Source organism: Enterobacter sp. BIDMC92, assembly GCF_001030225.1.
GTDB classification, from domain to species: Bacteria; Pseudomonadota; Gammaproteobacteria; order Enterobacterales; family Enterobacteriaceae; genus Enterobacter; species Enterobacter sichuanensis.
In genome coordinates this window covers 1-55,735 of sequence record NZ_KQ087598.1, presented here as the reverse complement: position 1 = coordinate 55,735, position 55,735 = coordinate 1, and the positions used below count along the sequence as shown (strand labels likewise).

The 55,735-nt window shown below is 57.1% G+C and carries 58 protein-coding genes and 1 other annotated feature (1 of these 59 cut by a window edge); of the genes, 18 read left to right on the top strand and 40 right to left on the bottom strand.

Translation table 11 applies throughout. The annotated features are described in order from the left end of the window. Positions 1 to 80: the beginning of an aldo/keto reductase gene (locus SP99_RS00290; protein ID WP_047957426.1), read on the bottom strand. Its footprint begins 931 nt before the window's first position; 80 of the gene's 1,011 nt are visible here — the first part of the coding sequence; the start codon lies at positions 78 to 80; its stop codon lies off the left edge, out of view. A gap of 130 nt (positions 81 to 210) precedes the next feature. Between SP99_RS00290 and SP99_RS00285 the strand changes: the two genes are divergently transcribed. Together SP99_RS00285 and SP99_RS00280 are read left to right on the top strand one after the other, a co-directional pair. Further along, positions 211 to 1,107, top strand: coding sequence for a LysR substrate-binding domain-containing protein (locus tag SP99_RS00285; protein ID WP_047957425.1), 897 nt, complete (start codon positions 211 to 213; stop codon positions 1,105 to 1,107). Continuing rightward, positions 1,100 to 2,188: an AAA family ATPase gene (locus SP99_RS00280; protein ID WP_047957424.1), complete on the top strand. Its 1,089-nt coding sequence runs from the start codon at positions 1,100 to 1,102 to the stop codon at positions 2,186 to 2,188. The genes SP99_RS00285 and SP99_RS00280 overlap by 8 nt, the downstream gene beginning before the upstream one ends. A 423-nt stretch (positions 2,189 to 2,611) precedes the next feature. On the opposite strand, the gene SP99_RS00275 is transcribed toward SP99_RS00280, so the two are convergent. From SP99_RS00275 to SP99_RS00260, 4 genes are all read right to left on the bottom strand, one after another. Next, entirely contained in the window at positions 2,612 to 3,571 is a 960-nt protein-coding gene (locus SP99_RS00275; protein ID WP_047957423.1) for a GlxA family transcriptional regulator, read from the bottom strand. A 26-nt stretch (positions 3,572 to 3,597) separates the two neighbouring features. Continuing rightward, positions 3,598 to 4,377, bottom strand: coding sequence for an MBL fold metallo-hydrolase (locus SP99_RS00270; RefSeq protein ID WP_047957422.1), 780 nt, complete (start codon positions 4,375 to 4,377; stop codon positions 3,598 to 3,600). A gap of 122 nt (positions 4,378 to 4,499) precedes the next feature. After that, positions 4,500 to 5,318, bottom strand: coding sequence for a lipoprotein NlpA (gene nlpA / locus SP99_RS00265; protein ID WP_176472031.1), 819 nt, complete (start codon positions 5,316 to 5,318; stop codon positions 4,500 to 4,502). A gap of 184 nt (positions 5,319 to 5,502) precedes the next feature. Then, positions 5,503 to 5,922: a GNAT family N-acetyltransferase gene (locus SP99_RS00260; protein WP_047957421.1), complete on the bottom strand. Its 420-nt coding sequence runs from the start codon at positions 5,920 to 5,922 to the stop codon at positions 5,503 to 5,505. Between the two features lie 140 nt (positions 5,923 to 6,062). Here SP99_RS00260 and SP99_RS00255 point away from each other — a divergent pair, with 140 nt between their 5' ends. After that, on the top strand, positions 6,063 to 6,359 hold the full coding sequence (locus SP99_RS00255; RefSeq protein ID WP_047957420.1) for a YicS family protein: 297 nt from the start codon (positions 6,063 to 6,065) through the stop codon (positions 6,357 to 6,359). Between the two features lie 48 nt (positions 6,360 to 6,407). Here the strand turns inward: SP99_RS00255 and SP99_RS00250 are convergent, their stop codons facing one another. After that, entirely contained in the window at positions 6,408 to 7,358 is a 951-nt protein-coding gene (locus SP99_RS00250) for a LacI family DNA-binding transcriptional regulator (RefSeq protein WP_025757008.1), read from the bottom strand. A gap of 293 nt (positions 7,359 to 7,651) precedes the next feature. Here SP99_RS00250 and SP99_RS00245 point away from each other — a divergent pair, with 293 nt between their 5' ends. The 6 genes from SP99_RS00245 to SP99_RS00220 all read left to right on the top strand — a co-directional run bounded on the left by SP99_RS00245 (position 7,652) and on the right by SP99_RS00220 (position 13,579). Further along, positions 7,652 to 7,966 carry a PTS sugar transporter subunit IIB gene (locus tag SP99_RS00245; protein WP_014830072.1) on the top strand — a complete coding sequence of 105 codons (315 nt, stop codon included), beginning with the start codon at positions 7,652 to 7,654 and terminating at the stop codon, positions 7,964 to 7,966. Positions 7,967 to 7,977: 11 nt separating this feature from the next. Next, positions 7,978 to 9,303, top strand: a complete 1,326-nt coding sequence (locus SP99_RS00240) for a PTS sugar transporter subunit IIC (protein WP_045286460.1) — start codon at positions 7,978 to 7,980, stop codon at positions 9,301 to 9,303. A gap of 17 nt (positions 9,304 to 9,320) precedes the next feature. Next, entirely contained in the window at positions 9,321 to 10,694 is a 1,374-nt protein-coding gene (locus tag SP99_RS00235) for a glycoside hydrolase family 1 protein (RefSeq protein WP_047957419.1), read from the top strand. 11 nt (positions 10,695 to 10,705) lie between these two features. Then, entirely contained in the window at positions 10,706 to 11,008 is a 303-nt protein-coding gene (locus SP99_RS00230; RefSeq protein ID WP_008500136.1) for a PTS lactose/cellobiose transporter subunit IIA, read from the top strand. A gap of 137 nt (positions 11,009 to 11,145) precedes the next feature. Further along, on the top strand, positions 11,146 to 12,525 hold the full coding sequence (locus SP99_RS00225) for a carbohydrate porin (protein WP_047957418.1): 1,380 nt from the start codon (positions 11,146 to 11,148) through the stop codon (positions 12,523 to 12,525). 148 nt (positions 12,526 to 12,673) lie between these two features. Further along, complete coding sequence (locus tag SP99_RS00220; RefSeq protein ID WP_047957417.1) at positions 12,674 to 13,579, top strand: DMT family transporter; 906 nt, start codon at positions 12,674 to 12,676, stop codon at positions 13,577 to 13,579. A gap of 1 nt (position 13,580) precedes the next feature. Here SP99_RS00220 and SP99_RS00215 read toward each other — a convergent pair whose 3' ends face one another. The 13 genes from SP99_RS00215 to SP99_RS00160 all read right to left on the bottom strand — a co-directional run bounded on the left by SP99_RS00215 (position 13,581) and on the right by SP99_RS00160 (position 24,120). Continuing rightward, on the bottom strand, positions 13,581 to 13,847 hold the full coding sequence (locus tag SP99_RS00215; protein ID WP_041911701.1) for a Txe/YoeB family addiction module toxin: 267 nt from the start codon (positions 13,845 to 13,847) through the stop codon (positions 13,581 to 13,583). Continuing rightward, positions 13,819 to 14,094, bottom strand: a complete 276-nt coding sequence (locus tag SP99_RS00210) for a type II toxin-antitoxin system Phd/YefM family antitoxin (protein WP_047957416.1) — start codon at positions 14,092 to 14,094, stop codon at positions 13,819 to 13,821. The genes SP99_RS00215 and SP99_RS00210 overlap by 29 nt, the downstream gene beginning before the upstream one ends. Positions 14,095 to 14,150: 56 nt before the next feature. Continuing rightward, positions 14,151 to 15,341 carry a purine ribonucleoside efflux pump NepI gene (nepI, locus tag SP99_RS00205; RefSeq protein ID WP_047957415.1) on the bottom strand — a complete coding sequence of 397 codons (1,191 nt, stop codon included), beginning with the start codon at positions 15,339 to 15,341 and terminating at the stop codon, positions 14,151 to 14,153. 102 nt (positions 15,342 to 15,443) lie between these two features. Continuing rightward, positions 15,444 to 15,896 carry a DUF1198 domain-containing protein gene (locus SP99_RS00200; protein WP_047957414.1) on the bottom strand — a complete coding sequence of 151 codons (453 nt, stop codon included), beginning with the start codon at positions 15,894 to 15,896 and terminating at the stop codon, positions 15,444 to 15,446. A gap of 176 nt (positions 15,897 to 16,072) precedes the next feature. Then, positions 16,073 to 17,464, bottom strand: coding sequence for a hexose-6-phosphate:phosphate antiporter (gene uhpT / locus SP99_RS00195; protein ID WP_025757000.1), 1,392 nt, complete (start codon positions 17,462 to 17,464; stop codon positions 16,073 to 16,075). A 140-nt stretch (positions 17,465 to 17,604) separates the two neighbouring features. Further along, the gene (locus tag SP99_RS00190; protein WP_045285317.1) at positions 17,605 to 18,924 is read right to left on the bottom strand and encodes an MFS transporter; all 1,320 of its coding nucleotides are present in this window, start codon (positions 18,922 to 18,924) and stop codon (positions 17,605 to 17,607) included. Beyond that, on the bottom strand, positions 18,917 to 20,422 hold the full coding sequence (gene uhpB / locus SP99_RS00185) for a signal transduction histidine-protein kinase/phosphatase UhpB (RefSeq protein ID WP_047957413.1): 1,506 nt from the start codon (positions 20,420 to 20,422) through the stop codon (positions 18,917 to 18,919). Before uhpB ends, SP99_RS00190 begins: the two co-directional genes overlap by 8 nt. Continuing rightward, a complete protein-coding gene (uhpA, locus tag SP99_RS00180) occupies positions 20,419 to 21,012 on the bottom strand; it encodes a response regulator transcription factor UhpA (protein ID WP_022646555.1) in 594 nt (197 codons plus the stop codon). The genes uhpB and uhpA overlap by 4 nt, the downstream gene beginning before the upstream one ends. An 81-nt stretch (positions 21,013 to 21,093) precedes the next feature. Continuing rightward, complete coding sequence (gene ilvN / locus SP99_RS00175) at positions 21,094 to 21,381, bottom strand: acetolactate synthase small subunit (protein ID WP_006808802.1); 288 nt, start codon at positions 21,379 to 21,381, stop codon at positions 21,094 to 21,096. A 3-nt stretch (positions 21,382 to 21,384) separates the two neighbouring features. After that, positions 21,385 to 23,073 carry an acetolactate synthase large subunit gene (gene ilvB, locus SP99_RS00170; RefSeq protein ID WP_047957412.1) on the bottom strand — a complete coding sequence of 563 codons (1,689 nt, stop codon included), beginning with the start codon at positions 23,071 to 23,073 and terminating at the stop codon, positions 21,385 to 21,387. A 106-nt stretch (positions 23,074 to 23,179) separates the two neighbouring features. After that, the gene (ivbL, locus tag SP99_RS23405) at positions 23,180 to 23,278 is read right to left on the bottom strand and encodes an ilvB operon leader peptide IvbL (RefSeq protein WP_071830013.1); all 99 of its coding nucleotides are present in this window, start codon (positions 23,276 to 23,278) and stop codon (positions 23,180 to 23,182) included. 111 nt (positions 23,279 to 23,389) lie between these two features. Further along, positions 23,390 to 23,806, bottom strand: a complete 417-nt coding sequence (locus SP99_RS00165; protein ID WP_047959748.1) for a helix-turn-helix domain-containing protein — start codon at positions 23,804 to 23,806, stop codon at positions 23,390 to 23,392. Then, positions 23,806 to 24,120 carry a type II toxin-antitoxin system HigB family toxin gene (locus SP99_RS00160; protein ID WP_047957411.1) on the bottom strand — a complete coding sequence of 105 codons (315 nt, stop codon included), beginning with the start codon at positions 24,118 to 24,120 and terminating at the stop codon, positions 23,806 to 23,808. The genes SP99_RS00165 and SP99_RS00160 overlap by 1 nt, the downstream gene beginning before the upstream one ends. Positions 24,121 to 24,604: 484 nt before the next feature. Between SP99_RS00160 and tisB the strand changes: the two genes are divergently transcribed. The 4 genes from tisB (at position 24,605) to emrD (ending at position 27,461) form a co-directional block, all read left to right on the top strand. After that, positions 24,605 to 24,694 (top strand): type I toxin-antitoxin system toxin TisB, encoded by a 90-nt coding sequence (gene tisB / locus SP99_RS23400; RefSeq protein WP_020684667.1) that lies wholly within the window; start codon positions 24,605 to 24,607, stop codon positions 24,692 to 24,694. Positions 24,695 to 24,758: 64 nt separating this feature from the next. Beyond that, positions 24,759 to 25,205: a GNAT family N-acetyltransferase gene (locus SP99_RS00150; RefSeq protein WP_047957410.1), complete on the top strand. Its 447-nt coding sequence runs from the start codon at positions 24,759 to 24,761 to the stop codon at positions 25,203 to 25,205. 62 nt (positions 25,206 to 25,267) lie between these two features. Beyond that, positions 25,268 to 26,101: a DMT family transporter gene (locus SP99_RS00145; RefSeq protein ID WP_047957409.1), complete on the top strand. Its 834-nt coding sequence runs from the start codon at positions 25,268 to 25,270 to the stop codon at positions 26,099 to 26,101. A gap of 175 nt (positions 26,102 to 26,276) precedes the next feature. Further along, positions 26,277 to 27,461, top strand: a complete 1,185-nt coding sequence (gene emrD / locus SP99_RS00140) for a multidrug efflux MFS transporter EmrD (RefSeq protein WP_047959747.1) — start codon at positions 26,277 to 26,279, stop codon at positions 27,459 to 27,461. Here emrD and SP99_RS22965 read toward each other — a convergent pair. Beyond that, positions 27,364 to 28,452, bottom strand: coding sequence for a cellulase family glycosylhydrolase (locus SP99_RS22965; RefSeq protein WP_053060125.1), 1,089 nt, complete (start codon positions 28,450 to 28,452; stop codon positions 27,364 to 27,366). The genes emrD and SP99_RS22965 overlap by 98 nt on opposite strands. Positions 28,453 to 28,536: 84 nt before the next feature. Next, the gene (gene dsdC, locus SP99_RS00125; protein WP_047957407.1) at positions 28,537 to 29,463 is read right to left on the bottom strand and encodes a DNA-binding transcriptional regulator DsdC; all 927 of its coding nucleotides are present in this window, start codon (positions 29,461 to 29,463) and stop codon (positions 28,537 to 28,539) included. Between the two features lie 204 nt (positions 29,464 to 29,667). Between dsdC and dsdX the strand changes: the two genes are divergently transcribed. Both dsdX and dsdA read left to right on the top strand, forming a co-directional pair. Further along, positions 29,668 to 31,005 carry a D-serine transporter DsdX gene (gene dsdX, locus SP99_RS00120; RefSeq protein ID WP_025756988.1) on the top strand — a complete coding sequence of 446 codons (1,338 nt, stop codon included), beginning with the start codon at positions 29,668 to 29,670 and terminating at the stop codon, positions 31,003 to 31,005. Between the two features lie 17 nt (positions 31,006 to 31,022). Then, complete coding sequence (gene dsdA / locus SP99_RS00115) at positions 31,023 to 32,309, top strand: D-serine ammonia-lyase (protein WP_047957406.1); 1,287 nt, start codon at positions 31,023 to 31,025, stop codon at positions 32,307 to 32,309. A gap of 32 nt (positions 32,310 to 32,341) precedes the next feature. Here the strand turns inward: dsdA and SP99_RS00110 are convergent, their stop codons facing one another. The 4 genes from SP99_RS00110 to SP99_RS00095 form a co-directional block, all read right to left on the bottom strand. Then, positions 32,342 to 32,689: a DUF202 domain-containing protein gene (locus SP99_RS00110; RefSeq protein ID WP_047957405.1), complete on the bottom strand. Its 348-nt coding sequence runs from the start codon at positions 32,687 to 32,689 to the stop codon at positions 32,342 to 32,344. Then, the gene (locus tag SP99_RS00105; RefSeq protein ID WP_024907384.1) at positions 32,679 to 33,026 is read right to left on the bottom strand and encodes a YidH family protein; all 348 of its coding nucleotides are present in this window, start codon (positions 33,024 to 33,026) and stop codon (positions 32,679 to 32,681) included. The genes SP99_RS00110 and SP99_RS00105 overlap by 11 nt, the downstream gene beginning before the upstream one ends. A gap of 92 nt (positions 33,027 to 33,118) precedes the next feature. After that, the gene (locus SP99_RS00100) at positions 33,119 to 34,441 is read right to left on the bottom strand and encodes a 6-phospho-alpha-glucosidase (RefSeq protein WP_025756984.1); all 1,323 of its coding nucleotides are present in this window, start codon (positions 34,439 to 34,441) and stop codon (positions 33,119 to 33,121) included. After that, on the bottom strand, positions 34,438 to 36,060 hold the full coding sequence (locus SP99_RS00095; RefSeq protein ID WP_047957404.1) for an alpha-glucoside-specific PTS transporter subunit IIBC: 1,623 nt from the start codon (positions 36,058 to 36,060) through the stop codon (positions 34,438 to 34,440). Before SP99_RS00095 ends, SP99_RS00100 begins: the two co-directional genes overlap by 4 nt. A gap of 222 nt (positions 36,061 to 36,282) precedes the next feature. On the opposite strand from SP99_RS00095, the gene SP99_RS00090 reads away from it, so the two are divergent. Beyond that, a complete protein-coding gene (locus tag SP99_RS00090; protein ID WP_025756982.1) occupies positions 36,283 to 37,029 on the top strand; it encodes a GntR family transcriptional regulator in 747 nt (248 codons plus the stop codon). Here the strand turns inward: SP99_RS00090 and SP99_RS00085 are convergent. The 3 genes from SP99_RS00085 to ibpA all read right to left on the bottom strand — a co-directional run bounded on the left by SP99_RS00085 (position 36,997) and on the right by ibpA (position 39,792). Beyond that, positions 36,997 to 38,658 carry a putative transporter gene (locus tag SP99_RS00085; RefSeq protein ID WP_047957403.1) on the bottom strand — a complete coding sequence of 554 codons (1,662 nt, stop codon included), beginning with the start codon at positions 38,656 to 38,658 and terminating at the stop codon, positions 36,997 to 36,999. The genes SP99_RS00090 and SP99_RS00085 overlap by 33 nt on opposite strands. A gap of 158 nt (positions 38,659 to 38,816) precedes the next feature. Then, a complete protein-coding gene (gene ibpB / locus SP99_RS00080; protein WP_047957402.1) occupies positions 38,817 to 39,245 on the bottom strand; it encodes a small heat shock chaperone IbpB in 429 nt (142 codons plus the stop codon). A gap of 136 nt (positions 39,246 to 39,381) precedes the next feature. After that, on the bottom strand, positions 39,382 to 39,792 hold the full coding sequence (gene ibpA / locus SP99_RS00075; RefSeq protein WP_008500162.1) for a small heat shock chaperone IbpA: 411 nt from the start codon (positions 39,790 to 39,792) through the stop codon (positions 39,382 to 39,384). Next, positions 39,786 to 39,857 (bottom strand) — a sequence feature (ROSE (Repression Of Heat Shock gene Expression) occurs in the 5'-region of heat shock genes and acts as an RNA thermometer to modulate expression.). (Overlaps the previous gene by 7 nt.) Before the next feature lie 248 nt (positions 39,858 to 40,105). On the opposite strand from ibpA, the gene SP99_RS00070 reads away from it, so the two are divergent. Beyond that, positions 40,106 to 40,438, top strand: a complete 333-nt coding sequence (locus SP99_RS00070) for a YceK/YidQ family lipoprotein (protein ID WP_025756979.1) — start codon at positions 40,106 to 40,108, stop codon at positions 40,436 to 40,438. Here SP99_RS00070 and SP99_RS00065 read toward each other — a convergent pair. The 8 genes from SP99_RS00065 to SP99_RS00030 form a co-directional block, all read right to left on the bottom strand. Further along, entirely contained in the window at positions 40,435 to 41,664 is a 1,230-nt protein-coding gene (locus tag SP99_RS00065; RefSeq protein ID WP_197086095.1) for a YidR family protein, read from the bottom strand. The genes SP99_RS00070 and SP99_RS00065 overlap by 4 nt on opposite strands. A gap of 51 nt (positions 41,665 to 41,715) precedes the next feature. After that, the gene (locus SP99_RS00060; protein WP_162185037.1) at positions 41,716 to 43,053 is read right to left on the bottom strand and encodes an MFS transporter; all 1,338 of its coding nucleotides are present in this window, start codon (positions 43,051 to 43,053) and stop codon (positions 41,716 to 41,718) included. Positions 43,054 to 43,139: 86 nt separating this feature from the next. Next, positions 43,140 to 44,288, bottom strand: a complete 1,149-nt coding sequence (gene dgoD / locus SP99_RS00055) for a galactonate dehydratase (protein WP_047957400.1) — start codon at positions 44,286 to 44,288, stop codon at positions 43,140 to 43,142. Next, positions 44,285 to 44,902, bottom strand: coding sequence for a 2-dehydro-3-deoxy-6-phosphogalactonate aldolase (locus SP99_RS00050; RefSeq protein WP_047957399.1), 618 nt, complete (start codon positions 44,900 to 44,902; stop codon positions 44,285 to 44,287). The genes dgoD and SP99_RS00050 overlap by 4 nt, the downstream gene beginning before the upstream one ends. After that, the gene (locus SP99_RS00045; protein ID WP_047957398.1) at positions 44,886 to 45,764 is read right to left on the bottom strand and encodes a 2-dehydro-3-deoxygalactonokinase; all 879 of its coding nucleotides are present in this window, start codon (positions 45,762 to 45,764) and stop codon (positions 44,886 to 44,888) included. Before SP99_RS00045 ends, SP99_RS00050 begins: the two co-directional genes overlap by 17 nt. After that, positions 45,761 to 46,450 carry a D-galactonate utilization transcriptional regulator DgoR gene (gene dgoR, locus SP99_RS00040; protein WP_003861109.1) on the bottom strand — a complete coding sequence of 230 codons (690 nt, stop codon included), beginning with the start codon at positions 46,448 to 46,450 and terminating at the stop codon, positions 45,761 to 45,763. Before dgoR ends, SP99_RS00045 begins: the two co-directional genes overlap by 4 nt. A 227-nt stretch (positions 46,451 to 46,677) precedes the next feature. Further along, entirely contained in the window at positions 46,678 to 47,493 is an 816-nt protein-coding gene (yidA, locus tag SP99_RS00035; RefSeq protein WP_045285338.1) for a sugar-phosphatase, read from the bottom strand. 114 nt (positions 47,494 to 47,607) lie between these two features. Next, the gene (locus SP99_RS00030; protein WP_045285339.1) at positions 47,608 to 48,633 is read right to left on the bottom strand and encodes a zinc-dependent alcohol dehydrogenase family protein; all 1,026 of its coding nucleotides are present in this window, start codon (positions 48,631 to 48,633) and stop codon (positions 47,608 to 47,610) included. Between the two features lie 108 nt (positions 48,634 to 48,741). Between SP99_RS00030 and SP99_RS00025 the strand changes: the two genes are divergently transcribed. Continuing rightward, the gene (locus tag SP99_RS00025) at positions 48,742 to 49,677 is read left to right on the top strand and encodes a LysR family transcriptional regulator (protein ID WP_047957397.1); all 936 of its coding nucleotides are present in this window, start codon (positions 48,742 to 48,744) and stop codon (positions 49,675 to 49,677) included. A gap of 33 nt (positions 49,678 to 49,710) precedes the next feature. Here the strand turns inward: SP99_RS00025 and gyrB are convergent, their stop codons facing one another. Genes gyrB through dnaA form a run of 4 tightly spaced genes read right to left on the bottom strand, consistent with a single transcriptional unit; the run spans position 49,711 to position 55,723 of the window. After that, positions 49,711 to 52,122, bottom strand: coding sequence for a DNA topoisomerase (ATP-hydrolyzing) subunit B (gene gyrB / locus SP99_RS00020; RefSeq protein ID WP_047957396.1), 2,412 nt, complete (start codon positions 52,120 to 52,122; stop codon positions 49,711 to 49,713). 28 nt (positions 52,123 to 52,150) lie between these two features. Then, a complete protein-coding gene (gene recF / locus SP99_RS00015) occupies positions 52,151 to 53,224 on the bottom strand; it encodes a DNA replication/repair protein RecF (protein WP_013094779.1) in 1,074 nt (357 codons plus the stop codon). Continuing rightward, positions 53,224 to 54,324, bottom strand: coding sequence for a DNA polymerase III subunit beta (gene dnaN, locus SP99_RS00010; protein ID WP_014830028.1), 1,101 nt, complete (start codon positions 54,322 to 54,324; stop codon positions 53,224 to 53,226). The genes recF and dnaN overlap by 1 nt, the downstream gene beginning before the upstream one ends. 4 nt (positions 54,325 to 54,328) lie before the next feature. Next, complete coding sequence (gene dnaA / locus SP99_RS00005; RefSeq protein ID WP_010426558.1) at positions 54,329 to 55,723, bottom strand: chromosomal replication initiator protein DnaA; 1,395 nt, start codon at positions 55,721 to 55,723, stop codon at positions 54,329 to 54,331. Positions 55,724 to 55,735: the final 12 nt, after the last annotated feature.

The following is a 55,735-nucleotide window of genomic DNA, read 5'->3' as shown; positions in this document are numbered from 1 at the left end:
TCAGGAATGTTGCGGAACATGTTGCCCAGCGGTGCGCCGCCCAGGCCGATGTTTGCAGGTAACAGATTTTTGATACTCATAAGATGTCCTCAGTATTTGGGTTCAGATCGGGCGATTTCGCTGTCGCCCTGTGACGCTGATCACAATACCTTGCGAGGTTATGACTTGATAGGACATAATTCGTCTAACTTGAGTCCTTTGAGGTCTGATATGATTGATTTACGACAGTTGAAATATTTCGTGGTGGTGGCAGAAGAGGAGCACGTTGGCCGTGCCGCCGAGCGTTTGCATATCTCTCAGTCTCCGCTGAGCCGCCAGATTGCCCAGCTTGAAGAACGCCTCGGTTTGATGCTTTTTGAACGCAACCAGCAGCGCATACGTTTAACCGCCGACGGGCAAACTTTCCTCGCTGAGACCCGCTCCCTGCTGACCCACGCGAACCGTCTGGAGTCCCTCGGAAAACGCTTAGGCCGCGGCGAGGATGGGGGGTTGTGTATCGGCTATATTGAAAACGCGATGCACTCCGGTGTGCTCTCTACCGCCTTACGCACGCTGCGCCAGTCCCGCCCGGACGTCCATATAGCCCTTTACAGCCAGCCACCCGCCACGCAGATCGAAGGGTTGCGTCAGCGCAGCCTCGACTTTTCACTGGTCGACACGCCACCTGCGGAAAGCGAGCAGGACCTGGAATATATTCAGGTGCTGGATGACAAAATGCTGCTGGCATTGCCGCAACATCACCCTCTGGCTCAGGAAGAGGTCCTTTTGCCCGCGCAACTGGCGGATCAGGAGTGGATTGCCGTCATTCACAACGATGATGCTCACTCCCGCGACGAGTTTGTTGCCGCCTGCGTGAAGGCGGGATTTAACCCGACCATTCGTCTGGAGGCGGGTGAACCGCTAACGGCACTGGGGCTTGTGGCCGCAGGGCTTGGACTGGCGCTCATCCAGCACAGCCTGCGTCATAACGCACCGGAAGGGGTGATACTGCGCGAACTACCGTGGATGCCTTACTCAACTCAGCTGTGGGCGGCGTGGCATAAGGCCAACCAGCGTCCACTGGTCACGCATTTCAGGGAAATTTTGCGTGGGAACAAAAATGATTAACACCCTGCACATCCAAAACTACCGCTCCATCCGCGATATGTCGCTGGAGCTGGAGCAGCTCAACATCGTCTTCGGGCCGAACGGTACCGGAAAATCGAATATCTACAAGGCGATACACCTGATGCACAGCGCCGCGCAGGGGCAGTTTTCCCAGGCGCTGGCAAACGAGGGCGGCATCCTGAAGGTGTTCTGGGCAGGCAAAACCCGCAGCGATCAGCTGCGGCGGATGAACCTGGCGGTAGAAACAGAGACCTATGAATACGAGCTGCAGGTCGGGTTTGTGGAGAAGTTGCCTTACCCGTCGCAGTTCCAGCTCGACCCGGTCATTAAAGAGGAGTCCATCTGGCTGAGCGGCCAGCACCGTCGCCCTTCGTCCCAGCTGATGAAGCGCAGGAATCAGGCGGTGTTTCTGAATAACGTGCATCACGAGAAAGTGACCCACAGCGGCACGCTCTATGAGAATGAATCGGTGTTCGGCCAGCTCGGTGAACCGCATCTTTACCCGGAAGTGTCGCAGATGCGCGAGTCCCTGCGTAACTGGCGCTTTTACCATGAGTTTTCCGTCTCCTCCGGCTCGGCGATGCGTGCCCCGCAGGTCGGTTTCCGCTCCCCGGTGCTGGCCAGCGACGGCGCCAACCTGGCAGCGGCGTTTCAGACCATTGTCGAGATTGGCGACGAACTACTGCTGATGCGCATTCTCGACCAGGCCTTCCCCGGCTGCGTGTTTTACAGCGACAACACCGGCGGGCGGTTCCGGATGATGATGCAGCGCGAAGGGCTGAGCAGACCGCTGGAGCCCGCAGAGTTCTCTGACGGTACGCTCCGCTTCCTGTGCCTGGCGGTGGCGCTGTTAAGCCCGCGCCCACCGGCGTTTATCGCGTTGAACGAGCCGGAAAACAGCCTGCATCCTCAGATGCTGCCCGCGCTGGCGAGCTTAATCGCCGAGGCCAGCCGCTACTCGCAGATCTGGCTCACCAGCCACTCGCCGGAGCTGGCGCATTTGATTGAGAAACATCGATCGTTTTCGCTGTATCAGCTGTCGATGGTGGAGGGAGAGACGAAGGTGGAGAGGCTGGGGTAATGCTTTGTTCCTTGCATTCCTTTTCTCCAGTCACCACTTTCAAGGTCGCCATCAACGACGAAGATGATTTCCGCCGGGTATGCCTTTGGCGAATTCTGAGCTCGAGATACATTATCCAATTTATTGTCGCCAGTTTCTGCCGGCAGGATAATCTGTAAACGTTGGTTATCAGATGAGAAAATTAAAATGGATATTGCACTTTTCCCTGGTCAGAACATCCGTGCATGGGCTGAAACAATGATAAATCTTGAAGCCCGTCGGATACATCAGCATTAAACAGCAAAAAACAGGATCACGCTAAAAAGACACTGGCGCCAAAGGAGAAAACAATAGATTACGGTGTTTAAAGCACTCTCGTTAGGATCGCTCGTAACCGTCAGCCAGAAGATGCCGCCCACGCCTTTTTATTCCATCGAGACAGAATTATAAAGACGAGTGAACACGAAAGGTCTTTCGCCACTCCGCCGGACTGACCCCAAAACGCGCTTTAAACTGTTGTCGCCAGGTGACAGCGGAATTAAACCCCACCAGCTCGGCCACGCTTTCAATCGGCATATTTCCCGCTTCAAGCAAGATCTGGCTGCGCCGCAGGCGCTCGGCGGTAAGCCAGTCGGCGACGCTCATCCCCGTGGCCTTAACAAAATGACGGGTCAGCGTGCGGCGGCTCATGGAGACCACTTCCGCCAGCGAATCCAGGCTATGCGGTTCGGTGATGTGCTGCTGAAGATAGTCGATCAGGCCGTTAATCCGCCCGTCCCGGGTATCTTTCGGCACCGGCTGGGCAATGAATTGCGCCTGTCCGCCATCGCGGTGGGGCGGAACAATCATCCGGCGGGCGATCTGGTTAGCAACCACGCTGCCAAAGCGCTGACGAATGATATACAGGCAGCAGTCCAGCGCGGCGGCAGTGCCTGCGGAAGTGATGATATTGCCGTCATCCACGTAGAGGGCATTGATATCCAGCCGGACGTTCGGGAAGAGCGACTGAAACTGGCGTTCGAACTCCCAGTGGGTGGCCGCACGTTTGCCGTCGAGGATCCCCGCATAAGCCAGCACAAACGACCCCAGACACAGCCCGACAATCTCCGCGCCGTGATCTCTTGCTTGTATCAGGCTGTCGAGCAGCGTCTGAGGCGGGCGTTCAAGGACATGCTGCCAGTAGGGAACGACGACAATATCGGCCTGTCCGATGGCGGAGTAGTCCTGCGTAGCATTGAGGGTAAATCCGTCTTTTGATGTGAGGAAACCGGGCGTTTCGGCGCAAATCGTCACGTTAAAGCGCTTTTCGCCGGAGACCGAGTCACCAAACAGAATGCAGGGAACGGAGTAGTGGAACGGGCTGAACCCGTCTACCGCGACAATGGCGACGTTGATGAGCGACATCAGTTTCTCCCTTCCCTTTAAAACACTCAGAATATAACGGTTTCACCGTCCTGGGGAATGCTCACTGCGTCACTCACCTGGTTGGCTTCAACGTACTCACGCAGCGCGCTGCGGGTCAACAGGCAGTGGTTGATGGCCTCCATGTGGCTCGCCACAATGTGGGCCTGCGGCAGCAGGAAATGGACGTTGAGCACGTCTTGCTGGCCCATAATAATCGGCCCAAAACCAATAACGTGAGCATAGCCAGCGTTAAGGACCACCACATCCGGCTGGTGCTTTTGCAGATCGGCTGCCACCTCTTCACGCCAGACGGTATCCCCTGCCAGATAGAGCGTCTTCTCAGCAGGATGACACAGCACCACGCCGCAGGCCTCGCCCAGCCGCGCCGCCAGCTCCGGTACGGCGTAAGCGCGGTCAGTACCGTGCTGGCCGCCGTGGGTTTTCGCAATCTGAATATCGCCGAAACGGGTCGCATCGGTCATCACCGTCAGGTTGCTAAACCCCTGGCTGCGCAGCAGCGCGGCGTCACTGTCGTTTTGCACGTAGATCGGTTTGTCTTTGGCGATCAGTTCCGCCGCAGTGCGATCCCAGTGATCGTCATGGGTATGGGTAACGATCACCGCATCGGCATCCAGCAGCGTGTTGACGTCAACGGGAAGCTCGACCATCGGGTTGCGGAGATCGGCGCGTGCCGTGCCGGGAAAGCCCGGGTATGCGCCCTTCGGGGCCAGCATCGGGTCGATTAAAAGGCGTTTACCGGCGTAGGTAATCAGCTGCGTGGCGTTGCGAATGTGGGTGATGTTCATGGGCTATTCTCCGGTTAGTGTGAAAAGAGAATAGCCCGTGGCCACGCTGAACACTGTGGGCTAAAGGGCGATGTTCGATGAAATCGGGCCAATTTAAGGCGCCGCGTTTTCTGTCCGTTCCCTTACCAGCCCGGTACCGCCCCACCGTTAAAGATGGTTTCAGCGGCTTTAGCCACTTCAGGCGACTGATAAGACTGGATAAATTCCTTCACGTTCTCCGCGTCTTTGTTGTCTTCGCGCGTCACCACAATGTTCACGTACGGCGAGTTTTTATCTTCAATAAAGACGCTGTCATGCACCGGCGACAGCCCGGTTTGCTGAATATAGGTGGTGCTGATAATCGCGACATCTACTTTCGGGTCATCCAGCACGCGCGGCAGCTGCGCCCCTTCCAGCTCCATAATCTTCAGGTGTTTGGGATTCGCGGTAATATCCAGCGCCGTCGGCAGCAGACCGGTGTCTGGCTTCAGGGTTATGAGCTTCTCTTTTTGCAACAGCAACAGCGCGCGTCCCAGGTTGGTCGGATCGTTTGGAATGGCGATGGTCGCGCCGTCCTTCAGGTCAGACACGGATTTGATTTTGCGGGAGTAGCCCGCCATCGGGAAAACAAAAGTATTCGCCACGGCGACCAGCTTATAGTTATGCGCCTTGTTATCCTCTTCAAGGAACGGGCGATGCTGGAAAACGTTGGCATCCAGTTCCCCCTGGTTGGTGGCGTCGTTGGGCAGCAGCGAACCGCTGAAGCCCACCAGCTCCACATCCAGGCCATATTTCTCTTTAGCCACTTTTTTGGCGACTTCCGCCACGTCCTGTTCAGCGCCATTGATGACGCCGACTTTAATGTGTTTGGCATCGCTGCCACTTTGATCGCATCCTGCCAGCAGCAGACCCGCGAGAACCAGAGCACCTAATCGACGTTTCACAAGACAGTTCCTTTTGATAAATGGTGTAGTGACTATATCGACAACGAGGCGGTGAAATAAAAACCTAAAAAGAATCAGTAAGAAGGATACGTTATAAACGGGTATCGCCGGGTGGCGCTGTGCTTACCCGACCTATATGACGGGGAAGTGTAGGCCCGGTAAGCGTAGCGCCACCGGGCGATGAATCTCGATGCCTAATGACTTAAAGCGCTTTCGCCAGGTAATGACGCTGCATGCCCGGATAAGGATAGTCCTGCAAAGACATCTGCAGCTGATACCCCTGTTTTTCATAAAACGGACGCGCCTGGAAGCTGGCCGTATCCACCAGCGCGTGCTTGCAGCCTTTGCGTCTGGCTTCCTCTTCAGCCGCTTTGATGAGCTGGCTGCCCACACCGGTTCCCCGGACGGTGTCGCTTACCCAGAGGTAATCAATATTCAGCCAGTCGCCTTTGCGCACGCCGATTAACCCGCCCAGCATGACACCTTTTTCGTCACGCACGTAAACGCCAATATCGCCGCTAAAGGTTGCCATATCCAAAAATTGCGCGTTGTAGGCACGAAGCCCCACGAATAACTCTTCTTTTTCCTGCTGCGTAACCGTATTGGTAATGCTCAGTTGCATGGCGTTCTCCCTGTTTTTGTGTGCTGTTTGACTATCGCACAGATACTTTACGGAGAAAATTCATACTTTCGGCTGGCGTCGCTACACTGAATGTAACGATATATTTCATGGGAAGCATGCGTCTTTTCAAGGGGGTTTCGATGAAAGCTGCGCACCTGGTCTGCCTGCTGGTTTGTCTGCTGTTCGCCGCGTTTGTCCATGCGCAGGAAAAGGACGATCCGGCGCGGGAGGCTCAAATCAAGCAGCAGGTCCTCAAAGATGTGAAAAAAGCCTGTACACCCCAGAAAAAACAGAGCGATAAAGCCTGGCAGGAGATGATTTTGTCGTCTGAGGCCAATCAACTGCTGATCAAGAATGCCATCACCGCCGTCAAGCGCGACAACCTGGATGCCTACTGGGCGGCGATTGGCCAGGTGGATTGTATGGAAGATTATTGAATGCTGCTTGCCGGGTGGCGCTGCGCTTACCCGGCCTACATCACATGTTTAACGTTTCCGCACGTCCGGAATGATGAGATCCCCGCGCAGCACGTACGACCCCAGCATCTGCGTTTTTTCCGTCAGCCAGCTCACGATACGCGCCGCCATGGCATCCATTGAATATTCAATGGCCGGGATCACCGGAATACCCGGCAGGTGCAGCGAACCGGCCAGGCTGAAGACCATAATGTCCTCCGGCACGGATTTATTAAACGCCTGCAGCTGCGGGATCACCCGCTGGGCTTCCTGCTCGTCCGCGACCAGCAATGCGTTGAAATTGAGCGTGCTGGCATTATTGAGCAGCTCCTGAAGCGCAACGGACGAGGAGGTGGCGTCCATAAACACAAGGTTGCGATTAAAGGGCAGGAAATTTTTCTCCAGCGCATGCTTGTAGCCAAGCAGAACCTGATCAGCAAAACCGCTGCCGTGCGGGTGGATGAGGGCAATCTGCCGTCGCCCCTGGCTGGTCAGGTAGTTACAGGCGGTTTCGGCGGCAAAGGCATGATCGAACTGGATACTGTTGGAATTATCAGACTCCATACAGTCAACCAGAATGACGTTGTCCCTGTCGACGTCCAGCGGGAAACGCGCGCCAATCACCAGGATGTCATCGCACAGCCCACAAGAGAGCTCTTCCAGAGCGTGCATCACTTCCGCTTTGCTATGCGCGAAGCGCAGCAGCAGGTGTTTCTGGTGCTGACTGAGCTGTTTTTCCAGCGCGTAGAGATAACCGGTGGTCTGGTTAATGTTTTCCTGGGCACAAATCACCCCGATGCACCCTGTCGACTGGCTCAGCAGCGACTGCGCAATCACATTAGGCCGGTAGTTAAGTTCATCCACTGCCTTCAGAACCGCCTGACGGCTGGCTTCCTTTACGCCACGCGACCCACTCAACACTCGCGATACCGTGGCTTTAGATACCCCGGCAAGACGTGATACATCATTGATTGTCGACATCTCTTTCCCCTGACAGGCTTACCTCGCGCCTGCAAATTCCATGACCGCTTCGGCTCACATTATAGCCAGAAGGGAGTATATCCGTTTCCGTTTTCCATGGAAACCGATTTTCCGTTTCCACTCAAAATGATGTCAAAACAACCAAATAGTGTGACACGCATCGGGTTAATTAGCCTCATAAGTAAGGGATCTTGATGAGTATCACACTTCTGCTTTTTATGAATGGAAACCGGTTTCCATCTGATATCCAATCATCAGCGCAATATCTATTTACATTTTGAGGATGGTTGTCGATGTTCAAGATTATGCTCTGCTGCTCTGCCGGGATGTCCACCAGCCTGCTGGTCAGCAAAATGGTCGATGTCGCGAAAGAACGGGGTTTGCCGGTAAAAATTGATGCGTATGGCGTTTCCGAATTTGATACGCAGTTTCCGCAATACCAGGTTGTCCTTCTCGGACCGCAAGTGAAATACATGTTACAGACACTCTCAGACAAGGCGGCCACCAAAGGCATTCCCGTCCAGCCCATCGATATGATGGACTACGGCATGCAACGTGGCGATAAGGTACTGGACTATGCTCTGTCGCTCATCGAAGCGGCACACTAAAAGGTGTTCTCATGAGTTCGTTATATCAATCCATGGTCGCGGTGATTGAGCAGTCAATTACCCCGCTGGCCGCGAAGCTCGGCCAGCAAAAGTATGTGATTGCCATCCGCGACGGCTTTACCGCCGCGCTGCCGTTTATGATCATCGGCTCGTTTATGCTGGTGTTCATCTTCCCGCCGTTTTCGGCGGACACCACCAACAGCTTCGCCCGCGGCTGGCTGGATTTCTCCCAGACCTACCGCGAGCAGTTGATGCTGCCGTTTAACCTCAGCATGGGCGTCATGACCTTTTTCATCTCGGTGGGAATTGGGGCAAGCCTGGGACGTCAGTTTAACCTTGACCCGGTGATGTCCGGCCTGCTGGCCTTCATGGCCTTCCTGCTGGTCGCCGCACCGTATGCCGACGGTAAGATCTCCACCCAGTATCTTTCCGGTCAGGGGATTTTTACCGCTCTGATCACCGCGATTTACGCTACTCGCGTCTATGCGTGGCTGAAGCAGAACAACGTCACCATTCGTCTGCCGAAAGAAGTCCCGACCGGCGTGGCGCGGTCGTTTGAGATCCTGATCCCGGTGATGGTGGTGATCGGTACCCTGCACCCGCTGAACCTGTTTATTGAGGCGCAGACCGGGATGATTATTCCGCAGGCGATAATGCACCTGCTGGAGCCGCTGGTCTCTGCGTCTGACTCCCTGCCAGCCATTCTGCTCTCCGTGCTGCTGTGCCAGATCTTCTGGTTTGCCGGTATTCACGGCTCGCTGATTGTCACCGGCATCATGAACCCGTTCTGGATGGCGAACCTGTCGGCCAACCAGGCGGCACTGGCGGCCGGCGCGGCGCTGCCGCACGTCTACCTGCAGGGCTTCTGGGATCACTACCTGCTGATTGGCGGCGTCGGTTCTACGCTGCCGCTGGCCTTCCTGCTGCTGCGTAGCCGCGTAACGCACTTACGCACTATCGGCAAAATGGGCGTTGTGCCAAGCTTCTTTAACATCAACGAGCCGATCCTGTTCGGCGCGCCGATCATCATGAACCCGATGCTGTTTATTCCGTTCGTGTGCGTTCCACTGGTGAACGCCTGCCTGGCCTGGGCGGCAACCAGACTGGGCTGGCTGGCACAGGTAGTGTCGCTCACGCCGTGGACCACGCCCGCGCCCATTGGCGCCTCATGGGCCGCCAACTGGGCGCTGAGCCCGGTGGTGATGTGTCTCGTTTGTATGGTGATGTCAGCGCTGATGTACCTGCCGTTCCTGCGCGCTTACGAGCGTACGTTGATGAAAAACGAAGAGCAGAAGGCTCAGGCAACCGTCGGAGCCGCTGAGACCGCAAGCCATTAAGTCAAAGAGGACGCGTCATGAAATATACCTTTCCCGATAATTTCTGGTGGGGCAGCGCAAGCTCCGCTCTCCAGACCGAAGGGACACGAGAGGGTGAAACCACATGGGATTACTGGTTTGCCCGCGAGCCGAACCGTTTTCACAACGGCGTGGGGCCGCAGCAGACCTCCACGTTTTATCAACACTGGAAAACGGACATTCAGCTGTTAAAGCAGCTGAATCACAACAGCTTTCGCACTTCCATAAGCTGGGCGCGCCTGATCCCCGACGGTATCGGTGAAGTGAATCCGAAGGCAGTCGAATTTTATAATCAGGTCATTGATGAGCTGATCGAACAGGGCATTACGCCGTTTATCACCCTGTTCCACTTCGACATGCCGATGGCGATGCAGGAGATCGGCGGCTGGGAAAACCGTGACGTGGTGGAGGCTTACGCCCGCTATGCGCAGGTTTGCTTCGACCTGTTTGGCGATCGCGTGCTGCACTGGTTTACCTTCAACGAGCCGATCGTCCCGGTGGAAGGCGGTTATCTGTACGACTTCCATTACCCGAACGTGGTGGATTTCCGCCGGGCAGCCACCGTGGCGTACCACACCGTGCTGGCCCATGCGAAGGCCGTTCAGGCCTACCGTGCGGGCCATTATGCCGGGGAGATCGGTATCGTGTTGAACCTGACGCCGTCGTACCCGCGCTCGCAAAACCCGGCGGACGTCAAAGCGGCGCACGTGGCCGACCTGATGTTTAACCGCAGCTTCCTCGACCCGGTTCTGCGCGGGGAGTATCCGGCCGACCTGGTGGCGTTGCTGAAAACCCACAATCAACTGCCTGCCTGTAAACCGGAAGACAGTCTCCTGATTGCGGAAGGGAAAATCGACCTGCTCGGCATTAACTACTACCAGCCGCGTCGCGTGAAGTGTCGTGACAGCGCGGTGAACCCGCAGGCACCGTTTATGCCGGAGTGGTTCTTTGAAAACTACGAGATGCCAGGCCGCAAGATGAACCCGTACCGTGGCTGGGAAATCTACGAACCGGGTATTTACGATATTCTGGTTAACCTGCGCGACAATTACGGCAATCCACGCTGTTTTATTTCTGAAAACGGTATGGGCGTCGAAAATGAGCAGCGCTTTATTGAAAATGGCCAGATAAACGATCAATACCGCATTGATTTTATTTCCGGGCATTTAACCTGGCTGCATAAAGGTATTAGCGAAGGGTGCAATTGCCTCGGTTATCATATGTGGACCTTTATTGATAACTGGTCGTGGTGCAATGCGTATAAAAATCGCTATGGATTTATCCAGCTCGATTTGAAAACGCAGCAGCGCACCCTTAAAAAGAGCGGAGAGTGGTTTGCCGCCACCTCATTAAATAATAGTTTCGATATCTAAAGAGAGAGATGATGATTGCCTTAGAAGAAGCGGTTATGGAAATCATCGTCAATGCGGGTCAGTCGCGCAGCCTGTGCTTTGAAGCACTGCACGCTGCGCGGCAGGGCAACATTGACGAAGCCAAAAGCCTGCTGCGTGAAGCCGATGGCTACGCGCGACAGGCGCACAAGATGCAGACCAAACTTATTGAGCAGGATGCGGGTGAAGCCCGTCAGCCGATGACCTTAATTATGGTTCACGCCCAGGATCATTTAATGAATTCGCTATTAGCGCGTGAATTGTCTGAAGAAATAATCCATTTATATCAGAGATAATCTATGGCGAAATAAATTAATGTAATACCTCTGTACCTAAAATAGAATTCCACTTGTTCTGATGATAGCGACATACTCTGTCAGATCGGAGCGGGATGGTTATTGTCTGAATAAAACTAAACTATATTGAGATAACCATGAATACGATTAAAAAACTTCCATTAACCATGGCGGTTATCGCCGCGCTTTGCCCAATTTCTGTCCTCGCCCAGGAATTTACGCAGGAGCAAATCGACGCCATTGTGGCAAAAGCGGTAGATAAAGCCCTGGCCGAACGCCAGGCCAAAATGGATGCCGCCGTGGCGAAAAAAGCCGACGTGGTCACCGAGCCGCAAAGCGCGGCGCAATCTCCGGATATGGCCATTCCGTTCGGCATTAAATTTACCGGCTACGCCCGCTACGGCGCGCACTTCCAGGCTGCTGACCAGAAGTATGTGGCGGTAGACGGCTCCTATAACGGGGCATCTGCCATTGGTCGTCTGGGTAACGAAGGCAACGGCGGCGAATTCCAGCTCTCCAAAGCCTTCAAGGGTGACAACGGCGCCATCTGGGACATCAACGTGATGATCGACCACTGGGGCGATGAAGTTAACCTGAAAAAAGCCTACGCCGGTGTAACCAACATTATGGCCTCCAACCCGAACGCCTATTTCTGGGCCGGTCGTGACTTCCACCAGCGTCCGCAGCAGGGCATCAACGATTACTTCTGGATGAACCACGACGGCCAGGGCGCCGGGGTGAAGAACTTCGACATCGGCGGCGTGCAGTTCGACGTGGCCGCCGTGGCGGCGGTGGAATCCTGTAGCCCGGAAGTGCTGGAAGATGAAGCGAACCCGTCGCGCATCACCTGTACCGGCGGTTCCGGCACGGGCGACAAAGGCAACTACGCCGCGACTTCAAAAATCCACGGCATGAAGGTCGGTCCGCTGGATCTGGAGCTGTACGCCAACTACGGCTTTGACTCAAAAGCGGTTGAAAGTGACGAGCGTCTGAACGCCTGGCAGGGCGGCGTGGTGCTGAGCCACACCAACGACAGCGGCGTGAATAAGGTGATTGCCCGTTACTCCGATAACGCGGACAACAGCGTGTTTAATAAAACCGAAGATCTGACCACGGTTTACGCCAGCTTCGAAGGGCTGCACAAATTCACTCCGCAGACTCAGGTGGAGTATATCCTCGCCTTCCACGACTACGACAACAGCCGTGATAAAACGGACAACCGTAAGAACTACAACGCCATTGTCCGTCCGATGCACTGGTGGAACGACGTCCACTCCACCTGGCTGGAAGCGGGCTGGCAGCATGTGGATTACGACAACGGCGGCGATAACAAGGGCTGGAAGCTGACCCTCTCGCAGAACATGTCGATCGCCATGGGGCCGGAGTTCCGTCCGATGCTGCGCTTCTACGTAACCGGCGGCAAAGTGGATAACGAACGCACTGCCCGCGTGAACAACACCAAAGACGAAACGCTGGACGACTTCAACGTCGGCGCAATGTGGGAGGCGTGGTTCTAAGCAAGATAGACGCAAAACGGCAACGATAGTTGCCGTTTTTAGTGTTTGCTCCCTCTCCCCGTGGGAGAGGGACGGGGTGAGGGCACCATGCCGCACCCCATCATGCTATGCTGTTGACCGAATTAACGACAACATAGCAGGGGAGAACATGGGTTCCACACGTAAAGGGATGTTAAACGTCCTGATCGCCGCCGTTTTATGGGGCAGTTCAGGGGTGTGCGCGCAGTACATCATGGAGAAAAGCCAGATCTCTTCGCCTTACCTGACGATGATTCGCCTGCTGTTTACCGGCGTGATCCTGCTGACCCTCTCCTTCGTTCACGGCGACAAGATTTTCTCGGTCATCAAACATCGCAAAGACGCCCTTAGTCTGCTGTTTTTCTCGCTGGCTGGTGCGCTTACCGTACAGCTCACCTTCCTGCTGACGATTGAAAAATCCAACGCCGCTACCGCTACCGTGCTGCAGTTTCTGTCGCCGACCATTATCGTGGCGTGGTTCGCGCTGGCACGCAAAAAGCGCCCCGGCGTGTTTGTCCTGTCCGCGATCGTGACCTCGCTTGTCGGAACGTTCCTGCTGGTGACCCATGGCGATCCCACTTCGCTCTCCATCTCCCCTGCAGCCTTGTTCTTTGGCATTGCCTCGGCCTTTGCCGCCGCGTTTTACACCACCTACCCGTCAACGCTGATTGCCCGCTACGGCACGCTGCCGATTGTCGGCTGGAGTATGTTGATTGCAGGGTTAATGCTGACGCCGTTTTATGCCGGACGCGGCACCACGTTTGTGATCGACAGCAGCCTGCTGCTGGCATTTTTCTACCTGGTGGTGATCGGCACGGCGCTGACGTTCAGCCTGTATCTGAAAGGCGCGCAGATGATCGGCGGGCCGAAGGCGAGCATTCTGAGCTGCGCCGAGCCGCTGAGCAGCGCGTTACTGTCGGTGATGCTGCTGGGCGTGGCGTTCACCCTGCCCGACTGGCTGGGGACGCTGCTGATTGTGTCGTCGGTGGTGTTGATTTCGATGGATTCGAGAAGACGGGTGAAAGCCCCGGCGTGATTTATGAATAATAGTGATAGCGACACATCAGAATGGTGAGAGCGCTATCCGACACCCCGTAAACCAGACGGTCAGTGTCGTTGATCCGCCGGGACCAGTATCCGGAAAGGTTGCCTTTAAGGGGTTCCGGCTTACCCAAGCCATCGAAGGGCTGGCGCTTTGCATCCTCAATCAGTTTATTGATTCTGCGAAGCGTCTTCTTGTCCTGCTCCTGCCACCACAGGTAATCGTCCCAGCCGTTATCGGTCCAAATCAGTAGCCTGGTCATCTATCAGATCCCTCTGCGTGGTTTTTCCCGTGTTTGCCTGCTCGATTGACTCCATCAGTCGGCTGGCGTTGGCAGGCGAACTCATCAGATGGATGGTTTCCATCATTGAGTTGTAGTGCTGCAGAGACATCACTACCGCATCACCCCCGTTACGACGGCTGATGATGGTTGTCTCCACGTTGTCATTCACGTCGTCCAACACATCTTTGAGTCGGCTTCGTGCTTCGGTAAACGTCACAACCTGCATACTTCCTCCTGTACAAGTTACGGTACAAGTATATCGGCAAGGTGATTATTTATCAATCAACGTGTCTTTACCTTCCCTGCCACCAGCAGCGCCGTCAGCAGCATCAGCGTGCCGGAAATCACCAGGGGTGACGTCAGACCAAGGTGGTCGAGCGCAACGCCGCCCACCGCCGCGCCGCAGGTGTTCGCCAGCTGAATCACCGCCACCTGAATCGACCCGGCTTTCTCCGCCTGATCGGCAAGCGAGCGGGTGATCCACGTCGACCAGCCAACCGGCACCAGCGCAAAGGCAAAGCCCCAGATAATCGCAATCGCCGAGGCGACCCATTTATCGCTACCCCACAGAATCAGCACCGCGGCACTGAGAGCCAGCACCAGCGGGGCCCCCGCCAGCGCCACTTTCAGCGAGCGTTTCAGGAACTGGGACGACAGCGAGGTGCCGACAAAGCTGGCGATACCGAAGCTCAGGAGCACCAGCGTCAGGCCATCGACGTCAAAACCCGCCATGGTCATAAACACCGGGCGGATATAGGTGAAGAAGGCAAACTGCCCGGCAAAAGCCATAAAGATGGCGGTCATCCCCGCCAGCACACCAGGGCGCTTCAGCAGCGCGAACATGTTCTGCTTATGGTGCGCCGCTTCGCCCGGCAGCGACGGCAGCGCTTTCCACACCCAAATGATGCAGAGCAGCCCCATTACCGCCGCCGCGTTAAAGACGTTACGCCAGCCGATAATCCCGCCGAGAAAACTGCCCAGCGGCGCGGCAATCACCAGCGCGATGGAGACTGCGCCAAAGATAACGGAGAGGGCTTTCGGCACGGTGCGCGCCGGCACCAGACGCATGGTGAGCGAGGCGGACATTGCCCAGAAACCGCCCAACCCCAGACCCAGACAGGCGCGACCGAGCAGCAGCAGGGTGAAGCTCTCCGCGAAAGAGACCAGCAGACAGGAGAGCGTCAGGAGCACGCTGAAGAGAATGACCACTTTGCGGCGATCAATCGCGCCAATGACCTGCGTGATAAACAGGCTGGCAAACATCGCCACAAACGCGGTCACGGTAACGGACTGCCCTGCCACGCCCTCGGAAATGCCCAGATCCTGCGCCATCGGCGTCAGCAGGCTGACCGGTAAAAACTCGACGGTAATAAGACAGGCGACGCAGAACGCCACGGAAAAAACCGCCGACCAGTTGGGCCGAGTAACCTCTTTGGTCTGCGGTCTGGTCGAGGGCTGGATATGTTCTGTCATGGCGTCACCTGAAGATAAAAACGTGCGGAAAAGTCGCGCAGTTTATCACCAAAAGTGTGATGGATTTAACGTTTAGACAACTTTTGACGTTTTGACAGGGGATCAGTGCAGGTAAAACACCCCCTCTTCCGGCAGGAAGAGCTGGTTATAGCGTAGCTGGAAGGCATTCAGCTCCTGCGGGTCGGGCTCCATTTCGCGCATAAAGCCGAGCGTCAGGCGGATTTGCGCATCAGTGATTGGCGCGGCCAGACGGGCTTTACGCAGCATGCGGTGCCAGGTGTGCAGGTTCTCTTCGCTGCCGTCGACGATGCAGACCTGCCAGATGAGCAGCACCTGTGCCGCGTTTTGCAGATGCGCTTCGTCAGGGCGTTCAAGATAGCGGATAAACTCATTGCCGGGCGTTTTACCGAACTGGTCGATCATCGACTCGACAGGCATTGGGGTGATCCCCAGACGTTCGCTTAAGCGTTTGATGGCGCGGCGGGAGTCAGAGGTCAGGACACGAAACCCAACCACAAACACCACGGCAAGCGTTGCCAGCATTATCCAGACCATGCGTTCTCCTTAGAATAGCCGCTCATCATAGCGGGAAACGCAGGGCGTCAACAGCGGGCGGCGCCATAATAGTGAACGGAAAAGACCTTGCAGAAGGGGATATAAGGCATTAACGCCGGGGCGTTAATATAAAAAAGCCCGGCATCACACACCGGGCAAAGAAGTTACCTGCACACTCAGGCTATTTTTAATTTCTGCGCGCGATTTTCCCGGCGAATTTTACGTTCCTCCAGCACCGCGACCATCGCCATCAGGACGATACAGCCGATGGCTGCCGCATCCAGCGCGGCAAAGGTGCCCGCCCAGCCGGTGAGGCCGAAAATTGGCGTGCCGTCAGCGATCATCCCCAGACCCAGCTTGGCGAAGCTGTCGCCGATCAGGTAGGCGAAGGTGCCTTTAATCCCGTCGGCGGCACCGATCGCTTTTTTCGGAACGAAGCCGACTGCCGCCACGCCGATCAGCAGCTGTGGACCAAACACCAGGAAGCCGAGCGCGAACAGGGACGCCAGGTAAACGTACTGGTTGCTGGCATGCTGGTAAACGCCCAGGGTAGCAATAATCAGCGCCAGCGCGATGCAGGCCACCAGCGCACGACGACCGTTGGCGAGATCCGAGAGCCAGCCCCAGAGCAGCGTGCCGACCAGCGCGCCCACTTCAAACAGGGTGAAGCCCTGAATCGCCACCTCTTTAGAAAGCTTCAGCTCCTGGAAGGCATACACGGTAGACCACTGGTCGATACCGATGCGCACCACGTACAGGAAGATATTCGAGAAGCAGAGCAGCCAGATCACTTTGTTTTTCAGCACGTACTCAACAAAGATCTGCCATTTGGTCATCTCGTTTTCTTCGGTCTCTTTGTCCTCTTCGCTGATCTCCTCGCCGAACAGCTCTTCGGCTTTGCCAAGGCCGTAAGATTCCGGGGAGTCGCTGCCGAAGCGCAGGCCGATAAAGCCGACAATCAGGGCGATAATCGACGGGAAGATAAACATGCCGATCACGTGGCCGTCGAACAGGTAGTTTGCGCCGAACAGCGCCACGCCAGCCGCACCTGCCCCGCCGAGGTTGTGGGAGATGTTCCACATGCCGAGGTACGAGCCACGCTTGCGGCGCGGGGTCCATTTGGTGATGGTGGAGTAGCTGCACGACCCGCCGGTGCTCTGGAAGAAACCGCTCAGGGCGTAGAAGGCGATCATCAGGAACAGGCTGACGGAGCCCGCGCCCATGCTGGCGCTGAAGCCAAGCATACAGATAGCGGAGAGGATCAGCATAAATGGCAGGAACTGCTTGGTGTTTTTGCCGTCCGCGTAGTAGGAAACAACGGTTTTCCCCACGCCGTAGGTGATGGAGAAGCCCAGACCGATCATCCCCAGCTGCGTCATGCTCAGCCCGTAGGTCGAGATCATGTCGTTCTGCGCGATGTTAAAGTTTTTGCGGATCAGGTACATGGTCAGGTAGCCGATGAAGACCACCAGATAGGACTGCATGAACGGTTTGAACCACATCTTGCGCCGCACGTCGAGCGGCAGATCCAGGGTCGGCTTGCGCACCTGATTGAGGAAGGCCAGCATGGTTTGCTCCTGAGCTGATTTTTACCTGCGAATGGCAGGCATTGTAAAAATCAGCCCGGAGAGACGCCTGAGACAGCGTCCAGGTAAAACCGGGAAAATTTCCTAGTTTTGCGCCACTCGGGGCGAAAAGGTGAGGCGCATCACGCTTCACTCGCCTCGCGCGGAGCCTGCGCGTGCAAAAACGGCAGCAGCAGCAGCGCAGAGATCCCTGCCGCGATAGCGATCACCGCGAAGAAACCGCTCCAGTGCCAGACGTCGATCACCCGCGCCAGCGGCCAGCCGGAGAGCGACGCGCCGAGGTAGGCAAACAGCCCGACAAAACCCGTCGCCGCACCCGCCGCCTCTTTGTGCGAACACTCAGCCGCCGCCATGCCGATCAGCATCTGCGGGCCGAAGACGAAGAAACCGGTGGTGAAGAAGCACGCCGCCTGCATCACGTAGCTGGCGAACGGCATCAGCCACAGCGAGCCGACGGAAAGTAATATCCCGGCCGCGAAAATCAGGTTCATTGGGCCGCGGTTGCCGTTGAAGAGCTTATCCGAGCCCCAGCCCGCCACCAGCGCGCCGATAAACCCGCCCAGTTCGAACATCGTCACCGCGGAGTTGGCGGTGACCAGGTCCACGCCGAGCGTCTCGGACATGTACAGATTGCCCCAGTCGTTGATGGCTGCACGCACCACGTAGACCAGCACGTAGCAGAGCGAGAGCAGCCAGATATAAGGGTTTAACAAGACGTATTTGGTGAGGATCTCTTTACGCGTCAGCCCCGCCCCCTCCTGCTGTTGCGCCATTTCCATCTCGTCGTGCCGCCAGTCGCCCACCGCGGGCAGGCCGACGGTTTGCGGCCTGTCGCGCAGCCGCCAGCAGAGGAACAGCCCGGCGACAATCGCCAGGCCACCGGCAATCATCATCCCCGCGCGCCAGCCGTAGTGTAGCGCCGCCGCGCCGACAACTATCGGGATCAGCGCCCCGCCAACGTTATGCGCGGTGTTCCAGACGGCCCACCAGCCGCCACGCTCGTTGCGGGAGTACCAGGCGGTGAGCAGACGGGCGCAGACCGGCGCGCCCCAGCCCTGGAAAAAGGCGTTCAGCGCCCACAGCAGGGCAAAGGCCCACAGTGAGGTGGAGAAGCCAAACAGGATATTCACTACGCCGGTCGCAATCAGCCCAACGCCCATAAAGTAGCGGGCGTTGGAGCGGTCGCTGACGATGCCGGAGAAGAACTTCGACAGGCCGTAGGTGATGTAAAACAGCGTCGCCAGCAGGCCGATATCGGTGCGGGTCATTACGCCGCTGGCGAGGATCTCCGGCGCGGCGGCGTTGAAGCTTTTGCGGGTGAAGTAGAACAGCGCGTAGCCGAGCCAGATGGTGATCAGGATATGGCGACGCCAGTAGCGGTAGCGGGCGTCGATTTCCGCTTTGTTGCCTATCGGCGCGGCGTTAGCCGGGGTTTTAAACATGGTGGCTCCTTAGCGGCAGGCTGACGCTGACGCGCGTCCCGTGGGTGCAGGAGATGCTCAGCGTGCCGCCCAGCGCCTTCACGCGCTCCCGCATGCCCGCCAGGCCAAAGCCCTGCTGGCCGGAGCCCGGCGGCAGGCCGCAACCGTCGTCTTCAATCACCAGCCTGAGGCTTTCCTCCTGCTGCCAGCCCTGCAGCGTCACCGCGCTGGCGTTGGCGTGTTTGACAATATTGTTCAGCCCTTCCTGACAGACGCGGAACAGCGTCACGCGCTGGCCTTCGCTCAGGGTGGCTTCATTAATGCGCCAGTCGAGATGGCTGACAATGCCGCGGCGTTCCAGCTCCATCTCACGCATCAGAGAGCGTACCGCCTGCTCCAGCGAGAGATCGTCGAGCTGGCGCGGACGCAACCTGCCCAGCAGACGTCGCACCGAGTCGTACACGCCAAGAGAGAGCTGTTCGATATGCGCCCCGCCCTGCTTCACGCCTGCGTTTTCCGCCGCCAGACGCTGGACAATGCCCGCCTGGGTGCGGATGGCGGTGATGGTCTGGCCGATATCATCGTGCAGCTCGCGGGCAACCTCCTGCCGCACGCTCTCTTCCGTCTCCAGCAGGCGCTCCGCCAGACGCCGGTTGCGCGCCAGCTCGGTCTGCAGGGACTGGTTCAGCTCGCGCAGACGCTGGATGCCCGCCCCCAGTAGCAATCCGGTCAGGCTCTGGGCCAGCAGGGAGAGCAGCAGGTCCACGGGATGATCGTGCCAGGTCTGGCTGGCAATCAGGGCGATGGCGTTCATCAGAGTCGCGATCAATGCCCCCTGCCAGCCGTAGTGCCAGGCCAGGGCGATGATCGGCAGCGCCAGACAAAATGGCGTAAAACGTGAAAGTTCGGCGGGTAGGCCAAGCTGCAGCCATAGGCTCACCACAAACAGCAGCAGATACCAGATGAGGTGCCGGGCACGCCAGTTCACCGGTTGCGAGACCAGCGCCGGGCCAAGCGGCTGCCAGACGGTGCTGGTGAGGTAGTGCCAGATGACGAGGCAGGTCGGGGCAAGGGTCAAGCCGCCGGTCAGGGTCAGCAGCAGCGCGTTAAGCATCTCCTTATCACCCGCCCACGGCAGGGACTGCAGCAGCGCGGCAGCAATCAGCGCCGCCCCCTGGCGCAGCAGGGTGCGCCAGTCGCGCTGGTGGCGATAGCGGGAGATAAGCGCAACCGGGAGGAGCGTGAGCAGGCTTCCGGTCATCAATAAAGGCAGATGCGCGAGGGAGACTTCCTGCGCCAGCCAGACCAGCATCAGCCACTCTGCGCCCAGCAGAACAGGCCAGTAGCCGCGCGGGCATTGCAGCATCAGCCCCAGACGCAGGCCAAAGGGAAAGAGCAGTACCGCCAGCTCCGGACGTTCCACCAGATGCAGGCTGATGCTCCACAGGCAGAACCAGGCGGCGGAGAAGATAAAGAAGCTGGCAACGACGGCGATCAGCCGCGAAAAGACGGGACTCATTGCCAGCTGTCGAACATGCGGCGGGCCAGCTCAACGTCGTTACTGACGTTGAGTTTTTCCATCAGGTTGGCGCGATGTACGTGGACGGTTTTCGGCGACAGATCCAGCTCGGCGGCAATCTCTTTCACCGACATGCCCTGGGCAAGCTTCTCTGCCACCTGACGTTCGCGCCGGGTAAGCGGATCCTGACGTCCGGCCGCCAGCTTGATGGCGATATCCGGCGTCAGATAGCAGCCGCCGGTGGAGACGGTGCGCACGGCGGCAATCAGCTCGTCCGGGCTGCAGCGTTTAGAGAGGAATCCGCGCGCCCCCGCGTTAAGGGCCTGCTCCACCAGCGCCGGGCTGTCGTGGACCGAAAGCATGATCGTCGCCATTCCTTTCGGCAGCTGGCTTAACAGTTCAAGACCCGAGAGATCCGGCATCGAGATATCGCAGATACACACCTGCACCCCGCGCCCCGGCAGGCCAGCCAGCGCTTCACGACCGGAGCCAAACTCGGCCACGACCTGAAAATCCGGTTCGAGGTTTAAAAGCTGGGCAAATCCGGAGCGGACGATAAGGTGGTCGTCGATGAGAGCGATGGTGGTCATGTCTATTCCTGCGGTCTGAAAAGCCGGATGGCGCTGCGCTTATCCGGCCTACAAGAGCGAAAGACGCTTACCTTAAGCGATCTATTCGAAAAACACCGCAATTTTGTTAAACATGGTGGGATCGGACTGGTTGCGCGCCACTTTGGTGACGTCTTCCAGCTTGTCGATCTGCGCCATCATCTGCTCCAGACGCTGGTCGTCATTAACCAGTAGCCAGATGCGGCTGTGTTCGCTGCCCTGAATGGGCAGACAAAGAATGCCTTCCACGTTAAACGCCCGGCGGGCAAACAGCCCGCAGACGTGGGTCATGACGCCAGGGTGGTTGCGGACGGTGAGTTCCAGAATGACGTTTTCATGTTGTTTCTGCATGGCTTATTCCCCCACCATCTCAGTATTTGCCGCACCTGGCGGCACCATCGGATACACTTTTTGTTCAGGGTCGATACGCACGTGGATCAGCGCCGGGCCCGGACGCGAAATCGCCTCCTGCAGCGCTGCGTGGGCATCTTCTTCGGCGTTCAGATCGCAGGTGTGCAGGCCAAAACCGGCGGCAATCTGCATAAAGTTAATCATCCCCGGATAGGTCGCGGCAAACACGCCCTGCTTGTAGAACAGACTCTGCTGCTGGTGTACCAGCCCCAGCGCCTCGTTGTTCATCAGGATAATTTTCACGTCTAACTGGTTTTCGGCGGCGGTGGCCATCTCCTGAATGTTCATCATCAGGCTGCCGTCACCGGAGAAGCAGATGACCTTGCGGTCCGGATTCGCCAGCGCCGCCCCGATTGCCGCCGGCAGGCCGAAGCCCATGGTCCCCAGGCCACCGGAGGTCAGCCATTGGCGCGGACGGTTCAGCGGGTAAGCCTGCGCGGCCCACATCTGATGCTGGCCAACGTCGGTGGTAATAATCGCGCTGTCGTCCACACAGGCGGCCACGGCGTTAATCAGCCCGTAGTGGCTCAGCGGGTCGCCTTCTGTTGGGATGGCACCCGGGAACTCGCGCTGCAAATCGGCCACCAGCTGACGCCAGTCGGCGCGGTCGGTTGCGTCCGTCTGCGGGATCAGCTGCGTCAGCACTTCCGCCACATCCCCCTGAATCGCCACGTGCGGCTGTTTGATTTTGCCGAGCTCAGCGCGGTCGATATCCACGTGGATAATTTTGGCATTCGGGCAAAACTCCTCGGTTTTGCCAATCGCCCGGTCATCAAAACGCGCGCCCATAACAATCAGTAAATCCGCCTCCTGCAGGATGTAGTTGGTGCTGCGTGCGCCGTGCATCCCCAGCATGCCCAGGGACAGCGGGTGCGCTTTTGGCAGCATGCCGAGCGCCATCAGGGTCATGGTGGTGGGCAGATTGGCTTTTTCAGCGAACTGACGGATTTCATCCGCGGCGTTGATTGCCCCGCCACCCATATAGAGCACCGGACGTTTGGCGGCATTGATCATGGCGGCGGCGTCGCGCACGCTCTCCGCGCTGAATTCCGGCGCGGGGGCACGCTCGCCCGGTTCCGGCAGAACGTCGATCTCAATCTCTGCGGTCTGGACATCCTTAGGAATGTCTATCCACACCGGGCCCGGGCGGCCGGACTGCGCAATGCGGAACGCATCGCTGATAACCTGAGGAAGCTCGGTGATGTCGCGAACTAAATAGTTATGTTTGGTGATGGGGATAGAGATGCCGTAGGTGTCCACTTCCTGGAACGCATCGGTACCGATCATTGAAGAAGGCACCTGGCCGGTAATGCAGATCAGCGGAATAGAGTCGAGACGCGCGTCGGCGATGGCGGTCACCAGGTTAGTCGCCCCCGGGCCGCTGCAGGCCATACAGACTGCCGGTTTGCCCTGGGTCCGCGCCATCCCCTGAGCGATAAAGCCTGCGCCCTGCTCGTGGCGCGCCAGCACGTGGCGGATCTGCGTGCTTTGGCTTAACGCATCGTACAGCGGCAGCACCGTGCCGCCCGGGATGCCCGCAACCGTGGTAATGCCCTGCCGTTCCAGTAAGTGAACGATTAACTGCGCGCCAGTAAAACGCGTCCTGGTGGATGTTGTGCCCGAACTTGCCATGCTCCAGTCCTTTTCTTCTGGGCCGACGTTCCGGGGAGGGTCATAAACGAAAAACCCCGCCCGGTTTGCGCCGGCGGGGTTTTGGATTCGTGTGTTGATCCAGTCCCTACGGCGCATTGCCGACGACCACCACCACACGCACGACGACCACTGCGGCTGGTTGCGCAGTTTTTAGTAGGGTCGCGGTGTTCATGGATGCAGTCATTGGGGACCTGTGTTTGGAATCATTGAGTGGATTTATACAAACACAGGTTTTTCAGCGTGACAATGGAAATATTTTCATCTGCGCAAAAATGCGTCAGGGATCACGTTTCGTTTACTCAATAAACAGCGCAGGTGATACCCCAAATCTGGCCGACAGCTTTTTAATATGGTTCAGAGTAAGTTGTCTCTGGCCATTCAAAACCCGTGAAACCATTGATTTACTGCCAATTTCGTCCTGAAAATCTGATATTGTCAGTTTATATTGATCCATCAAGGTTCTTAAAACCGCGATTCCGACAGGAACGGACTCCATCTCCTTGCGTAATGCGACGATCTCTGGCCGGTTGGCTTCGAAACGGTTGATTCTGGCGCACACAATATCCAGCAAGGGGCTATTGGGCTCGTTCATGAGCAGATACTCAACCAGTTCAAGCGCATCCTTATAATCTTTCTCGCTCGGCTGTTCACCCAGTAAAGGAACGGCCTCAACAAGGGCATGCGTAGCTTTCATTGCATCAGCGACGATCATCATTTCTTCCCCTTAGTGCGATGTTTCTCCGTAAAACGGTCATATTCCTTATGAGTAAAAACATGGCGCACATAAAACTTTTGGCTTTCAAAGAAGATGAGAGCCACTACTCTGAGATTGTTGTTTGCAATATCAATAACATAATGCTTATCCAGATACTTAAAATTATCAAGCGTCGGAAAAAGTTTCTTCAGCGCAGCAGGCGTTGCGCAATGACTCTTTTCTATGGTGCGACCCAGAAAGAGGAGTTCTTCCTTATGCTGCGGAAAGTGGGTTACCGCATCCAAAATAGATTTCATCGAGATTAAATGCATACTGCATGCCTGCCGCGTCCGTTGCCATTATGGCAATGATGACATTCATTGCCAATAAGTCAACAGGCATTTTTCCAGGTTGCTCAGAAAACAAAAAACCCCGCCGGAGCGAGGTTTTTATCAGGGTCTTGCGGTTGGTCGCCGCAGAACACACTGTGTTACGTCAACGCAAAAAGTATACGCGATCGAAGACGAACGCGCAATTGAGGCACGGATTTTGACGTTTTTGAGTATGGATCGCCTTCCAGATTTTGTCCACAAAATACTGTTCATGCATACAGTATTTATCTATACTGAAGGTGTTCGCAGTGAGCAAGGGGGCCGCAGTTCTACCGGCGCAACGAAGTCCTGGCTGAAACGGGTGGTGCCGTCAGTGCCTTAACCCCTGAAGTGAGCACACTGTGTTACGTCAATCCAGGTGCTGGCAACAGGCGGCGGAAAGGTACGCCAGCATCGTGCTCCTTTTAACCAAAAGGAGACGCGTATGAGCGTAGTGGATATGGTGATACTTATCCTCAAACTCATTGTTGCAGTACTGCAACTGCTTGATGCTGTCCTGAAATACCTTCGGTGATTCAGGTTCAAGTCGCACCTGAGAGGGGCGGGCAACCGCCCCTCTTTAATAACGAGGGAATGCTATGTCGCGTCTGTTAATTGAGCCTGTTACCCCAGAAGAGCCGGGGTACATCGCCCTGAAGGCGGAGAGTATCGCACTGAATTTCAACATGCTGCGCAGGCTGGAAGAGAACTGGCGACGCGGCGAAAACCGCTTTAACGCGCCGGGTGAAAAGCTGCTGGGGGCGTTTCTTAACGGCAGGCTGGTGGGCGTGTGCGGGCTTAACCGCGATCCGTTCAGCCAGCAGCCACGCGCCGGGCGTATTCGCCATCTCTACGTCAGCGAGAAGTGCCGCGGGATGGGCATTGGCAAACAGCTTTTAAGCGTGGTGATGGCCGATGCCAGCATCTGGTTTGATTTTCTCAATACCCATGCGCCGGACAGCGCGTATGGCTTCTATCACCAGGCGGGCTTCAGGCTGGTGTCTGACGAACCTCGGGTGACGCACCGTCTTTTCTGCGCGGTCTGAGCGGCTGGCAGCATCGGGTTGTGAATGTTACAGTTGAGTGACAATTCACCATCCGATACGCCATGACCATCACCGTTTTCTGCATTTTACTCTTCGCCGCACTGCTGCATGCCAGCTGGAACGCCATTGTCAAAGCCGGAACGGACAAGCTCTATTCTGCGATCAGCGTCAGCGGCTCCGCCACGCTAATCGCTCTGGTATTACTGCCTTTCTCTCCTCAGCCCTCCGCCGCCAGCTGGTCGTTCCTGATCGTCTCCTGCGCCTTACAGGTGGTGTATACGGTTCTGGTCGCGAAGACCTATCAGGTCTCGGATATGAGCCAGACCTATCCGCTGATGCGCGGTACCGCACCGCTGCTGGTGGCGCTGGTAAGCGTGCTGGTGCTCGGCGATAGTCTCTCGTGGCTTGCCTGGTCCGGCATCGGGGTGATCTGTCTGTCGATCCTGGCCATGGCGATGAACGGACGCATGCAGTCCCGAAAAGGGATCTGGCTGGCGCTGCTGAACGCCTGTTTTATCGCCGGGTATACGCTGGTAGATGGCACCGGTGTGCGTTTATCCGACTCCGCGCTGGGCTACACGCTGTGGACCTTCTTTATGAACGGCTTCTGTCTGCTGTGCTGGGCGATGGTGGCGCGTCGGCGTGAAGCGTCCAGCTATCTCCGTCTGCACTGGAAAAAGGGGTTACTCGGCGGCGTGGGGACTATGGGCTCATATGGCCTGGCGCTATGGGCAATGACACAGGCCCCGCTGGCAGTGGTCGCCGCGCTGCGTGAAACCTCCATTCTCTTCGGGGCGTTGATCGCGTTTGTGCTGTTAAAAGAGAAGGTTGCGGGTCTGCGCATTGCCGCGGCGCTGGGTATTGCGGGTGGCGCGATCCTGCTGCGCCTCGCGTAAATCACTGGCAACATTAGTTGCCGATCTTGTTTACAAATCCTGCCTTTTTCTGTTTCTCCATTCATCACAGTAATGCTCAATTTGTCATCTCACTGTGGTAGATTCCTCGCGCATTTATGGGAATGCATAGTCACTTATTCTTCATTTTTCTCTTTTGGCAAAAGTATTCAGCGACATGAAAAAACAAAGGAACGTTAACTTATTGTTGATGCTGGTGTTACTGGTGGCCGTCGGTCAGATGGCGCAAACCATCTACATTCCGGCGATTGCCGACATGGCAAAGGAACTAAACGTCCGCGAGGGCGCAGTACAAAGCGTGATGGCGGCCTACCTGCTGACCTATGGCGTGTCGCAATTATTCTACGGGCCGCTCTCCGACCGTATCGGCCGCCGCCCGGTCATTCTGACAGGCATGTGCATCTTCATGGTCGCGACGGTGATTGCCATCACCACCCACAGCCTGACCATATTGATTGCCGCCAGCGCCCTGCAGGGTGTTGGTACCGGCGTCGGTGGGGTGATGGCACGAACCTTACCGCGTGACATGTATCAGAGCACCCAGCTCCGCCATGCCAACAGCCTGTTGAATATGGGTATTCTGGTTAGCCCGCTGCTGGCGCCGCTGATCGGCGGCCTGCTGGACACCATGTGGTCCTGGCGCGCCTGCTACGCCTTCCTGCTGGTGCTCTGTGTGATTGTCACCTTCAGCATGGCGCGCTGGATGCCGGAAACCCGCCCTCAGGACGCACCGCGCACGAAGCTCATCGCCAGCTATAAAACGCTGTTCGGCAACGGGTCGTTTACCTGTTACCTGCTGATGCTGATCGGCGGTCTGGCGGGCATTGCGGTGTTTGAAGCCTGCTCCGGCGTGCTGCTGGGCGCAGGTCTTGGCCTGAGCAGTATGGTGGTCAGTATTCTGTTTATTCTGCCGATACCGGCGGCATTCTTCGGGGCATGGTTCGCCGGACGTCAGAACAAGCGTTTCTCAACGCTGATGTGGCAGTCGGTGATCAGCTGCCTGCTGGCAGGCCTGATGATGTGGATCCCGGGGCTGTTCGGTGTGATGACCGTCTGGACGCTGCTGATCCCGGCGGCACTGTTCTTCTTCGGTGCGGGCATGCTGTTCCCGCTTGCCACCAGCGGCGCGATGGAGCCGTTCCCGTTCCTCGCAGGTACGGCGGGCGCGCTGGTAGGTGGTTTGCAGAATATCGGTTCCGGCGCGCTGGCCTGGCTCTCGGCGATGATGCCGCAGACCGGGCAGTCTAGTTTGGGCCTGCTGATGACGCTGATGGGGCTGCTGATTTTACTTTGCTGGCTGCCGCTGGCGTCGCGTGTTCCGCATCACGAGCAGCCGGTTTAACTGCATGATGGCCCGGCTTCTCGCCGGGCTTTTCACAGACAGGGGCGATCATGGCCTGTAACAACGGCTCTGGCGCAGGCCGCCAGGCGCCCTCTTCTCCGTCGTAAAACTGGAAATCCGCGTTGATCGCGTACGGAATTTTCGCCTTTTGCAGCTCACAGGCCATAAAGGTGGCGAAGGCCATTTGCGAGGCGGTCGGTGTAAAGCGGTTTGACTCCCCCACGCCCCAGCCCCCCACCCAGCTGACGTGTCCGGTTTTTTGCTGCCAGCGCAGCGCCGTCGTAATGCGACTATGAATAGCCGCTTTTTCCGCCGCCGTGCCGGACGTCCACGGGTATTTACCGTTATTTTTCATCGGTCCCCATGGGAAAATATGCCATTCTGCCAGCAGGTAGTTCTGGCTATGGGCAGGCAGCTTCAGGCTGGTTAAATCCTCCGGCGCGGCGCGCAGGCGCGGTGCGATGAAGATCATGCGCTGCGGGTCGATGTCGTGGATCGCTTTGATGCTTTTTTCATAGACGTGGTTTAACGACGCCAGATTGTGATTAAGCTTGTCAGCCGGCTCATAAATAAGGTCAAACCCCAGCAGCGGGAAGCTCTGACCGAAATAGTGCGCCACAGCAATCCACCAGTTGATCGCCTCTTTCTCGTTGTCAGCTTTCGGGTCGTTTTTATATTCATCAGCCTGATAGGCGATGATCGGGATCACGCCATACTGTTCGCAGGCTTCTACCAGCTTACGCAGGTGGATCAGCCGTGCCTCTGTCGGTTCATCCGCGACGCGGATGCGCACGTGGGTAATGCCTTTAGCCCGAAAATCGCGGACCACCAGCGGGTCAAACTCGCGAATACCGCGCTCGGTGCGCGCCCAGTCCACATCCATCCCGACGCCCAGCTGTTGCGCATAACGGGCAGCCGTCAGCGGCGGCTCAGCGGCAATGGCCCAGCCGGAGGTGATCATTAACGCGGTAGCAATGAGAGGCTTTAACACGGTTTACCCTGGATAAATCGAAAGCATTACCTGTATTTAGCACGCTTTTTCACATTTGGTGTAGCGTCAAAGCGTAATAATTCTTCAGCTTACCCGCTCTCTCAGCCAGCCAATAAAGGCATCAATTTTCGGCCACTGACGGCCAGGTAGCGTTGAGACGTAGTAATGCTGATGGCATTTGAGGGTCTTTTCGCCAAACGGTGCAATCAGCTCACCCCGCTCAAGCCGCTTTTGCACCAGCCGCTTTCTCCCCATCGCCACCCCCACGTCATTCATGGCCGCGATAATGGCCAGGTCCGAGCGATCGAAACCAATACCCGATGATGGCGGCATCGTCACCGCGAAATGCTGCGCCCAGCTCAGCCACTCATCCGTGCCGGAATCATTGCTCCAGGCCTGACGGTCGTGCAGTAACGTACAATGGCTGAGATTATGGGGATTTTTCAGCAGCTCATGCTCGCGGGCATACGCCGGCGAACAGACGGGCAAAATCGCTTCATCCATCAGAAAGTGATGAGACAGGTGGTTTGATGGCGTATCGTCGAAATAGAGCGCCAGATCGATACCGGTTCGCTGCATGTTCACGTAATCATTGCCGGTCAGGATGGTGAGGGATATCGACGGGTAGCGGCGGGTAAAATCTCCCAGCATGGGTACCAGCCAGCACTGGGCGATTGACGGGCGGGAGTAGACCGTCAGCGTACCGGATAGCGCCTGATTTTTGATGTCCAGAATTTCCTGATTCAGGGTGTCGAGGGACGATTTAAGGGTCCAGTAAACCCGTTTTCCCTCCTGCGTCAGCTCCACTTTACGGTGCGAGCGGACAAACAGCTGAATGCCCAGCTCCTCTTCCAGCAGGTTGATGCGGTGGCTCACCGCGCTGGGACTGAGCGAGAGTTCCGCCGCCGCCAGGGCGAAGGACTCATGCCGGGCGGCCACTTCAAAGGTGTACATTTTTGACAGCTGCCAGCCGTTTAACAGCCGGTTTCTGGCGTCATTCGCATCGATCATCACAATTCTCACACGTTATTTCTGCCCTCAGCATACCGTGTGAGGGTGAATTTATGTGAACCAACGGCGAAATTACTGCACTTTTTAGAGTTCAGTCACTCAGTTGGTTCAATCTGGCTCACCTGAACGGCAATTTATATCGTTTGTCAGCCCACGCCGTTTTTTCGTCCAATACCCGCAAATGATATAAGGGTGAGGTGAAATATGGGATCGCCGGTCTGGGTTGTGACAACGCTGCTTATCAGCATTGTGTTGATTGTTTTAACCATCGTAAAACTGAAGTTTCACCCGTTCCTCGCGCTGCTGCTGGCGAGTTTTTTCGTCGGCGCAATGATGGGGATGAGCCCACTGGATATGGTAAACGCCATTGAGAGCGGTATTGGCGGTACGCTGGGCTTCCTGGCGGCGGTGATTGGTCTTGGCACCATTCTGGGCAAGATGATGGAGGTTTCCGGCGCGGCAGAGCGCATCGGGATGACCTTGCAGCGCTGCCGCTGGCTGTCAGCAGACGTGATTATGGTACTGGTAGGCCTGATCTGCGGCATTACGCTGTTCGTGGAAGTGGGCGTGGTTCTGCTGATCCCGCTGGCGTTTTCCATCGCTAAAAAGACCAACACCTCGCTGCTTAAGCTTGCCATTCCACTCTGTACCGCGCTGATGGCGGTGCACTGCGTGGTGCCGCCGCATCCGGCTGCGCTGTTTGTCACCAACAAGCTGGGGGCGGACGTCGGAACGGTGATTGTCTATGGTTTGCTGGTGGGCCTGATGGCGTCTCTGGTCGGCGGCCCGCTGTTCCTGAAGCTGCTCGGCAACCGTCTGCCATATAAACCGGTTCCGGCGGAATTTTCAGACCTGAAGGTGCGGGAAGAACATACCCTGCCGTCGCTGGGCGCCACGCTGTTCACGGTGTTGCTGCCGATTGCCCTGATGCTGGTGAAGACCGTCGCTGAGCTGAATATGGCGAAAGAAAGCACGCTGTATACCCTGCTGGAATTTATCGGCAACCCGATCACCGCGATGTTTATCGCCGTGTTTGTCGCCTACTACCTGCTGGGGATCCGCCAGCATATGGGCATGGGCGCCATGCTGACCCATACGGAGCACGGGTTTGGCTCTATCGCCAATATTTTGCTGATTATCGGTGCGGGCGGTGCGTTCAACGCCATCCTCAAAACCAGCGGGCTGGCGGACTCCCTGGCGCATATTCTCTCGAACCTGCACATGCACCCAATCCTGCTCGCCTGGCTGGTGGCGCTGGTGCTGCATGCCGCCGTCGGCTCCGCCACGGTGGCGATGATGGGGGCGACGGCTATCGTCGCGCCGATGCTGCCGCTCTACCCCAACGTCAGCCCGGAGATCATTACCATTGCCATCGGTTCTGGCGCCATTGGCTGCACGATCGTTACCGATTCTCTCTTCTGGCTGGTGAAGCAATACTGCGGCGCGACCCTGCATGAGACCTTCAAATACTATACGACGGCGACGTTTATCGCCTCGGTGCTTGCACTTGGCGGCACATTCCTGCTTTCTTTCATTATCTGAGCGCGAAGAGACGTATTATGGAAAACGCAACTATCACCACTTTAACCGCACAGTTTCCTCTGGTTGAGGATCTGATTGCCCTGAAAGAAACCACCTGGCTTAACCCGCGTACCACCACGCTGGCTGAGGGGCTGCCCTATGTCGGGCTGACCAAAGCCGACGTGGACGACGCGCATGCGCGTCTCAACCGCTTCGCACCGTATCTGGCGAAAGCCTTCCCGGAGACAGCCGCCACGAAGGGGATAATTGAATCCGAACTGGTCGCCATTCCGGCAATGCAGGCACGTCTGGAGAAAGAATCTGGCAAAGCCATTCCCGGCACGCTGCTGCTGAAAAAAGACAGCCATCTGCCGATCTCCGGCTCGATTAAAGCGCGCGGCGGCATCTATGAGGTGCTGACCCACGCGGAAAAACTGGCGCTGGAAGCCGGATTGCTGAGCGTCGAAGACGACTACAGCATTCTGCTGGAGCCGCGCTTTAAGGACTTCTTTAGCCAGTACAGCATCGCGGTGGGCTCCACCGGCAACCTGGGGATGTCCATCGGCATCATGAGCGCACGCATTGGCTTTAAGGTGACGGTGCATATGTCTGCCGACGCCCGCGAGTGGAAAAAAGCCAAACTGCGCAGCCATGGCGTCATCGTCGTGGAATATGAGCAGGATTACGGCGTGGCGGTGGAGCAGGGACGCAAAGCGGCGGAAAGCGATCCCAACTGCTTCTTTATCGATGATGAAAACTCCCGCACCCTGTTCCTGGGCTACGCCGTTGCAGGCGAGCGTCTGAAGGCACAGTTTGCCGAACAGGGCCGCGTGGTGGATGCCGAACACCCGCTGTATGTCTATCTGCCGTGCGGCGTCGGCGGCGGCCCTGGCGGCGTGGCGTTTGGCCTGAAGCTGGCCTTTGGTGACAACGTCCACTGCTTCTTCGCGGAGCCCACGCACTCTCCATGCATGCTGCTGGGCGTCTACACCGGCCTGCACGATGAGATTGCCGTGCAGGACCTGGGCATTGATAACCTGACGGCCGCCGACGGGCTGGCGGTAGGGCGCGCCTCTGGCTTCGTGGGCCGCGCGATGGAACGCCTGCTCGACGGATTCTACACGCTCTCCGATCAGAGCATGTACGACATGCTCGGCTGGCTGGCGCAGGAGGAAGGGATTCGGCTGGAACCGTCCGCGCTGGCGGGGATGGCCGGGCCGCTGCGCATGCATTCCGATGCCAACGTTACTCACCTGGTGTGGGCGACCGGCGGCGGCATGGTACCGGAAGAGGAGATGGCGAAATATCTGGCGAAAGGGAAGTAATTATGCCGGGTGGCGGCTGCGCCTTACCCGGCCTACAGGTTCAAAATTTGCTGAATATGGGTGACCGCAAACAGCAGTGACAGCGACAGTACAGCCAGGGCGATCAGGAACTTATCCCGCACCGCCTTCGGCTGCACAAAATCGTCCTGCGCCACGTCCATCAGGTTACGGCTGCGGGTATAGCGCCATAAAATGACAGCCACCAGCGCGAGTACGACGACGGAGATCCAGAACGGCGCCCCGGTGCGGTGCCAGTTGTGCTTAATCGCCAGGGCAATCAGCGCGCCATACCCCAGCAGCGTACGCAGCCACGCCAGCGACGTCCGCTCCGGCTGCAGGCCGGGGTCCGCTTCGCGTCGCGCTTTGCGGCTATCCGCCATAAAACACCAGCACCATCACCACGCCCGCCACCGCCAGCAGGATTGCGCTGATGATGAGTAGCCCGCGCGTATAGGGCAGATCCTGCTTCAGACGCATCGCCTTCTCATTGCGCAGCCAGCGCAGGTAGCCGTAAATCGCCAGCACGCCCGCGAACAGACACAGCAGCAGAGCCAGCACTTCACGAATCAACGGCGTGGCGAAATCAGGCGCGAGCTGGTCGAGGCCGACACCTGCAGCCAGAAAACCCAGTGCGGTGCGGATCCACGCTAAAAACGTGCGTTCATTGGCCAGAGAGAAGCGGTAGTCCGGCGCTTCGCCGAGGCGGGAAATTTTCATGAAGGTTCCTTGTCGTGCTACAGGCAGGCTTCAGCATAGCGTAAATCGACCAGGACAAGGAGACCGGCATCGGGCGATGCCGGTCGGGAAGATTAGTGCAGCTCCGGCCAGAACCCCTTATTGGCCTCGATCAGGTCATCCAGAATCGCTTTCGCCACAGAGGCGCTCGGTACGGTTTTGGAGAGGGTGATCGCCTGCCAGAGTTTCTGGTACGAACGCTGCTCCCAGGCATCTACCACCAGTTTTTCCACCGCCACCTGCTGGCTCATCAGCCCTTTCTGGAAGTGCGGAATATCACCCACCGTGAGCGGCTCCGGCCCGTTATGGCCCACCAGGCACGGTATCTCCACCATCGCGTCGGCATCAAAGTTATGGATCGCCCCGTTGTTCGGCACAATCAGCAGCATCCGCTCCTGGGTATTGAAGGCAATCGCGGTCGCCAGATCGACGATATAGGACGCATGTTCGTCAATCTCCAGCTCACCGGCGGAGGATTTCCCGGCTGCGATAATCGCCCGGCAGGAACTGAACACGTGCTTCTCTCGGTGATCCATCACCTCATTGGCGCGGGTACGCTCGGGACTGGAGTGCGCCACCACGTAGTCCGGGAACAGGTAATACTTCAGGTAAGTGTTCGGCATGGTATCCGGATCCAGCGCCTGCACGTCTTTGGCTTTGGCGAAGGTATCGTTCCAGCTCGCTTCGGTATGGGCGTCGTCAGACGGCGGTACATAGCCGTTTTTAGCGACGTATTCGCGCAGTTTCGGCATCAGATCGTTACCGTTGAGATCTTCAATCGACGTCCACCAGCCGAAGTGGTTCAGGCCGTAGTAACGCACGCGCATCTCTTTGCGGTCTTTCAGGCCGACAATCTGCGCCATGCGCCCTTCGATGCCGATCGGCATATCGCAGATATTAAGAATTTTGGCGTTCGGACGCAGGCGACGGGTCGCTTCCGCGACAATCGCTGCCGGATTGGAGTAGTTCAGCATCCACGCGTTCGGGGAGTACTGCTCCATATAATCCACCAGCTCCAGCACGCCGCCGATTGAGCGCATGCCGTAGGCGATGCCACCCGGTCCGCAGGTTTCCTGGCCCAGCACGCCATGGCGCAGCGGGATTTTTTCATCTTTTTCACGCATCGGGTATTTGCCCACGCGGATATGCGCCATCACGAAATCCACATCACTAAACGCCGCTTTCGGATCGGTGGTGTAGCTGAATTCAATCTCCGGCGCCTGTTCCTTAAGGATGATTTTGCACGCTTCGGCGATGGTCTCCTGACGTGCGCCGTCGTTGTCATAGAACTTCAGGGCGCGCAGCGGGAAACGGTCACGGTTGGCTAACAGCATCAGGACGATACCAGGCGTAAAGGTGCTGCCGCCGCCTGCAATGACAACTGAGAATTTTTTCATGATATAGCCTCTGTCAGGGTAGTTTGTTCATTCGTTAAAGGGGTTTTCATCAGCGATTCCAGCTGGTCGCGCACCTGAGGAACGTGCAGACCGACAATCACCTGAATGCCGTTGCCGCGTCGCACCACGCCGTGGGCGCCGAGGGCTTTAAAGACGTCATCACTTTGGGTTTTCGCCATATCGACCAGGGCGATACGCAGGCGGGTAGCACAGTTGTTGATGCTTTCGATGTTGGCCGCACCGCCGAGCGCCTGCAGGAACCCGGCTGCCTGTCCGACCTGCTGGCTGGCCGCTGCCGGGACGGTGGTGTGCCCGCGCGCCGCCTTATAGTCCGCCTTGCTGTAGAGTTTGATTTCGCTCGCTTCCCGGCCCGGCGTTTTCAGGTTCAGACGCGCAATCAGCGTTTTGAAGACCACGAAGTAGATCCCGGTGAAGCAGACGCCAATGCCAATCTGGGTGAACACCGTTGACGCGTGGTTGTGGAACATCGGGATCCAGTTTTGCGGCAGGAACTGGTCCAGCAGGCCGCCGCCCATGTTGCCGACGACGCCGAAGACGTACATCACCGTCGCCATGGTGGCCGCCAGCACGGCGTGGACGGCAAACAGCAGCGGCGAGATAAACAGGAAGGTGAATTCCAGCGGTTCAGTAATGCCCACCAGCACGGCGGTGAGCGTGGCCGGGATCAGCAGCCCTGCGACCTTGACGCGGTTTTCCGGTGAGGCGGTGTACCAGATCGCCAGCGCAATCCCGACCGAGCCAAACACTTTCGAGTTGCCGTGCAGCGCGAATCCACCTTCCGGGAACAGGGTTTTCAGCGACAGCGTGCTCTGGCTAAACGCCTGCAGGTGCTGCGCCCAGTAGACCTGAATCCCACCCTCTACCGCCGCCGGGCCGAAGATAAACGGACCGTAGACGAAGTGGTGCAGCCCGGTTGGGATCAGAATGCGTTCCAGGAAGGTATAGACCCACACGCCCAGCGCACCGGCAGAGCGCAGGAAAGCCTGCAGGGACTCGATGCCCATCTGCACTTTCGGCCAGCCCAGCAGCGTCAGCCAGGCGCAGGGGATCATGACGAAAAACGCGAGGATAACGACAAACGAACTGCCCTGAAAAATCCCCAGAAACACCGGCAGCGGCTTGTCAAAATAGCGGTTGTGGATGGCGGTAACGATGCCCGAAATGATGATGGCACCGATGATGCTGGTATCGAGCGTTTTAATCCCGGCAATCATCGCCAGCCCGCTGCCTGCCGTCGGTTCGGCGGTGAAATCGACGCCAAAAAAGTGGCCCCAGGTCATGCCCATTGCGTTGATGAAGTAGTTCCAGGTGAGGAAGCTAATCAGCACCGCCAGACAGGCACGGCCCTGCGCCTGCTTCGCCAGGCCAATCGGCAGGCCAACGGCAAAAATCAGCGGCATATTGCGAAAGACCGCCCAGCCGCCCTCTTCAATGATGTGAACGATCTGCGCGAAAAGGTTATCAGGGGCCGTTAAGGCTTCGCCGACAAACAGCGGATTGCGAAGCATAATGGCGATTCCCACCACGATCCCGGCGAACGGAAACAGCAACACCGGGGTAAACATGGCACCGCCAAAACGTTGTATTTGACTGAGCATTTTTAAATCCTCACGTAACAACCTGTAGGGGAGAGAGGCCTTTATGGTTTTTTGCTGGCGTGAGGTGAGCATAAGAACTTACTGATGCGCGAACATGGCGTGCCGCTGCGATTCGTGATCGCATTCATGGTTTTATTTTGACCAATCAGGTCTACTTTTTGCGGTAAATATGGACATGTCAGGACGCCATCCACGCCCTGATAAGGGCAGAGAGGTCTACTGGTGATCTACAAATCTATCGCCGACAGGTTGCGGCTGCGGCTGAATTCGTCGGACTACAACATCGGCAGCCCGTTGCCGGGCGAAAAAGCGCTGGCGCAGGAGTTCGGCGTGGCGCGAATGACCATCCGCAAAGCGCTGGATCTGCTGGTGAGCTGGGGCCTGGTGGAGCGGCGGCACGGCAGCGGAACGTTTGTCGCGCGTAAAGACGTTCACCATGAAACCACAAACCTCACCGGGCTGGTGGAGGTGTTGCGCCAGCAGGGGAAAGAGGTGCAGAGCAAGGTGTTGCAGTTCGAAGTGATGCCCGCGCCGCCCGCCATCGCCAGCCAGCTGCGGATTCAGGTGGATGAGCGGATCTACTTTTCCCGGCGGGTGCGCTACGTGGACGGAAAACCGCTCATGCTGGAGGACAGTTTTATGCCGGTGAAGCTGTTCCGTAACCTCTCTCTGGCGCATCTTGAAGGGTCAAAGTTTGATTACATCGAGAAGGAGTGCGGGATCACCATTAGCGGCAATTACGAGAGCCTGACGCCGGTGCTGGCGGATAAACAGCTGGCGGGTTATCTGAATCTTCCGGAACAAACGCCGCTGCTGCGAATCACGTCCCTTTCCTACAGCGACAGCGGCGAGTTTCTCAACTATTCCGTCATGTTCCGAAACACCAGCGATTACCAGGTGGACTACCATCTGCGGCGCATCCACCCGGACGACCTGTTAGCTCATCCCCCAGAACAGCACCGCCAGTAGCTGCGGGGTGATAATGCGCAGGAACATTACCAGCGGATAAACCGTGGCGTAGGAGAGCGCCGCCGCGCCGCTGGTGGCGTGCAGGTTATTGGCAAAGGCCAGTGCGGGTGGGTCCGTCATCGAGCCCGCAAGCATGCCGCAGAGCGTCAGGTAGTTCATTTTAGCGAACATACGCGCCAGTATGCCTACCGTCAGCAGCGGGATTGCCGTGATGAATATGCCGTAGCCGACCCAGCTCATCCCTTCCCCTCTGACCAGGGTATCGACAAAATCCCCGCCGGACTTCAGCCCGACCACCGCCAGGAACAGCACAATGCCCAGCTCGCGCAGCGCCAGGTTGGCGCTCGGCGGCATAAACCAGTAGAGCTTACCGATGCAGCCAATACGCCCGAGGATCAGCGCCATAATCAGCGGTCCGCCCGCCAGGCCCAGCTTGAGCGCCACCGGGAAGCCCGGCACATACAGCGGAATGGAGCCGAGCAGTACACCCAACCCGATACCAATAAACACCGGCAGCATCTGCACCTGCTGCAGTTTTTGCTGAGCGTTACCGACCATATCCGCGACGGCGTCAATGGACGACGGCCGCCCGACCAAGTTAAGGATATCCCCAAACTGCAGGCTGGCCTCCGGGCTGGCGACCAGTTCCACACCCGCGCGGTTAAGGCGGGAGATCACGACGTCGTAACGCTCTTTCACCTGCAGATCGCGGATTTTCTTGCCGAGAACATGCTCGTTTGTTACCACCACGCGCTCCACGCGCATATCGGTGCCGCGGGTGGAGAGCGAGGTGTCCACTTCCTGACCGATCACCAGCCGCGCGTTGTTGAGATCGCCGGGCTGGCCGACCAGGTGCAGCAGATCCCCCTGCTGAATAATGGTGCCCGGCGCGGGCACCATCAGCATATCGTCGCGCTTAAGGCGCGAGCAGATAATGTTGGCGCTGTTCAGGATCGGCACGTCCTGAATCGCCATATTGTTCAGATTGGGGTTATCGACCCGAATATTGATGGTTTTGATCGGCATATGGCCGTTGGTGAGCGTGGTTTCGTGGTCTTTCGCCTCTTTATCGACGTTAATGCGAAACAGGACGCGTACCAGCCACATGGAGAGCAGAATGCCGCAAATGCCAAACGGATAGGCCATGGCATAGCTCATCCCCATCTGGTCAACAATGCCAGGTTCGATACCCAAATCACGCAGGATTTGCTGTCCCGCGCCGAGCGCAGGCGTGTTGGTCACCGCCCCGGAGAAAATACCCAGCACCACGGGAAGCGGGATTGCGAAAAGTTTATGCAGAAGCGCGGTCACCAGCCCCCCCATCACCACAATCGCGAGAGCAAACAGGTTGAGGCGTAGTCCGGAGACCCGAAGGGAAGCGAAAAAGCCCGGCCCCACCTGAATGCCAATGGTATAGACAAACAGGATCAGGCCAAATTCCTGAATAAAGTGGAGCATTTCGGCGCTGAGGACCAGCCCGAGCTTGTCGGCGAAGTGCCCGACAAAAATACCGCCAAACAGCACCCCGCCAATACCAAACCCGACGCCGCGGATTTTGACGTTGCCAATCCATAGCCCAACGACGGCGACCAGGGCCAACACGCTGACGGTTAACGCGATATCACTCATGATCCCCTTCCTTAGCATAACCTTAGTTATGTTAAGGATTCTCTCAGAGCCGGGGGCGGTTGTATGGGCGATGGCGCACAAAAAAGCCCTGCCGGGGCAGGGCTTTATCTTTACTCCCTCTCCCTTTGGGAGAGGATCGGGCATCAGCCCGCACACTCTTAACTGTTCAACGCCGGTCGGTCGCTAATGGCGATACGCTGCGGCGCGATAGCTTCCGGCACGTTACGGGTCAGATCAATATGCAGCAGCCCGTTAGTAAACGTTGCGCCGGTTACATCCATATGGTCTGCCAGAGTAAAGCTCAGGCTAAACGGCTGATTAACCAGCCCCTGATGCAGCCATTTGGTCTCGGTCTCTTGTTTTTCCGGCGTACCCTTAACGGTCAGGCGCGTGCCTTCAAGCTGGATATCCAGATCCTCCTGACGGAAGCCGGCCAGCGCCAGGGTGATGCGATAGTGGTTATCGTCGCTTTTTTCGATGTTGTACGGCGGAAACGTCTGTTGCTCAGCGGTGTTTTGCAGGGCATTCGCCAGTTTGTCAAAACCAATCCACTGACGCAGTAAGGGGGATAAATCATAGTTACGCATACTAAATCTCCTTCTGAGAAGCGAGTTCGGCACAGTTTAATTTTGTGCGCAGTTGTTCCTGCAAATCCTGATGGATTCGCATATGCTCCCGTTACGGCAAGCAAGTCTGGGTGGGCCGCTCGTGCGACCCGCAAAATTAGTTAATTTCGATACGACGCGGTTTTTTCTCTTCCGGAATCACACGTTCCAGTTCGATAAACAGCAGGCCGTTAACCAGGTTCGCGCCTTTCACGTGAATGTTCTCGGCTAACTGGAACTTGCGTTCAAAGTTGCGCTCGGCGATGCCCTGGTAGAGGTAGGTACGTTCTTTCTGCTCAGCCGTATGGGAACCTTTCACCACCAGCAGGTTGTCCTGCGCGGTGATCTCCAGTTCGTTTTCTGCAAAACCGGCGACGGCAATGGCGATGCGGTAGTGGTTTTCGTCAACCAGCTCAACATTGTAAGGAGGGTAGCCGTTGCTCTGGCTTTGGTTATTTTCTAAATGGTTAAACAGGCGATCAAAACCAATTGCAGAACGGTATAGCGGAGAAAGATCGAAGTTACGCATAAATAAAACTCCTGAAATCAGCGAGAAAATAGTGCCTTCCACCATGGACAGGCCTTTGCGCCCCCGAACACCCATCAGGCGTGTTCGTTATCGGGCCACATTCATAAAATGGGTCTGCAACCGGGCTTTTCAAGCACGACAACTGCACTTTTTTTTGCACTTTTGTGCATCTCGCTTAGACTGGGACAACAGCACAAAGGGTTAAATTGCGATGGCTGCCACAGTGCGGGGGTATCGGGCTATCCATTTTGGATAAGGCTCGCTATAACCCTGAGTTGCAGGTCTATGCAGTGCCATTAACGATGACTGAGTGATGATGAAAAATGTTCTGATAAAGCTGACGACGTTCAGCGGGGTAGTTTTACTTTGCGGGTGTTCGAGCGTGATGTCTCACACCGGCGGTAAAGAAGGAACATATCCGGGGACGCGCGCCAGCGCGGCGATGATCTCCGATGACGATACCAACTGGGGCACCAAATCCCTGGTTATCCTCGATATGCCGTTTACGGCTGTGGCAGATACGCTTCTGCTGCCGTGGGATATATTTCGTAAGGACGACTCTGTGCGCTCACGGGTAGAAAAAAGCGAGCAGGAAAATCTGGCGACAAACGCCGTTATCCCGCCCGCGGAAATGCCTCCACGCTAGTTCTGCGCGGTTTCCGTTAACCAAAGCTGACGGAAACCGCCTGTCTCTTCCATCCACGCAATAAAGCGCCCGTCTGGCGAAAACACCACCGCATCAGCAGACGGTGGATTGCCGTGATCGGACGTCAAAAACGTCACCTCTCCGGTCCGTGCGTCGCAGCAGGCGATACGATCTTCCATGACAAATCCCAGGCGGTTGCCCGAAGGATGCCAGTTAAATGCCGACTGGATACCGTTTTCTGTATGCGTTAACTGGCGCGGCTCGCCGCCCTCGGGGGAGATCAGCCACAGTTGCACGATACCGTTATCATCGCGCATCAGGAACGCAATCTGCGTTCCTTGCGGATTGCTGCGCACCCAGTGACGCGGCACGTTCACCAGCCCCGGATAGCGGTTCTGATGGGTAAAGGTCAGACGACGCTGCTTCACGCCTGCAGGCGGAGCGGGCAGGGTTGCCGGCGTGCCCTGTAGCGGCGCATCGCCCGCACGTTTCCAGCCCTGTTCGTCTTCTGGCAAATCGACAATAAACAGTTCAGGCACTTTTTCGCCCTGTGCGGAGAGGGTGTCACCGATAAACGCCAGCCTGCTGTTGCCTACCCAGCCCTCTTCGTAGGCGCGGTTGATCTCATCGCTGCCTGGCTGCGGCTTGGGCGTCGTGCGGCTAACCAGCACGCTCCAGAAGGTGCCCGAATACGCCCGTGGATGGTTCCCCTTCGGCTTCACCGGGCCGTAAGGCACAGCCACGCCGACGTTGCGTAAATCGAGCTTTGGATCGCGCTCATGCAACACATGGTCGTTATAGGTAAAGCTGACGAACTGCCCGTTCGGGCTAAAGACATGAACATGGGTGCCGCCGCGCAGCGCGCCTGCGGTGTAAGGCGCGGTGATATCCATCGCATCCAGATTGCTCACCTGGCCGTGATGCGCAATCACCCCCTGGCGATGGTGAAAATCATAGTGCCAGTCTGCGTCCGGGTTTTTCGGGCCGTGGATAAAGACATATTTCTCTTGTGCGGGATGAACGGTCACCACGCCAACGTGCGCGCCGTTTGTGGCGCGATAAATCACCTCCACCTCGCCCGAATGGACGTTAACCCGCTCAATGGTTTCACCGGTGAACGACGCGCCTGACGGGCGCACGTCGTAGACCAGCCACTGGCTGTCCGGCGTCCAGGTATTGATATTGGTGAGCTGGTGGTTACGGGAAGCGAAGGTGATTTGTTTCATGAAGATACCCTGATGCGCGGTTTTCGCATCAGGGTAAAACATCCGGAAGAATTAGCCTACTCGTTTAACATCGCCTACCAGCAGGATGTAGGAGAGCGCACCGATCAATGCCACGGCGGAGATGTAGACCAGCGCCGGGCCAAAACCGTAATCCTGCGCCAGGTAACCGATGACCAGCGGCACGGTGATCCCGCCCAGCCCGCCAACGAAGTTGAACACGCCACCGGTCAGGCCGATCAGACGCATCGGTGCCAGCGACGACACCAGCGACCAGGTAATGGAGGCAAAACCGTTTCCGAAGAACGCCACGGCCATCAGGGTCATAATCCATACCGGATCGTTGGTGTAGTTGGCGCCCATGATGCACGTTGAGATCAGCAGCCCGCAGATAATCGGTGTTTTACGCGCAGCCCCCAGCGAGAAGCCTTTTTTCACCAGTTTGTCCGCCAGCCAGCCCGAAAGCAGTACCCCGAAGAAGGCCGCAAGGAACGGTACGGTGGTCATAAAGCCCGCCTTCAGCGCGGTGATCCCTTTCTCCTGCGTCAGGTAGTTCGGGAACCAGGTGAGAAAGAACCACAGCGTCGACGTGACCGCAAACTGGCCCAGATACACCCCCACAAGCTTACGATGGAAGACCAGCTTCCAGTCCGCTCTGGTGAGCGGCTGGCGCGCCTCTTTTTTCACGGGCGCATCGCCATCCACCAGACCGCCGCCATCGCGGATGTAGTCCAGCTCGGCTTTAGTGATGCTTTTGGTCAGCCGCGGAGGTTGGTAGACCTTAAACCAAATTAGCGACCAGATAATGCCGATCCCGCCGGTGACAATAAACACCCAGTGCCAGCTCAGAAGCTCCTGGATCCAGATGAGCAGCGGCGTCAGGAACGCCAGGCCAACAAACTGCCCGGAGGTGTAGAAGCCCACGGCAGAAGCACGCTCATGCTCCGGGAACCAGCTGGTCACCATGCGGTTGTTGGTCGGGAATGCTGGTGCTTCAAAAATACCGGTAATGGCGCGCAGGCCAATCAGCGACATCAGCCCGGTCGCGAAACCCTGGAACAGGGTCGCCACGGACCAGCCTAAAATGGCGATGAAGTAAGTCAGACGTGACCCCACGCGGTCCAGGAACCAGCCGCCGGGGATCTGGCAGAGCGTATAAAGCCAGGCAAATGCCGAGAAGACGTAGCCCATTTCCGCTTTGGTGATACCAAACTCTTCCTGAATATGAGCCGATGCTACGGCAAGATTGGCGCGGTCGACATAGCAAATGACCACGGTAATAAAGATCATGATGAGCGTCAGGTAGCGGCGACGCCCGATTTTTGCAGCAGTAACTGGAATATCCATCGCAATCTGTCTCCAGATTTTGGGCATAGCGAAGCCGCTCACCATGCCCTGTAATTTACAGAGGGTTATAGTTTTGTATGTATGTTTTTTTGCCCGGTGGCGCTTCGCTTACCGGGCCTACGGGAGGGCGATCACCACTCCGCTACGCTGCCGTCCTCATGACGCCACAGCGGGTTACGCCAGTCTGGCGCGTTTTTACTGAGCTCAATAACTTTGGCTTCGTCAATTTCTACGCCCAGGCCCGGCTTCGTTAACGGTTTAAAGAAACCGCCTTCCATGCTGAAGTCTTCTTTGTTTTTCACAAAGTCGAGCAGCTCCGCGCCCTTGTTATAGTGAATGCCCATGCTTTGCTCCTGGAACACGGCATTGCGGGAGACAAAATCTACGTGCAGACAGGCCGCCAGCGCGATCGGCCCGAGCGGACAGTGTGGTGCCAGCGCCACATCGTAGGCTTCTGCCATTCCGGCAATTTTGTAGCATTCGGTGATGCCGCCCGCGTGGGAGAGATCCGGCTGCAGGATCGCAATGCCGCCCGCTTCCAGCACACGTTTAAACTCGAAGCGCGAGAACATGCGTTCACCCGCGGCGATGGGAATGTGCGTCTGTTCTGCCAGTTTCGGATAGTACTCAGCCTGCTCGGCCAGCACTGGCTCTTCAATAAACAGCGGGCGATACGGCTCCAGCTCTTTAATCAGCACTTTCGCCATCGGCGCGCTGACGCGTCCGTGGAAATCCAGCCCAAATTCAATCTCGTTGCCGAAGGCTTCACGGATTTGCGCCACGGTATTCACCGCGCGGTCGACCGCTCGCGAGTTGTCAATCACACCCATCTCTTCACAGCCGTTGAGCTTGAAGGTGTCAAAACCAATGTTGCGCAACTGCGTGATGCCGTCGATCACTTCCGCGGGGCGATCGCCGCCCACCCAGCTGTAGGCTTTGATTTTATCGCGCACCAGGCCGCCCATCAGTTGCCAGACCGGGGCATTCAGCACTTTGCCTTTGATATCCCACAGCGCCTGGTCGATACCGGCGATGGCGCTCATCAGGATCGGGCCACCACGGTAGAAACCGGCACGATACATTACCTGCCACAGGTCGTTGATGCGCGCAGGATCCTGGCCAATCAGGTATTCTCCCAGCTCGTGCACGGCGGCTTCAACCGTGCGCGCACGGCCTTCGATCACCGGCTCACCCCAGCCGACAACACCTTCATCGGTTTCGATTTTCAGGAACATCCAGCGCGGGGGTAAACGGTAAGTGGTAAGTTTGGTTATTTTCATTGCACTGCCTCTCGATACGCTTTCACAAATGCTGCCGCCTGCTGCGCGGTACGTTCCACGGACTGCCCGGCGCGATAGAGATCGCTGCCCAGCCCCGCGCCCACACAGCCTGCTTTTATCCACTGCACCAGGTTTTCTGGCGTGACGCCGCCCACGGCAAAGACCGGCACGCTGGCGGGTAAGACCGCTTTCAGCGCTTTGATGTAATCCGGGCCAAAGGCCGACGACGGGAAAATTTTGAGCGACTGTGCGCCCGCATCGAGAGCGGCAAAGGCTTCTGTGGCCGTGGCGCATCCCGGGCAGACGGTCATGCCGTAACCCACTGCGCGACGAATCACCTCGGGATGAATGTTGGGGGTGACGATAAGCTTGCAGCCCATCTTTGCCAGCCTGTCCACCTGCTCCGGTTTTAGCACGGTCCCCGCGCCAATCAGCGCCTTATCACCAAACGCTTCCACCACTGCCGGGATGCTTTTTTCCCAATCCGGCGAGTTGAGCGGGATTTCTACCGCGTCGAACCCGGCATCGATAACCGCCCCGACATGGGCTAATGCCTCATCGGGCGTGATACCGCGCAAAATCGCGATAAGGGGAAGATCAGTTTGCCACTGCATGAGCGATGCTCCTTATTCCTGCCTGAAATGCCGTGTCACCGGATACCGTTGAGACGTCGTGCCCTGCGCGGCGTAAAGCCTGCTCGTAGCGTGAAGCCAACGATGACCCTGCAACAATCGTGATGGCCTGCCCCTGCGCAACAAAATCACACATGCTGGCGACTTCAGCGCCAATCAGCAGGCCGGAAAGAAACTCGCTGACCTGCTCGCGCGGGAGGGTTCCCAGCACGTGCGAGGCGCGGATTTCAAAAAGAGACGGCAGAACATCAGGCGAAGCGAGGCCGCGCTCAAGACCGGCGGTAAAGGCCTCCGGGGACGTTTTCTGCTCGGGTAAGCCAGCGCCCACCAGAGAATGATTGAGCAGCAAATGGTGTAACTCGCCGGTCATTACAGTGCGAAAATCGTGGATTTGCTCCGTGTCGGCCTGCACCCATTTGCAGTGCGTACCCGGCATCACATAGACAGAAGAAGGAGAAAGCGTGCGCGCGCCGAGCAGCTGCGTCTCTTCGCCGCGCATCACGTTGTGGTTATCATCACGCGAGACGCTCAAACCGGGAATAATCCAGATATTGTCGCCAACGGACGTTAACTGCTCGCCAATAGCGGAGAAATGGACAGGAACAGGCAGATAAGGCGCAACCTTCCAGCCCACGTTACTGCCGACCATTCCCGCCATCACCACCGGCGTCGCGCCATCGCGCCAGTTTTGTGTCACCTCAGCTAACACCGCCTCGGGGGATTTCCCGTTCAGACGCGTAACGCCTGCTTCTGATTGCCTGCTCTCCAGGCACTGCTCGCCCTGGTATAGCCAGGCGCGCAGATTGGTCGATCCCCAGTCAATTGCGATGTAGCGTGATGTCATGTGATTTCCTTCAGCCTTCGTGTCGAGCTGGCAATCATGGTGAGTGCTGCCTGCTCTGCCGCATCGCCGTCCTGATGCCGTATCGCATCAAACAGCGCTTTATGTTCCTGAAGCGTTTTCGGCATGTTGGCCTCATCGCCCATCCAGGTACGTTCAAATACTGCTCGCTGTAGCGAGCTGATCGCCACGCTAAGCTGCTGTAACACCGGGTTATGCACCGACTGCAATACCGCCTCGTGATAGCGAATATCCGCCTCGTTGAACGCTTCCCGGTTCTGGTTATTGGCGATCATGTCGTTGAGCGCTGACTCAATCTGCGCCAGATCGCCTGACGTTGCGCGCTCTGCTGCCCAGCGGGCGATGGCGGGTTCGACCAGGTTTCGTACTTCACTCATCGCACCGATAAGCCGCGGGTCGTAGTCATTTTCCAGCACCCACTGCAGGACATCGGTATCGAGGTAGTTCCACTGGTTACGCGGGGCAACAAACGCGCCGCGATAGCGTTTCATTTCAATCAACCGCTTCGCCATCAGCGAGCGGAACACTTCCCGGATAATGTTGCGTGAAGTTTCAAACTCCTCGCACAGTTCAGCCTCTGCTGGCAGCGGCGAACCGGGAACGTATTTGCCACCCACAATCTGAGTGCCCAGCGTGATGACAATGCGGTCGGTTTTGTTCAGCGTCATGGAGAGTCCTTGTGCTCTGTAAGTCCATCACTACTTTACCGCGACCGCTGAATTTCGCCTCACTTTTGCAGTACAAACGTGAAGCCTTTCGCCTTTGCTGTGCTGGTAATGTAGTACAATCAATTAATGTTGTACTACAATCCAGATCACAAAAAGAACAATTCAATAAACTCAGGGCCAAAAAAAGCCCCGGTTGATAACCGAGGCTGATGATTGCGGGCAATGTGTTACCGGGACAGTACAAATTTCTCAATCGCGTAGGCCACACCGTCTTCGAGGTTGGATTTGGTAACAAAGTTAGCAACCTCTTTCACCGACGGAATGGCGTTATCCATCGCCACGCCCATGCCTGCGAATTCAATCATCGCGATGTCGTTTTCCTGGTCGCCCAGCGCCATGATCTCGTCAGGTTTGATGCCCAGCGCGTCGGCCAGCGATTTTACCCCCGTGCCTTTATTGACGCGTTTATCGAGGATTTCGAGGAAGTACGGCGCGCTTTTTAGCACGGTGTACTTCTCTTTCACCTCGGCCGGAATGCGCGCAATCGCTTTATCCAGGATCTCGGGTTCGTCGATCATCATCACTTTCAGGAACTGGGTCGCCGGATCCATCTTCTCGGCTTCGCAGAACACCAGCGGAATGGTCGCAACATAGGATTCATGTACCGTGTAGTAGCTGATATCACGGTTGGCGGTATAGAGCGTATTGCGATCGAGCGCATGGAAGTGGGAACCCACTTCACGGGACAATTTTTCCAGGAACAGGTAGTCGTCATAGCTCAGTGCAGTTTGCGCAACCGTACTGCCATCCGCGGCTTTTTGTACCAGCGCGCCGTTATAGGTAATGCAGTAGTCGCCAGGCTGATTCATATGCAACTCTTTCAGGTAGCTGTGTACGCCCGCGTACGGACGCCCCGTGGTCAGGACCACATTCACGCCCTTTGCGCGTGCCGCGGCGATCGCGTTTTTAACAGCTGGAGAGATAGTGTGGTCTGGCAGCAGCAGCGTGCCGTCCATATCGATTGCAATGAGTTTAATAGCCATGAGTTCCCCGGGATAAATGAGTGCTGCCTCATGCTAACGCGATTAAGCACACAAAAATAGAGCTACATTGCGCAACAGGAATACCCCTTTTACGCATCCCGGGGGAATGATGACTTACTCGCGGGTGAGAACGATTTTACCGAACGCGCCGCGATCGAGATGGTCGAGCGCCTGTTCAAGTTCATCAAAGCGGTAGCGGTGCTCAATGACCGGCTTCAGACTCGTGACATCAACAGCCCGGACAAAATCCTCCAGCGCCCGGCGATGTCCCACGCCAATCCCCTGAATGACCGGAGATTTCAGCAACAGCTCGCCAGCAGACAATGAAATCTCCGCCCCCGCCAGCACACCAATGACCGATATCCGTCCATGAACGGCTACGGCGCGCAGGGAATGCTTCAGGTTCTCCCCGCCCACGGTTTCAATAATATGGTCGATACCGCGATCCTGCGTCAGTGCCAGCGTCGTTTCAGCCCAGTCGCCTTTCAGGCGGTTGATGCCCTGCCTGGCCCCCAGATTTTTAGCCCGCGCCAGTTTTTCATCACTTCCCGACGTGACAAACACCTCTGCGCCGTGCGCTTTTGCAATTTGCAGTGCGAAAATCGCCACCCCACCTGTGCCCTGTACCAGTACCGTTTGCCCGGCGCGCAAGTTTCCACGCTCGATCAGCGCGAACCACGCCGTAAGCCCGGCGCACGGTAAGGTGCTGGCCTCTGCGTCATCCAGGGTTTCCGGCGCGGCCACCAGCGCATCTTCCTTCACAATCACATACTCAGCCAGCATGCCCTGGAAGTAGCCGCCGGACGTTTTATAGGGCAGATTGCGTGCGTCCGCCTGCGGCTTACCGTCGAACCACTCAGGGAAAAAGGTGGAAATAACGCGAGCGCCGGGCTGGAAACGGGTGACGCCTTCCCCCGTGCTGTCCACCACCCCCGCCATGTCCGAGGCCGGCGTAAACGGGAAGGAAAGCGGGATCGGCATAGTGCCTTCAATCACCATTTTATCGCGATAGTTGAGCGCAACGGCATTCACCCTTACGCGCACTTCACCCGGGCCTGGCTCGGGAACAGGCTCCTGAATAAGTTTGAGGCTTTCGCGCCCAAGGGCGTTCATCGACCAGCGTTGCATTGTCTCTGTCATTTTTCTCTCCTGCCATCCAATAAGTGTCAGGACTACAGTCTACCGTTGACGAAAGATCGCCAGTGGCGATAAGTTTTCTCTTAATTGATGACTGAATAGATACAATCTATGACCGATACACTGAAGGATATTCCTGTTTTTGTGGCCGCCGTTGAGGCGGGAAGTTTTGCGCAGGCCGCTATCCGTCTGCATTTGTCACGCTCAGCGGTCGGAAAAAGCATCGCTCGCCTTGAAGAGCGGCTGGGGGTACGCCTGTTTCAGCGCACGACCCGCAGCCAGAGCCTGACTGATAACGGCGCCCTTTTTTACGAGCGCTGCCTGCGCGCGCTGGAAGAAATCCGCGGCGCAGAATCGCTGCTGGAAACAGGGAAACAGCAGGTCAGCGGCCGCCTGCGTGTTGCTATGCCGGTGCTGTTTGGTCGCCAGTGCGTCGCCCCGCTGCTGATAGACCTGGCGCAGGAACACCCCGGGCTTGAGCTCGAAATGTCATTCAGCGACCGCGTGGTGGATCTTGTCGAGGAAGGGTTTGACATGGCGGTACGCAACGGCACGCTGCAGGACAGCAGCGTTCTGGTCGCCAGAAGACTGGGAGAACACCGCATGGTGCTGTGCGCCGCGCCGGAGTATCTGCAGAAAAGAGGTCAGCCTGAAACGGTGGCTGATTTGCCCCACCATGCGGCCATTAACTATCTGCGGGCAGGCAGAGTGCTACCCTGGCAACTGATGGATAACGCAGGGGCCTCGCACACCTTTACCCCCCGCTCATCACTCAATATGGATGACTTGCAGGCGATCTGCGACGCGGCGCTGGCCGGACACGGCATTGCATGGTTGCCCTGCTGGATGGCCAGCCGGGAAATTCATCAGGGAAAACTCGTCCCGCTGTTAAAGCAGGCACCGGATTTGCGCTTCGACGTGCATGCGGTCTGGCAACAGACGCCGCATCTGCCGCTGAGAGTCAGAATTGCCGTCGATACGCTCGCCAGCCGTTTACCGTCAGTGCTGTCGCAGGAAATGCCTGCGCCCATAAAAAAGCCGCGCTAAACGCGCGGCCTGAGTAAAGCAGTATGACAACGATTAAATATCGATATTTGCCGCTTTCAGCGCGTTCTCTTCGATGAAGGCACGACGTGGTTCCACCGCATCGCCCATCAGCGTTGTGAACAGCTGGTCAGCCGCAATCGCGTCTTTGACGGTGACACGCAGCATGCGGCGGCTCTCCGGATCCATGGTGGTTTCCCACAGCTGATCCGGGTTCATTTCGCCCAGACCTTTATAACGCTGAATGGAGAGACCACGGCGGGACTCTTTCACCAGCCAGTCCAGCGCCTGCTCGAAGCTGGCTACCGGCTGACGGCGCTCGCCACGCTCAATGAACGCATCGTCTTCGATCAGCCCGCGCAGCTTCTCGCCGAGCGTGCAGATGCGACGGTATTCCGGGCCGGTCACGAACTCGTGCTCCAGCGGGTAGTCGGTGTCGACGCCGTGGGTACGCACGCGAACAATCGGCTCGAACTGCTGAGCGGCGTTCTGCTGAACATCAAATTTCCACTGGCTACCGTGCTGCTCTTTCTCGTTCAGCTCGCTCACCAGGGTGTTCACCCAGCGGGTAACGGCCTGTTCACTGCTCAGATCGGCTTCGGTCAGGGTTGGCTGGTAGACCAACTCCTTCAGCAGCGCTTTCGGATAACGACGCTCCATACGGCCGATCATTTTCTGCGTGGCGTTGAACTCAGACACCAGACGCTCCAGCGGTTCACCCGCCAGTGCTGGTGCGCTGGAGTTCGCGTGCAGGGTCGCACCATCAAGCGCGATAGCGATTTGGTACTGATCCATCGCATCGTCATCTTTAATGTACTGTTCCTGCTTGCCTTTTTTCACCTTGTACAGCGGCGGCTGAGCAATGTAGACGTGGCCACGCTCAACGATTTCCGGCATCTGGCGGTAGAAGAAGGTCAACAGCAGCGTACGGATGTGAGAGCCGTCGACGTCCGCATCGGTCATGATGATGATGCTGTGATAGCGCAGCTTGTCCGGGTTGTATTCGTCACGGCCAATGCCGCAGCCCAGCGCGGTGATCAGCGTCGCCACTTCCTGAGAAGAGAGCATCTTGTCGAAGCGCGCCTTCTCAACGTTAAGGATTTTACCCTTCAGCGGCAGAATCGCCTGGTTCTTACGGTTACGGCCCTGCTTCGCAGAACCGCCCGCGGAGTCCCCTTCCACAAGGTACAGTTCGGACAGCGCCGGGTCACGTTCCTGACAGTCAGCCAGTTTGCCCGGCAGACCCGCGAGGTCCAGCGCGCCTTTACGACGCGTCATTTCACGGGCTTTACGCGCCGCTTCACGAGCACGTGCTGCATCAATGATTTTACCGACAACGATTTTCGCGTCGTTCGGGTTCTCCTGCAGGTAGTCGCTCAGCAGTTCGTTCATCTGCTGTTCAACCGCCGATTTCACCTCTGAGGAGACCAGCTTGTCTTTGGTCTGAGAGGAGAACTTCGGATCCGGCACTTTCACGGAGACAACAGCAATCAGGCCTTCACGGGCATCGTCACCGGTGGCGCTGACTTTCGCTTTTTTGCTGTAACCTTCTTTGTCCATGTAGGCGTTCAGGGTACGGGTCATCGCCGCACGGAAGCCTGCAAGGTGGGTACCGCCGTCACGCTGTGGAATGTTGTTGGTGAAGCAGTAGATGTTTTCCTGGAAACCGTCGTTCCACTGCAGTGCCACTTCCACGCCAATACCGTCTTTTTCGGTGGAGAAGTAGAAGATATTCGGGTGAATAGGCGTTTTGTTCTTGTTCAGATACTCAACGAACGCCTTAATACCGCCTTCGTAGTGGAAGTGGTCTTCTTTGTTGTCGCGTTTGTCGCGCAGGCGAATTGAGACGCCAGAGTTCAGGAACGACAGTTCACGCAGGCGTTTCGCCAGAATGTCGTACTCGAATTCGGTCACGTTGGTGAAGGTTTCAAGGCTTGGCCAGAAACGCACCATCGTACCGGTTTTTTCGGTCTCGCCGGTCACGGCCAGCGGGGCTTCAGGCACGCCGTGCTGATAGATCTGACGGTGAATTTTGCCTTCGCGCTGGATAACCAGTTCCAGTTTCTGCGACAGGGCGTTTACCACGGAAACACCTACGCCGTGCAGGCCGCCGGAGACTTTATAGGAGTTATCGTCGAACTTACCGCCGGCGTGCAGAACGGTCATGATCACTTCTGCAGCGGACACGCCCTCTTCAGGGTGAATACCGGTCGGGATGCCACGGCCGTCATCCTGTACGGAAACGGAGTTATCGGCGTGGATAGTGACGATAATGTCTTTACAGTGACCCGCGAGCGCTTCGTCGATAGCGTTATCTACCACCTCGAATACCATGTGGTGCAGACCGGTGCCGTCATCCGTGTCGCCGATATACATACCCGGGCGCTTACGCACCGCATCCAGCCCTTTCAGGACTTTGATACTGGAGGAGTCATAAGAATTCGACATCAACGTTTCTCGCTCATTTCAACTTGGGTTAATCCGTTATTTTACCCTTTTCCACGGTAAACATCTTCGAATTTTCGTCCGACATGTCCATAACGTGTTCAGCGCTAATGGCGCTGACGAAAACCTGCGACTGCGTGGCTTTTAAGCGGCTGGCAAGCAGCCCGCGACGCGCGTCGTCAAGTTCCGAGGCAAAATCATCTATCAGGTACAGGCAGCGTCGCCCGCTCTCACGGGTGAGAAACTCCCCCTGCGCCAGGCGCAGCGCGCACATCAGGAGCTTGAGCTGCCCGCGCGACAGCGTGTCTTCCACCGGCGCACCGTCGGCACGAATGCGGAAATCCGCCTTGTGCGGGCCGTGCGCGGTGTAGGTCAACATGCGGTCGCGCTCGAAGTTTCTCTCTAACACCTCGGCATAATCCGTCTCTTTCTCCCAGCCGCGCTGGAAGGAGAAGGTGAGAGAGAATTCGGGTAAAAACTGTTTGCAGGTGTCGGCCATGTCTTCGGCAATACCTGCGCTGTATTCGGCACGCCAGCGGCTGATTTGTTCCGCAAGAGGAATGAGTTCCATGTCCCACGGGCGCAGCTGGGCGTAGCGCGTCACCTGGCGCAATGCGGCGTTACGCTGCTTAAGCAGGCGCTTCAGGTTGCTCCAGGCATTAAAGAAACCGGCTTCGTTGTGAAAGCATCCCCAGTCGAGGAACGCTCTTCTGTATTTGGGGCCGCCGTTGAGTAAAGTAAACCCCTCCGGCGTAATCAGCTGCATCGGCATCAGCAGCGCCAGTTCCGCCACCTTGTGGCCGTCGGTACCGTCGATGCGCACCTTGCTGTCGCCCTGCTTGTCTTTGGTCAGGCCGATGGCGGTCTCCCGTTCCTCGCCCTGCAAACGCCCGTGCAGAACAAAAGACTCCTGTTCGTGGCGAATGACGCGACCAATCTGCAAACTGCGAAACGCCCGACCGTGGCCGAGCGTATAGATGGCCTCAAGCACGCTGGTTTTGCCGCTGCCGTTGGCGCCAACCAGGAAGTTAAAGCCAGGGGATAAAGCGAGATCCGCGCTTTCGATATTGCGAAAGTCGCGGATCAACAGACGGGTGAGCGACATTACAGTCTCATTGGCATGACAACATAGGCAGCCGACTGTGATGCGGCATCTTCAATCTGTACGCTTGATACGGAATCGGTCAGCAGGATGCGCACGTTCTCGCATTTCAGCGCATTCAGCACGTCCAGCACGTAGCTGACGTTAAAGCCGATTTCCATCTCTGCGCCGGCGTAGGTGACGTCCAGAATCTCTTCTGCCTCTTCCTGCTCCGGGTTGTTAGCGGTGATTTTGATCTGATTTTCACTGACGTACAGGCGCACGCCGCGGAATTTCTCGTTCGAGAGAATGGCCGCGCGGGCAAACGCCTGCTTGAGGCTGTCGCAACCTGCTTCCAGCGTTTTGTCCGGGTTCTTCGGCAATACGCGGCGATAATCCGGGAAACGACCGTCAACCAGCTTCGATGTGAAGACAAAATCACCCACATGCGCGCGAATGTTGTTGCTGCCGATCTGCACGCGCAGCGGCGTATCGCCGCCGTCGAGCATACGCATCAGCTCAATCACCCCTTTACGCGGCACGATCACCGAATGGTTGGGCAGCGCGTCACCAATCGGCATAGAACAGACCGCCAGACGGTGGCCGTCAGTGGCCACGGTACGCAGCTCTTCACCTTCGGTTTCGAACAGCATGCCGTTTAAGTAGTAACGAACGTCCTGATGCGCCATCGAGAACTGCGTGGCTTCAATCAGACGCTTCATCGTCGCCTGCGGCAGGGTGAATTCGACTTCACTTTGCCAGTCGTCCAGGTTCGGGAAGTCCGCAGCGGGCAGCGTGGAGAGCGAGAAACGACTGCGGCCAGAGCGCACCAGCATACGGTCGCCTTCAAGCTGCACAGCGATTTCAGCGCCTTCCGGCAGCCCACGGCAGATATCAAAGAATTTACGTGCCGGAACCGTGGTCGCGCCTGCGTCGTGCGGCTGCGTCAACGTAACGCGTGCGATCATTTCCATTTCCAGATCTGTACCGGTCAGCGACAGCGTACCGTCCGCGACCTGAAGCAGCAGGTTTCCGAGAATAGGCAGCGTTGGGCGGCCACCTAATGGGCCACTCACCTGTTGCAGCGGTTTTAATAAATGTTCACGTTCAACGGTAAATTTCATAGCGTCACGATGATAATGTTCTGATTAGATTGGAAAAATCTTCTTTTATGTCGTGGCTTTCTTCGCGTAACTGCTCAATCTTGCGACACGCATGCAGCACGGTCGTATGGTCGCGGCCACCAAACGCATCCCCGATTTCCGGCAGACTGTGGTTGGTTAACTCCTTTGCCAGCGCCATCGCCATCTGACGCGGACGCGCCACCGAGCGGGAACGACGTTTAGACAGTAAATCAGCCACTTTGATCTTGTAGTACTCAGCCACCGTCTTTTGAATATTGTCGATGGTGACCAGTTTTTCCTGCAATGCCAGCAAATCGCGCAGCGCTTCACGCACAAAATCGATGGTGATTGCACGACCGGTGAAGTTGGCATTGGCGATAACGCGGTTCAGTGCCCCTTCCAGCTCGCGCACGTTGGAGCGCAGACGCTTGGCAATGAAGAACGCCACTTCACCCGGCAGGCGAATGTCGTTTTCATCGGCTTTCTTCATCAGGATCGCAACGCGGGTTTCCAGCTCCGGTGGCTCGATCGCCACGGTCAGGCCCCAGCCGAAGCGGGATTTCAGACGATCTTCAACACCGTTGATCTCTTTTGGATAACGATCCGAGGTCAAAATGATCTGCTGATTGCCTTCCAGCAGGGCGTTGAAGGTGTGGAAAAACTCTTCCTGCGATCGTTCTTTATTGGCAAAGAACTGAATGTCATCGATCAGCAGCGCGTCAACGGAACGATAGTAGCGTTTAAACTCTTCGATCGCATTGTTTTGCAGGGCTTTAACCATGTCCTGAACGAAGCGCTCGGAGTGCATATACACCACTTTGGCATTTGGCTTGCGCGCCATAATGCCATTACCCACCGCATGCAGCAGGTGGGTTTTACCCAGACCCGTGCCGCCATAAAGAAACAGCGGGTTATAGGCCCCACCCGGGTTATCAGCAACCTGGCGAGCCGCCGCGCGCGCCAGCTGGTTCGACTTACCTTCAACGAAGTTATCGAACGTGTGTTTCACGTTAACGTTAGAGCGGTAGGTTGGCTCAGCCGGTGCCGGGACGTTATCCCAGCCCTGACGAGCAGGCGCGACACGAGGCGCTGGCGCGGGAGCGGCCTGGGCAGGCGCTGCCACATTGACGGTTTCACGAACGGTTTGGGTAACCGGCTTTGTGCCTACTTCAAAGCGCAGCTGTGGGGCATCTGACCCGCAGAAATCGTTCAGCAGTCCATTGATGTTGTTAAGGTACTTGTCCCTTACCCAATCGAGCACAAAACGGTTTGGCGCATACAAAGCCAGCGTGTTATCGCTCAGTTCCGCCTGCAACGGGCGGATCCACATACTGAATTCTGTGGCTGGTAACTCATCCTGCAATCGGGCAAGACACTGCTGCCAAAGCGAAAGTGACACGGCGGACTCCAC

Coding starts and splice junctions, on each gene's coding strand:
- SP99_RS00285 (WP_047957425.1), top strand. CDS start 211: ATGATTGATTTACGACAGTTGAAATATTTCGTGGTGGTGGCAGAAGAG.
- SP99_RS00280 (WP_047957424.1), top strand. CDS start 1,100: ATGATTAACACCCTGCACATCCAAAACTACCGCTCCATCCGCGATATG.
- SP99_RS00275 (WP_047957423.1), bottom strand. CDS start 3,571: ATGTCGCTCATCAACGTCGCCATTGTCGCGGTAGACGGGTTCAGCCCG.
- SP99_RS00270 (WP_047957422.1), bottom strand. CDS start 4,377: ATGAACATCACCCACATTCGCAACGCCACGCAGCTGATTACCTACGCC.
- SP99_RS00260 (WP_047957421.1), bottom strand. CDS start 5,922: ATGCAACTGAGCATTACCAATACGGTTACGCAGCAGGAAAAAGAAGAG.
- SP99_RS00255 (WP_047957420.1), top strand. CDS start 6,063: ATGAAAGCTGCGCACCTGGTCTGCCTGCTGGTTTGTCTGCTGTTCGCC.
- SP99_RS00250 (WP_025757008.1), bottom strand. CDS start 7,358: ATGTCGACAATCAATGATGTATCACGTCTTGCCGGGGTATCTAAAGCC.
- SP99_RS00245 (WP_014830072.1), top strand. CDS start 7,652: ATGTTCAAGATTATGCTCTGCTGCTCTGCCGGGATGTCCACCAGCCTG.
- SP99_RS00240 (WP_045286460.1), top strand. CDS start 7,978: ATGAGTTCGTTATATCAATCCATGGTCGCGGTGATTGAGCAGTCAATT.
- SP99_RS00235 (WP_047957419.1), top strand. CDS start 9,321: ATGAAATATACCTTTCCCGATAATTTCTGGTGGGGCAGCGCAAGCTCC.
- SP99_RS00230 (WP_008500136.1), top strand. CDS start 10,706: ATGATTGCCTTAGAAGAAGCGGTTATGGAAATCATCGTCAATGCGGGT.
- SP99_RS00225 (WP_047957418.1), top strand. CDS start 11,146: ATGAATACGATTAAAAAACTTCCATTAACCATGGCGGTTATCGCCGCG.
- SP99_RS00220 (WP_047957417.1), top strand. CDS start 12,674: ATGGGTTCCACACGTAAAGGGATGTTAAACGTCCTGATCGCCGCCGTT.
- SP99_RS00215 (WP_041911701.1), bottom strand. CDS start 13,847: ATGACCAGGCTACTGATTTGGACCGATAACGGCTGGGACGATTACCTG.
- SP99_RS00210 (WP_047957416.1), bottom strand. CDS start 14,094: ATGCAGGTTGTGACGTTTACCGAAGCACGAAGCCGACTCAAAGATGTG.
- nepI (WP_047957415.1), bottom strand. CDS start 15,341: ATGACAGAACATATCCAGCCCTCGACCAGACCGCAGACCAAAGAGGTT.
- SP99_RS00200 (WP_047957414.1), bottom strand. CDS start 15,896: ATGGTCTGGATAATGCTGGCAACGCTTGCCGTGGTGTTTGTGGTTGGG.
- uhpT (WP_025757000.1), bottom strand. CDS start 17,464: ATGCTGGCCTTCCTCAATCAGGTGCGCAAGCCGACCCTGGATCTGCCG.
- SP99_RS00190 (WP_045285317.1), bottom strand. CDS start 18,924: ATGTTTAAAACCCCGGCTAACGCCGCGCCGATAGGCAACAAAGCGGAA.
- uhpB (WP_047957413.1), bottom strand. CDS start 20,422: ATGAGTCCCGTCTTTTCGCGGCTGATCGCCGTCGTTGCCAGCTTCTTT.
- uhpA (WP_022646555.1), bottom strand. CDS start 21,012: ATGACCACCATCGCTCTCATCGACGACCACCTTATCGTCCGCTCCGGA.
- ilvN (WP_006808802.1), bottom strand. CDS start 21,381: ATGCAGAAACAACATGAAAACGTCATTCTGGAACTCACCGTCCGCAAC.
- ilvB (WP_047957412.1), bottom strand. CDS start 23,073: ATGGCAAGTTCGGGCACAACATCCACCAGGACGCGTTTTACTGGCGCG.
- ivbL (WP_071830013.1), bottom strand. CDS start 23,278: ATGACTGCATCCATGAACACCGCGACCCTACTAAAAACTGCGCAACCA.
- SP99_RS00165 (WP_047959748.1), bottom strand. CDS start 23,806: ATGATCGTCGCTGATGCAATGAAAGCTACGCATGCCCTTGTTGAGGCC.
- SP99_RS00160 (WP_047957411.1), bottom strand. CDS start 24,120: ATGCATTTAATCTCGATGAAATCTATTTTGGATGCGGTAACCCACTTT.
- tisB (WP_020684667.1), top strand. CDS start 24,605: ATGAGCGTAGTGGATATGGTGATACTTATCCTCAAACTCATTGTTGCA.
- SP99_RS00150 (WP_047957410.1), top strand. CDS start 24,759: ATGTCGCGTCTGTTAATTGAGCCTGTTACCCCAGAAGAGCCGGGGTAC.
- SP99_RS00145 (WP_047957409.1), top strand. CDS start 25,268: ATGACCATCACCGTTTTCTGCATTTTACTCTTCGCCGCACTGCTGCAT.
- emrD (WP_047959747.1), top strand. CDS start 26,277: ATGAAAAAACAAAGGAACGTTAACTTATTGTTGATGCTGGTGTTACTG.
- dsdC (WP_047957407.1), bottom strand. CDS start 29,463: ATGATCGATGCGAATGACGCCAGAAACCGGCTGTTAAACGGCTGGCAG.
- dsdX (WP_025756988.1), top strand. CDS start 29,668: ATGGGATCGCCGGTCTGGGTTGTGACAACGCTGCTTATCAGCATTGTG.
- dsdA (WP_047957406.1), top strand. CDS start 31,023: ATGGAAAACGCAACTATCACCACTTTAACCGCACAGTTTCCTCTGGTT.
- SP99_RS00110 (WP_047957405.1), bottom strand. CDS start 32,689: ATGGCGGATAGCCGCAAAGCGCGACGCGAAGCGGACCCCGGCCTGCAG.
- SP99_RS00105 (WP_024907384.1), bottom strand. CDS start 33,026: ATGAAAATTTCCCGCCTCGGCGAAGCGCCGGACTACCGCTTCTCTCTG.
- SP99_RS00100 (WP_025756984.1), bottom strand. CDS start 34,441: ATGAAAAAATTCTCAGTTGTCATTGCAGGCGGCGGCAGCACCTTTACG.
- SP99_RS00095 (WP_047957404.1), bottom strand. CDS start 36,060: ATGCTCAGTCAAATACAACGTTTTGGCGGTGCCATGTTTACCCCGGTG.
- SP99_RS00085 (WP_047957403.1), bottom strand. CDS start 38,658: ATGAGTGATATCGCGTTAACCGTCAGCGTGTTGGCCCTGGTCGCCGTC.
- ibpB (WP_047957402.1), bottom strand. CDS start 39,245: ATGCGTAACTATGATTTATCCCCCTTACTGCGTCAGTGGATTGGTTTT.
- ibpA (WP_008500162.1), bottom strand. CDS start 39,792: ATGCGTAACTTCGATCTTTCTCCGCTATACCGTTCTGCAATTGGTTTT.
- SP99_RS00070 (WP_025756979.1), top strand. CDS start 40,106: ATGATGAAAAATGTTCTGATAAAGCTGACGACGTTCAGCGGGGTAGTT.
- SP99_RS00065 (WP_197086095.1), bottom strand. CDS start 41,664: ATGAAACAAATCACCTTCGCTTCCCGTAACCACCAGCTCACCAATATC.
- SP99_RS00060 (WP_162185037.1), bottom strand. CDS start 43,053: ATGGTGAGCGGCTTCGCTATGCCCAAAATCTGGAGACAGATTGCGATG.
- dgoD (WP_047957400.1), bottom strand. CDS start 44,288: ATGAAAATAACCAAACTTACCACTTACCGTTTACCCCCGCGCTGGATG.
- SP99_RS00050 (WP_047957399.1), bottom strand. CDS start 44,902: ATGCAGTGGCAAACTGATCTTCCCCTTATCGCGATTTTGCGCGGTATC.
- SP99_RS00045 (WP_047957398.1), bottom strand. CDS start 45,764: ATGACATCACGCTACATCGCAATTGACTGGGGATCGACCAATCTGCGC.
- dgoR (WP_003861109.1), bottom strand. CDS start 46,450: ATGACGCTGAACAAAACCGACCGCATTGTCATCACGCTGGGCACTCAG.
- yidA (WP_045285338.1), bottom strand. CDS start 47,493: ATGGCTATTAAACTCATTGCAATCGATATGGACGGCACGCTGCTGCTG.
- SP99_RS00030 (WP_045285339.1), bottom strand. CDS start 48,633: ATGACAGAGACAATGCAACGCTGGTCGATGAACGCCCTTGGGCGCGAA.
- SP99_RS00025 (WP_047957397.1), top strand. CDS start 48,742: ATGACCGATACACTGAAGGATATTCCTGTTTTTGTGGCCGCCGTTGAG.
- gyrB (WP_047957396.1), bottom strand. CDS start 52,122: ATGTCGAATTCTTATGACTCCTCCAGTATCAAAGTCCTGAAAGGGCTG.
- recF (WP_013094779.1), bottom strand. CDS start 53,224: ATGTCGCTCACCCGTCTGTTGATCCGCGACTTTCGCAATATCGAAAGC.
- dnaN (WP_014830028.1), bottom strand. CDS start 54,324: ATGAAATTTACCGTTGAACGTGAACATTTATTAAAACCGCTGCAACAG.